This is a genomic window from Mycobacterium sp. (assembly GCF_035633495.1).
Classification (GTDB): Bacteria; Actinomycetota; Actinomycetes; order Mycobacteriales; family Mycobacteriaceae; genus Mycobacterium.
Genome location: NZ_DASQEU010000056.1, coordinates 1 through 57,671, shown reverse-complemented (window position 1 = coordinate 57,671; position 57,671 = coordinate 1). Strand labels below are relative to the sequence as shown.

General features: G+C 67.4%; 55 protein-coding genes and 1 pseudogene (1 of these 56 running past the window's edge). 17 read left to right on the top strand and 39 right to left on the bottom strand.

What is annotated here, in order from left to right; all coding sequences use genetic code 11:
• A protein-coding gene (hypF, locus tag VET27_RS08685) for a carbamoyltransferase HypF (protein ID WP_526517068.1) crosses the window boundary here: on the bottom strand, window positions 1-2,271 show its 5' portion. Its footprint begins 81 nt before the window's first position; the window shows 2,271 of its 2,352 coding nt (coding positions 1-2,271); it begins with the start codon at window positions 2,269-2,271; its stop codon lies off the left edge, out of view.
• Between the two features lie 209 nt (window positions 2,272-2,480).
• On the opposite strand from hypF, the gene VET27_RS08680 reads away from it, so the two are divergent.
• Window positions 2,481-2,858 (top strand): hydrogenase maturation nickel metallochaperone HypA/HybF, encoded by a 378-nt coding sequence (locus VET27_RS08680; RefSeq protein ID WP_526517066.1) that lies wholly within the window; start codon window positions 2,481-2,483, stop codon window positions 2,856-2,858.
• Complete coding sequence (gene hypB, locus VET27_RS08675) at window positions 2,851-3,621, top strand: hydrogenase nickel incorporation protein HypB (protein ID WP_526517064.1); 771 nt, start codon at window positions 2,851-2,853, stop codon at window positions 3,619-3,621. The genes VET27_RS08680 and hypB overlap by 8 nt, the downstream gene beginning before the upstream one ends.
• 81 nt (window positions 3,622-3,702) lie before the next feature.
• On the opposite strand, the gene VET27_RS08670 is transcribed toward hypB, so the two are convergent.
• Complete coding sequence (locus VET27_RS08670; protein WP_526517062.1) at window positions 3,703-5,178, bottom strand: PucR family transcriptional regulator; 1,476 nt, start codon at window positions 5,176-5,178, stop codon at window positions 3,703-3,705.
• A 122-nt stretch (window positions 5,179-5,300) separates the two neighbouring features.
• Between VET27_RS08670 and VET27_RS08665 the strand changes: the two genes are divergently transcribed.
• The 5 genes and pseudogenes from VET27_RS08665 to VET27_RS08645 all read left to right on the top strand — a co-directional run bounded on the left by VET27_RS08665 (window position 5,301) and on the right by VET27_RS08645 (window position 9,340).
• Complete coding sequence (locus VET27_RS08665) at window positions 5,301-6,779, top strand: purine-cytosine permease family protein (RefSeq protein WP_526517060.1); 1,479 nt, start codon at window positions 5,301-5,303, stop codon at window positions 6,777-6,779.
• Window positions 6,776-7,720 carry an agmatinase gene (speB, locus tag VET27_RS08660; protein ID WP_526517058.1) on the top strand — a complete coding sequence of 315 codons (945 nt, stop codon included), beginning with the start codon at window positions 6,776-6,778 and terminating at the stop codon, window positions 7,718-7,720. Before VET27_RS08665 ends, speB begins: the two co-directional genes overlap by 4 nt.
• 29 nt (window positions 7,721-7,749) lie before the next feature.
• A pseudogene (locus tag VET27_RS08655) lies at window positions 7,750-8,657 on the top strand (DUF222 domain-containing protein).
• Window positions 8,658-8,718: 61 nt separating this feature from the next.
• Window positions 8,719-9,075: a recombinase family protein gene (locus tag VET27_RS08650; protein ID WP_526517056.1), complete on the top strand. Its 357-nt coding sequence runs from the start codon at window positions 8,719-8,721 to the stop codon at window positions 9,073-9,075.
• A gap of 19 nt (window positions 9,076-9,094) precedes the next feature.
• Window positions 9,095-9,340: a hypothetical protein gene (locus VET27_RS08645; RefSeq protein ID WP_526517054.1), complete on the top strand. Its 246-nt coding sequence runs from the start codon at window positions 9,095-9,097 to the stop codon at window positions 9,338-9,340.
• 172 nt (window positions 9,341-9,512) lie between these two features.
• Here the strand turns inward: VET27_RS08645 and VET27_RS08640 are convergent, their stop codons facing one another.
• The 5 genes from VET27_RS08640 to aldR all read right to left on the bottom strand — a co-directional run bounded on the left by VET27_RS08640 (window position 9,513) and on the right by aldR (window position 13,976).
• On the bottom strand, window positions 9,513-10,541 hold the full coding sequence (locus VET27_RS08640; protein ID WP_526517052.1) for an alpha/beta fold hydrolase: 1,029 nt from the start codon (window positions 10,539-10,541) through the stop codon (window positions 9,513-9,515).
• Window positions 10,542-11,816: 1,275 nt separating this feature from the next.
• A complete protein-coding gene (locus VET27_RS08635) occupies window positions 11,817-12,062 on the bottom strand; it encodes a hypothetical protein (protein WP_526517050.1) in 246 nt (81 codons plus the stop codon).
• A gap of 9 nt (window positions 12,063-12,071) precedes the next feature.
• Window positions 12,072-12,281 (bottom strand): hypothetical protein, encoded by a 210-nt coding sequence (locus VET27_RS08630; protein ID WP_526517048.1) that lies wholly within the window; start codon window positions 12,279-12,281, stop codon window positions 12,072-12,074.
• Between the two features lie 295 nt (window positions 12,282-12,576).
• Window positions 12,577-13,464, bottom strand: coding sequence for a hypothetical protein (locus VET27_RS08625; RefSeq protein WP_526517046.1), 888 nt, complete (start codon window positions 13,462-13,464; stop codon window positions 12,577-12,579).
• Window positions 13,461-13,976, bottom strand: coding sequence for an HTH-type transcriptional regulator AldR (gene aldR, locus VET27_RS08620; protein WP_526517045.1), 516 nt, complete (start codon window positions 13,974-13,976; stop codon window positions 13,461-13,463). The genes VET27_RS08625 and aldR overlap by 4 nt, the downstream gene beginning before the upstream one ends.
• Before the next feature lie 93 nt (window positions 13,977-14,069).
• Between aldR and ald the strand changes: the two genes are divergently transcribed.
• Together ald and VET27_RS08610 are read left to right on the top strand one after the other, a co-directional pair.
• Window positions 14,070-15,197, top strand: coding sequence for an alanine dehydrogenase (ald, locus tag VET27_RS08615; protein ID WP_526517043.1), 1,128 nt, complete (start codon window positions 14,070-14,072; stop codon window positions 15,195-15,197).
• 101 nt (window positions 15,198-15,298) lie between these two features.
• Window positions 15,299-15,853 carry a GXWXG domain-containing protein gene (locus tag VET27_RS08610; protein ID WP_526517041.1) on the top strand — a complete coding sequence of 185 codons (555 nt, stop codon included), beginning with the start codon at window positions 15,299-15,301 and terminating at the stop codon, window positions 15,851-15,853.
• Between the two features lie 164 nt (window positions 15,854-16,017).
• On the opposite strand, the gene VET27_RS08605 is transcribed toward VET27_RS08610, so the two are convergent.
• The 5 genes from VET27_RS08605 to VET27_RS08585 all read right to left on the bottom strand — a co-directional run bounded on the left by VET27_RS08605 (window position 16,018) and on the right by VET27_RS08585 (window position 21,734).
• Window positions 16,018-17,319 (bottom strand): M16 family metallopeptidase, encoded by a 1,302-nt coding sequence (locus VET27_RS08605; protein WP_526517039.1) that lies wholly within the window; start codon window positions 17,317-17,319, stop codon window positions 16,018-16,020.
• Window positions 17,297-19,579, bottom strand: a complete 2,283-nt coding sequence (locus tag VET27_RS08600) for a polyribonucleotide nucleotidyltransferase (protein WP_526517037.1) — start codon at window positions 19,577-19,579, stop codon at window positions 17,297-17,299. Before VET27_RS08600 ends, VET27_RS08605 begins: the two co-directional genes overlap by 23 nt.
• Window positions 19,580-19,871: 292 nt before the next feature.
• The gene (gene lppU, locus VET27_RS08595; RefSeq protein ID WP_526517035.1) at window positions 19,872-20,369 is read right to left on the bottom strand and encodes an LppU family putative lipoprotein; all 498 of its coding nucleotides are present in this window, start codon (window positions 20,367-20,369) and stop codon (window positions 19,872-19,874) included.
• Window positions 20,370-20,374: 5 nt separating this feature from the next.
• A complete protein-coding gene (gene rpsO, locus VET27_RS08590) occupies window positions 20,375-20,644 on the bottom strand; it encodes a 30S ribosomal protein S15 (RefSeq protein ID WP_140688001.1) in 270 nt (89 codons plus the stop codon).
• Between the two features lie 115 nt (window positions 20,645-20,759).
• Window positions 20,760-21,734 (bottom strand): bifunctional riboflavin kinase/FAD synthetase, encoded by a 975-nt coding sequence (locus tag VET27_RS08585; protein ID WP_526517033.1) that lies wholly within the window; start codon window positions 21,732-21,734, stop codon window positions 20,760-20,762.
• 81 nt (window positions 21,735-21,815) lie between these two features.
• Here VET27_RS08585 and mntR point away from each other — a divergent pair, with 81 nt between their 5' ends.
• Window positions 21,816-22,514 carry a manganese-binding transcriptional regulator MntR gene (gene mntR, locus VET27_RS08580; protein WP_526517031.1) on the top strand — a complete coding sequence of 233 codons (699 nt, stop codon included), beginning with the start codon at window positions 21,816-21,818 and terminating at the stop codon, window positions 22,512-22,514.
• 94 nt (window positions 22,515-22,608) lie between these two features.
• Here mntR and VET27_RS08575 read toward each other — a convergent pair whose 3' ends face one another.
• Window positions 22,609-23,463: a bacteriorhodopsin-like gene (locus VET27_RS08575; RefSeq protein WP_526517029.1), complete on the bottom strand. Its 855-nt coding sequence runs from the start codon at window positions 23,461-23,463 to the stop codon at window positions 22,609-22,611.
• Between the two features lie 618 nt (window positions 23,464-24,081).
• On the opposite strand from VET27_RS08575, the gene VET27_RS08570 reads away from it, so the two are divergent.
• Entirely contained in the window at window positions 24,082-25,005 is a 924-nt protein-coding gene (locus VET27_RS08570; RefSeq protein WP_526517027.1) for a Brp/Blh family beta-carotene 15,15'-dioxygenase, read from the top strand.
• Here VET27_RS08570 and truB read toward each other — a convergent pair.
• From truB to pptH, 3 genes are read right to left on the bottom strand one after another with little or no spacing between them, the layout of a single operon-like run.
• Window positions 24,983-25,912, bottom strand: a complete 930-nt coding sequence (truB, locus tag VET27_RS08565) for a tRNA pseudouridine(55) synthase TruB (RefSeq protein ID WP_526517025.1) — start codon at window positions 25,910-25,912, stop codon at window positions 24,983-24,985. The genes VET27_RS08570 and truB overlap by 23 nt on opposite strands.
• Window positions 25,867-26,493 carry a 4'-phosphopantetheinyl transferase PptT gene (gene pptT / locus VET27_RS08560; RefSeq protein WP_526517347.1) on the bottom strand — a complete coding sequence of 209 codons (627 nt, stop codon included), beginning with the start codon at window positions 26,491-26,493 and terminating at the stop codon, window positions 25,867-25,869. The genes truB and pptT overlap by 46 nt, the downstream gene beginning before the upstream one ends.
• Before the next feature lie 35 nt (window positions 26,494-26,528).
• Entirely contained in the window at window positions 26,529-27,509 is a 981-nt protein-coding gene (pptH, locus tag VET27_RS08555; protein WP_526517345.1) for an ACP phosphodiesterase PptH, read from the bottom strand.
• Between the two features lie 553 nt (window positions 27,510-28,062).
• Between pptH and VET27_RS08550 the strand changes: the two genes are divergently transcribed.
• Entirely contained in the window at window positions 28,063-29,703 is a 1,641-nt protein-coding gene (locus VET27_RS08550; protein WP_526517343.1) for a CocE/NonD family hydrolase, read from the top strand.
• Here VET27_RS08550 and VET27_RS08545 read toward each other — a convergent pair.
• Both VET27_RS08545 and VET27_RS08540 read right to left on the bottom strand, forming a co-directional pair.
• The gene (locus VET27_RS08545; protein WP_526517023.1) at window positions 29,692-30,240 is read right to left on the bottom strand and encodes a DUF1802 family protein; all 549 of its coding nucleotides are present in this window, start codon (window positions 30,238-30,240) and stop codon (window positions 29,692-29,694) included. The genes VET27_RS08550 and VET27_RS08545 overlap by 12 nt on opposite strands.
• Complete coding sequence (locus VET27_RS08540; protein ID WP_526517021.1) at window positions 30,237-30,503, bottom strand: DUF2277 domain-containing protein; 267 nt, start codon at window positions 30,501-30,503, stop codon at window positions 30,237-30,239. Before VET27_RS08540 ends, VET27_RS08545 begins: the two co-directional genes overlap by 4 nt.
• A gap of 30 nt (window positions 30,504-30,533) precedes the next feature.
• On the opposite strand from VET27_RS08540, the gene VET27_RS08535 reads away from it, so the two are divergent.
• Window positions 30,534-31,301 (top strand): enoyl-CoA hydratase, encoded by a 768-nt coding sequence (locus VET27_RS08535; RefSeq protein WP_526517020.1) that lies wholly within the window; start codon window positions 30,534-30,536, stop codon window positions 31,299-31,301.
• Between the two features lie 39 nt (window positions 31,302-31,340).
• Here the strand turns inward: VET27_RS08535 and VET27_RS08530 are convergent, their stop codons facing one another.
• From VET27_RS08530 to rimP, 7 genes are all read right to left on the bottom strand, one after another.
• The gene (locus VET27_RS08530; RefSeq protein WP_526517018.1) at window positions 31,341-32,696 is read right to left on the bottom strand and encodes an MATE family efflux transporter; all 1,356 of its coding nucleotides are present in this window, start codon (window positions 32,694-32,696) and stop codon (window positions 31,341-31,343) included.
• A complete protein-coding gene (locus tag VET27_RS08525; protein ID WP_526517016.1) occupies window positions 32,659-33,657 on the bottom strand; it encodes a DHH family phosphoesterase in 999 nt (332 codons plus the stop codon). The genes VET27_RS08530 and VET27_RS08525 overlap by 38 nt, the downstream gene beginning before the upstream one ends.
• On the bottom strand, window positions 33,632-34,138 hold the full coding sequence (gene rbfA, locus VET27_RS08520; RefSeq protein ID WP_526517014.1) for a 30S ribosome-binding factor RbfA: 507 nt from the start codon (window positions 34,136-34,138) through the stop codon (window positions 33,632-33,634). The genes VET27_RS08525 and rbfA overlap by 26 nt, the downstream gene beginning before the upstream one ends.
• 30 nt (window positions 34,139-34,168) lie before the next feature.
• Entirely contained in the window at window positions 34,169-36,949 is a 2,781-nt protein-coding gene (gene infB / locus VET27_RS08515) for a translation initiation factor IF-2 (RefSeq protein WP_526517012.1), read from the bottom strand.
• A gap of 74 nt (window positions 36,950-37,023) precedes the next feature.
• Window positions 37,024-37,302: a DUF448 domain-containing protein gene (locus VET27_RS08510; RefSeq protein WP_526517010.1), complete on the bottom strand. Its 279-nt coding sequence runs from the start codon at window positions 37,300-37,302 to the stop codon at window positions 37,024-37,026.
• Window positions 37,303-37,438: 136 nt separating this feature from the next.
• A complete protein-coding gene (gene nusA, locus VET27_RS08505) occupies window positions 37,439-38,470 on the bottom strand; it encodes a transcription termination factor NusA (RefSeq protein ID WP_526517008.1) in 1,032 nt (343 codons plus the stop codon).
• Window positions 38,467-39,021, bottom strand: a complete 555-nt coding sequence (gene rimP, locus VET27_RS08500) for a ribosome maturation factor RimP (RefSeq protein ID WP_526517006.1) — start codon at window positions 39,019-39,021, stop codon at window positions 38,467-38,469. The genes nusA and rimP overlap by 4 nt, the downstream gene beginning before the upstream one ends.
• Window positions 39,022-39,187: 166 nt before the next feature.
• Here rimP and VET27_RS08495 point away from each other — a divergent pair, with 166 nt between their 5' ends.
• Both VET27_RS08495 and VET27_RS08490 read left to right on the top strand, forming a co-directional pair.
• Window positions 39,188-39,712 (top strand): hypothetical protein, encoded by a 525-nt coding sequence (locus VET27_RS08495; protein WP_526517004.1) that lies wholly within the window; start codon window positions 39,188-39,190, stop codon window positions 39,710-39,712.
• Window positions 39,709-40,185: a ferritin-like domain-containing protein gene (locus tag VET27_RS08490; RefSeq protein ID WP_526517002.1), complete on the top strand. Its 477-nt coding sequence runs from the start codon at window positions 39,709-39,711 to the stop codon at window positions 40,183-40,185. The genes VET27_RS08495 and VET27_RS08490 overlap by 4 nt, the downstream gene beginning before the upstream one ends.
• Window positions 40,186-40,189: 4 nt before the next feature.
• On the opposite strand, the gene VET27_RS08485 is transcribed toward VET27_RS08490, so the two are convergent.
• The 11 genes from VET27_RS08485 to mqo form a co-directional block, all read right to left on the bottom strand.
• Entirely contained in the window at window positions 40,190-41,947 is a 1,758-nt protein-coding gene (locus tag VET27_RS08485; RefSeq protein ID WP_526517000.1) for a proline--tRNA ligase, read from the bottom strand.
• Window positions 41,948-41,962: 15 nt separating this feature from the next.
• A complete protein-coding gene (locus tag VET27_RS08480; RefSeq protein ID WP_526517340.1) occupies window positions 41,963-42,148 on the bottom strand; it encodes a VOC family protein in 186 nt (61 codons plus the stop codon).
• Window positions 42,149-42,287: 139 nt separating this feature from the next.
• On the bottom strand, window positions 42,288-42,671 hold the full coding sequence (locus VET27_RS08475; protein ID WP_526516998.1) for a 4a-hydroxytetrahydrobiopterin dehydratase: 384 nt from the start codon (window positions 42,669-42,671) through the stop codon (window positions 42,288-42,290).
• Between the two features lie 39 nt (window positions 42,672-42,710).
• Window positions 42,711-44,216 (bottom strand): MFS transporter, encoded by a 1,506-nt coding sequence (locus VET27_RS08470; protein ID WP_526516996.1) that lies wholly within the window; start codon window positions 44,214-44,216, stop codon window positions 42,711-42,713.
• A 67-nt stretch (window positions 44,217-44,283) separates the two neighbouring features.
• Complete coding sequence (locus VET27_RS08465) at window positions 44,284-45,864, bottom strand: MFS transporter (protein WP_526516994.1); 1,581 nt, start codon at window positions 45,862-45,864, stop codon at window positions 44,284-44,286.
• Window positions 45,865-45,897: 33 nt separating this feature from the next.
• Entirely contained in the window at window positions 45,898-47,094 is a 1,197-nt protein-coding gene (cobA, locus tag VET27_RS08460) for a uroporphyrinogen-III C-methyltransferase (protein ID WP_526516992.1), read from the bottom strand.
• Complete coding sequence (locus tag VET27_RS08455; RefSeq protein ID WP_526516990.1) at window positions 47,091-48,458, bottom strand: cobyrinic acid a,c-diamide synthase CobB; 1,368 nt, start codon at window positions 48,456-48,458, stop codon at window positions 47,091-47,093. The genes cobA and VET27_RS08455 overlap by 4 nt, the downstream gene beginning before the upstream one ends.
• Before the next feature lie 87 nt (window positions 48,459-48,545).
• A complete protein-coding gene (gene cobO / locus VET27_RS08450; RefSeq protein WP_526516988.1) occupies window positions 48,546-49,160 on the bottom strand; it encodes a cob(I)yrinic acid a,c-diamide adenosyltransferase in 615 nt (204 codons plus the stop codon).
• Window positions 49,161-49,182: 22 nt separating this feature from the next.
• Complete coding sequence (locus VET27_RS08445; protein WP_526516986.1) at window positions 49,183-51,063, bottom strand: magnesium chelatase subunit D family protein; 1,881 nt, start codon at window positions 51,061-51,063, stop codon at window positions 49,183-49,185.
• A gap of 6 nt (window positions 51,064-51,069) precedes the next feature.
• Window positions 51,070-51,537, bottom strand: a complete 468-nt coding sequence (locus tag VET27_RS08440) for a GNAT family N-acetyltransferase (RefSeq protein ID WP_526516984.1) — start codon at window positions 51,535-51,537, stop codon at window positions 51,070-51,072.
• Between the two features lie 10 nt (window positions 51,538-51,547).
• Window positions 51,548-53,053 carry a malate dehydrogenase (quinone) gene (mqo, locus tag VET27_RS08435; protein WP_526516982.1) on the bottom strand — a complete coding sequence of 502 codons (1,506 nt, stop codon included), beginning with the start codon at window positions 53,051-53,053 and terminating at the stop codon, window positions 51,548-51,550.
• 144 nt (window positions 53,054-53,197) lie between these two features.
• Here mqo and VET27_RS08430 point away from each other — a divergent pair, with 144 nt between their 5' ends.
• Together VET27_RS08430 and mtr are read left to right on the top strand one after the other, a co-directional pair.
• Window positions 53,198-54,238, top strand: coding sequence for an alpha/beta hydrolase (locus VET27_RS08430; RefSeq protein WP_526516980.1), 1,041 nt, complete (start codon window positions 53,198-53,200; stop codon window positions 54,236-54,238).
• 4 nt (window positions 54,239-54,242) lie between these two features.
• A complete protein-coding gene (gene mtr / locus VET27_RS08425) occupies window positions 54,243-55,637 on the top strand; it encodes a mycothione reductase (protein WP_526516978.1) in 1,395 nt (464 codons plus the stop codon).
• A 4-nt stretch (window positions 55,638-55,641) separates the two neighbouring features.
• Here the strand turns inward: mtr and nicT are convergent, their stop codons facing one another.
• The 3 genes from nicT to VET27_RS08410 all read right to left on the bottom strand — a co-directional run.
• Window positions 55,642-56,742: a Nickel transporter NicT gene (gene nicT / locus VET27_RS08420; protein WP_526517338.1), complete on the bottom strand. Its 1,101-nt coding sequence runs from the start codon at window positions 56,740-56,742 to the stop codon at window positions 55,642-55,644.
• 111 nt (window positions 56,743-56,853) lie between these two features.
• Window positions 56,854-57,180, bottom strand: a complete 327-nt coding sequence (locus VET27_RS08415) for an ArsR/SmtB family transcription factor (RefSeq protein ID WP_526516976.1) — start codon at window positions 57,178-57,180, stop codon at window positions 56,854-56,856.
• Window positions 57,181-57,244: 64 nt separating this feature from the next.
• The coding region (locus tag VET27_RS08410; protein WP_526516974.1) for a FadR/GntR family transcriptional regulator at window positions 57,245-57,671 on the bottom strand (427 nt) is incomplete at its 5' end.

Sequence of the window (57,671 nt, the reverse complement as noted above, 5' to 3'; positions counted from 1 at the left end):
CTGGCCCAACGCCAGCCCGCCGTCATTGCATGGTACGACGCGGTGAGTGAGCACGTCGAAACCGCGCTCCTGCAGACCATTTCGAATGCCTTCGAGCAGGAGTCGATTGGCGAAGACGCCGCCGGTCAGGCCGATCGTGGGAATCGCCGTGGCGAGCGCGCATTCGACGGCGACCCGGACGGTGGCTCGGATGACGGCGTCGTGGAACGCGGCTGCCAACTCGGCGGTGGTCTCACCGCCACGGATCCCGGCCACCAGACCCACGATGACCGGCGTCGGATCGAGCACGCCGTCGCGAACGTCGAAGTCGATCGACGCCCGTCCTGGCCTGCCTGCCCGAGCCAGATGCTCGAGCTCGATCGCGGCCTGACCCTCGTAGGTGACCTCCTGGCAGACGCCCAGCAGGCTGGACACCGCGTCGAACAACCGGCCCATGCTGGTGGTCGTGACGCAGCCGATGCCGCGGGGAATCTGCTGGGCCAGCACGTGTCGACCGTCCGTCCCTACGTGGGCAACGGGAGGCAGATCGGTGTCCCAGCTGATGCCCGCCCTGGACATCAGGTCGAGCGCGATGCGCGCGGGTTGCCGTGCTGCACCGTCCCCACCGGGCAGGGCGAACGGCTTCAGATGCCCGACGCGGGTGAACCGGGACGGTTCGACGAGTGCCAGAAGCTCACCGCCCCAGATGGTTCCGTCGGTGCCATATCCGGTGCCGTCGTAGGCCACCGCGAGTATGGGGCTGCCGAGGCGGCCGTGCTCGGCCAGCAGTGAGACGACGTGCGCGTGGTGATGCTGCACTCGAAGCATCGGCTCGCCCCGACGCTGCGCCCAGCTGGTGGTGGCATAACCGGGGTGCATGTCGCAGGCGACGAGCCCGGGTCGTCGGTCGGTCATGTGGGCCAGGTGATGGAGCGCTCCGGAGAAGCACGACTGGGTCCGCGGGTCCGCCATGTCGCCGAGATGGGATGACATGTGCGCGTGTCCGTCGGAGGCCATCAGGCAGAACGTGGTCTTGAGATCGCCGCCCGTCGCCAGGATCACCGGGACTGTGCCCTCGGGCGTGGGCACCGCCACAGGCAATGGCGCGTACCCGCGCGATCGGCGCAGTGGCAGCGTCGCGCCCTGGTCGTCGACCGTGAGCACCGAGTCCTCGCACGGCACGTGGATCGGCCGGTCGTGGATGAGCACACCGTCGGCGAGTCCGTCGATCCACGACAGGTCTTCGTCACGGAAGACGATCGGCGATCCCCCGGCGTTGGCCGACGTCATGATGAGCGCGGTCGACCCCAGCCGCTGGAAGAGCAGGTGATGGATCGGCGAGTACGCCAGCATCACCCCGACGTCCAGCAGGCCGGGGGCCACGAGGTCCGACACTGCGCCGGGCACTGCGGGAACGAGGACGATCGGGGCCGCGGCGGACGTCAGCATCGACGCGGCCGCGTCGGAGATCTCCGCGACAAGACGGGCCGCAGCCAGATCGGGGACCATGACCGCGAAGGGCTTGGCGGGTCGCGACTTGCGTCGCCGCAGCTCGGCGACCGCCTCGGTGTCTTCCGCGCGGCACGCGAGGTGGTAGCCACCGATGCCCTTCACCGCCGCGATCCCGCCCGCTTCGATGACGGCGGCAGCGGCGGCGATCGGGTCCGCATAGGCACCCGGCCCCGACCAAGGGCCTACCCACGTCAACGTCGGCCCGCAGTCCGGGCAGGCGATGGTTTGCGCGTGGAACCGACGGTTCCTGGGATCGCGGTACTCGGTGGCGCACGGTTCGCACATCGGAAACTTCGCCATCGTGGTGGCGGGACGGTCGTAGGGCAGATCGGTGATCACCGTGTAGCGCGGCCCGCAGTTGGTGCACGTGATGAACGGGTGGCGGTAGCGGCGGTCGGTGGGGTCGTTCATCTCGCGCAGACAGTCGGCGCACATCGCGACGTCGGGTGGCACGAGTGTGCGCGCACCCCCGGTGGACGTGCTCTCGACGATGCGGAAGCCGCGATCGCCCTGCGGCGCAACGGCCGTCAGTCGGATGTCGTCGATACGCGCCATCGGCGGCGGAGCGGCCCGAAGGTCGGCGATAGCCGCGTCGACCTCCTCGGCGGCACCCTCGAATTCGCAGTGGACCGAGCCGGAGTCGTTGGAGACGAAGCCGGTGACACCGCGGGCGTCGGCGATGCGAGCGACAGCAGGACGGAACCCGACACCTTGAACGACCCCCGTGATGTCGAGCCTCGACCGCACCGCCGTGGCGGGCGCACGCCGAACACGCTTCATGGGCCTCCCGAGCACCGCAACCAGTCGCGTCAATGGGCTGTGGACACGGCCTGGTCCATTCAGGCTAGACCTGCATCCCCATTGCGACGATCACAATCAAGCAAGGATTTTCGTCATGACTTCTTCCTGGCGGTTCCGTACTCGCCGCGTCCAGGTGAGTAATAGGGTGCGCAACATCGACGACGAATACGGACCGAGGGTGATTCGCCGTGCATGAGCTGTCACTGTGCCACGCCATCGCCGGCGTCGTGAAGCCTCACGCCGCCGGGCGGCGGGTGGACGTCGTGCGGGTCCAGGTAGGTGCGCTGCGGCAGGTGGTGCCCGACTCGTTGTCGTTCTGTTGGACGCTGGTGCGAGACTTCGCGGACATGGAGGATGCCGAGCTGGAACTGCAGCTGATCGCCGCCGCGGTGTCGTGCCGGTCGTGCGGGGCCGAGACGGAAATCGAATCGCGCTTCTCGGTCGCCTGCCCCGGGTGTGGCAGCGCCGACGTGGACGTCATCCGCGGCGAGGAGTTCATGGTCACGTCCATCGAGGTCGGCGATTCCGCAGCCGTCGAATCGTCGAAAGGTGCTCAGAATGGGTAGGTTTCATCGTCACGACGACGGCACCGAACACAGCCACGACCATCACCACGAACCCGACCATGGGGACCACAGCGGATACGCGACCGGATCCCAACGTGTCGACGTGCTCGAGTCGATCTTCGCGGAGAACGACGTCAGAGCCGACTTCAACCGCAGCGCGTTCGAGAGCAACGGCGTCCGCGCCCTGAACCTCATGAGCTCGCCGGGCTCGGGCAAGACGACGGTGCTGGCCGCGACCCTCGACGAACTCAGCGGCGACATCGCGATCGGCGTGATCGAAGGTGACATCGCCACCGACCTCGACGCCGCCAAGCTGGCAGGCCGTGGCGCACAGGTCTCACTTCTCAACACCAGCAACGGCTTTGGCGGTGAATGCCACCTCGATGCCCCGATGGTGAACCGGGCCTTGGCCGGACTTGATCTGCCGGCCCTGGACCTCGTCATCGTCGAGAACGTCGGAAACCTCGTGTGCCCAGCCGAGTTCGACGTCGGCGAGCACGCGAAGGTGATGGTCTACTCGATCACCGAGGGCGAGGACAAGCCGCTGAAGTACCCGGTGATGTTTCGTTCGGTGGACGTGGTGCTGCTCAACAAGATCGACCTCGAGCCGCACCTCGATGCCGACGTCGCGACGTACGTCGACCACGTGCATCAGGTCAACCCCAAGGCGCTCGTGCTGCCCCTGAGCGCACGAACCGGCGAGGGCATGGGGGCGTGGTACGCGTGGCTACGCGAGTTCACCCGGCCCCCCGCTTCCCCGTGAGCGTGCGCAATGTCGGGTTTTCTCTCGGCGTGTCGGCCGCAGACACGCACGCTCGCGGAGGCTCGCGGAGGAGTGGGAGGGCTACTGCGGGAGGGCCGCTCTGGCCTTGAGTGCCAGCCACAGTTCCATCCGGTCGTCACCGTCGTCGAGGCGTCTCCCCGTCAACGTGGCGATCCGATCGATGCGGTTCCGAACGGTGTTGCGGTGCAGCGACAGTCGATGCGCTGCTGGATCCCAGGCGCCGTTGGCCCGCAGCCACTGATCCAGGGTGCGTAGTAGTTCCAGCCTGTCGCGCGGATCCAGATGGTCCAAGGGAGCGAGCACCGCGTCGGCGAAGCCACGAACCGCTTCCGGTGCGCCCAATGACAGCAGCAGCGACACCGTCTCCCCCTCACTCGCGGTGACGATGCGGCCGAGGTGCTCGCTGACCGGGAGCAGCGAGCGGGCCTGCATCGCCGAGACCGCCAGCGTTTCCGGAGCCGTCGGGGCGCCGATGCCCGCGGGCAGGCCCGCCGCGTGCGTCGCGAGGGTGTTCGTCAGCGCCGTCGGATCGCTGTGCGCGATCTCCACGGTCCCGCCGTGCACTCGAACCAACGCCCCGTCGAGACCGAGGTGCACTCGGTACGCGAGCGCATCTACGTCCTCCGACGCGACCACGGCCACCTGGTAGTGCTCCGCCGTCAAACCGACGCTCGCGGCGAGGGGTCGTGCGCGCTCGTGTTTGATGCCGGGCCGCAGCAATTGCGCGAAGACCTGATCGCGTCGCCGCCGCTCGGGTTGGTCGGAAAGATTGCGCCGCTCGATGTCCAGGGCGATCAGGGACACCAGTACGGTCGACGAGCTGCGGGACGTCACGTTCATGTCGGCCCCCAGCACGACGTACGCCAGCGGCACCTCGGCGCCGACGGTGTGCACCTCGAAGTCGTCCACCATTGACCACCCGCCGCCTCCTGCGCGTGGGTGAAACGGCATCCGGCACGCCAGTTCGACGATCCCGGCATCCGCGCCCGACGTCGCCGCCATCAGGCGCCCGCCGCTGTCGCACACCACGCACGGGGTGTCGCTGGACGTCGCCCAGGCCGACAGGAGCGCCTGCAACGGCGCAGCGCTGGTCGCGACCGCGGTGAGTCTGCGGTTGATCTCCATCGCGGTCTGCAGGTCGTGACGCTCCTGCGTGGCGATGGTCTCGAAGACCCACTTGGTGACGGCGATGAACGGTGTCTCGTCGGGCACCATCAGGAGGGGGACGCCGAGCTCCTGCGCGGCGTCCCGCAGGGCGTCCGGACAGTCCTGATACGGCAACCCGTGCCCTAGTCCGAGCGCGACGCCAGCGACCCCCGCGGCAGCGCATTCGGATAAGTAGGCACGGCACTCGGTCGGCTTCATCGGCAGCAGTAGCCCGACCGTCATGAGCAATTCGCCACCGCGCAACCAGTCACCGGGTGACGTCAGCTCGGACACATGGGCCGAGGTGACTTCACGGTCGAGCCCCACGCCACCCACCACGAGCTGCAGGTTCAGCGATTGATCGGCGACGACGTCGCCGACCGTGATCACCGCCCACCTGCCCAAATGTACATTTCGCCCAAGGTAATGGACACATTGAACACATCGGCCGTAGTGGTCGGCAGACCCTCGGCGCGTGGTGATACGCAACACACCAACACCCAGGAGCGCCCATGTCATCACCCACACCCGTGGCCGACGAAGGTCGCGCGGGCTCGATGATCGAGACCCGATCCATCGACTACGTTCCCGACGACGAGCGCCACGGAAAGGTGTCGCACCAGGGCCCGTTCTGGTTCGTCGGCAACTTCCAGCCGTTCACCCTCGCCCTGGGCTTCGTCGGCCCCAGCCTTGGACTGTCACTGTGGTGGACGATCGTCGCGGGCATCGCCGGCATTGCGTTCGGCACGCTGTTCATGGCGTTTCACGCCACGCAGGGCCCGGTGCTCGGACTCCCCCAGATGATCCAGTCCAGGGCACAGTTCGGTTACCGCGGCGTGCTGTTGCCACTGATCGGCACGCTGTTCACCTTCGTCGGCTTCAACGTGGTCGACGTCGTCATCATCAAATCCGGCCTCCAGTCGATCTTCGGCTGGAATCCCGTGGTGGTGGCAGTCGTCATCACGGTCGTCGCGGCTCTCGTCGCAATCTTCGGACACGACCTGCTGCACAAGACGTTTCGGGTGCTGTTCTGGATCTCCCTGCCCCTGTGGATCGTCCTGACATGTGGAGTGTTGTTCGGCGGCGTGACGGGAACGGCCGCGACCCCAGGCGGTTTCACGTTCGTCGCGTTCCTGGTGCAGTTCAGCGTCGCGGCGTCGTACAACATCACCTATGCGCCGTACGTCTCCGACTACAGCCGCTATCTGCCACGCACCACCAAGCCGTCCGCAATCATCGCTTCAGTGTTCCTCGGCGCGTCGGCTTCACCCGCCTGGTTGATCCCACTCGGTGCGTGGATGGCCACCTACCTCGGCGCGAGCGACGCCCTGGCCGGCATCAATCAAACTGGCAACGACACCTTTTCCTACCTCGGTAGCGTGCTGGCGGTCGTGTCCACACTGGTGCTGGTCGCGACGATGGGCCTGAACGCCTACAGCGGCATGCTCACCGTCGTCACGGGCCTGGACTCACTGAAGTCGGTCAATCCGACACGCAACCTGCGCGTCGTGACCATCGTCGTACTGGCGATCGCCTGGCTGGTGATGAGCCTGCTGCTCTCGAACGCGACCACCGCGCTCAACACGACGCTGCTGATCATGCTGTACCTGCTGGCGCCGTGGACCGCCGTCAACCTGACTGATTACTTCTTCGTTCGCCGCGGCCACTACGCGATCGCAGACCTGTTCACTCCCAACGGAATCTACGGTGCCTGGTCGTGGCGCGGACTGACCGCCTTCTCGGCGGGGGTCCTGGCCGAGATCCCGTTCGTCGACCTACCGTTCTTCGTCGGACCCGCCGCCTCGGCGCTCGGCGAGGTCGACATCGCCTTTGCCGTGGGGCTACTGGTCTCCGGTGTGTTCTACATCGCGCTCACCAGGTCGTTGGACGTGTCGGGCGAACTCGCGTTCATCGACTCGAGTCCCACGGTCAGCGATCCCGGCAGCAAGGACGACATCGTCAAGAGCATTGCCGAGGAGGAGAACCGATGAGCTCCGATCCCATCGGACCGCCGGACGCCAGCCGCGTTCCGCGGTACACCGACCCGGCGACATTCGCCCGCCTGCCCCGCATCGATCAGGTCGCGGCTGCCGACGTGTGCATCGTCGGCATCCCGTTCGACAGCGGAGTGTCGTACCGGCCGGGCGCCCGCTTCGGGCCCGGCCACGTTCGCGCCGCGTCGAAGCTGTTGCGGCCGTACAACCCGGCGCTGAACGTATCGCCCTTCTCCACCCAGCAGGTCGCCGACTGCGGGGACATCGCGGTCAATCCCTTCGACATCGAGGACGCGATCACCACGATCGACTCGTCGATCACCGACATTCGGAAGGACGGCTCCACGGTCCTGACCATCGGCGGTGACCACACCATCGCGCTGCCGATCCTGCGGTCACTGGCCCGCGACCACGGCCCGATTGCCGTGCTGCACTTCGACGCCCACCTCGACACCTGGGACACCTACTTCGGCGCGCCCTACACGCATGGCACGCCGTTCCGCCGGGCCAGCGAGGAGGGTCTGATCGACATGGAACGCTCGCAGCACATCGGCATCCGCGGCCCGCTGTACAGCAAGCAGGATCTGGAGGACGACGCCGTGCTGGGCTTCCAGGTGATCCGTTCCGATGACTACGAAGTCGACGGCGTGAAGAGCATCGTCGAACGGATGCGGGCGCGACTCGACGGTGGGCCGGTGTACGTCTCGGTCGACATCGACGTGCTCGATCCCGCGCACGCTCCCGGCACCGGGACGCCCGAGGCCGGCGGCATGACGTCACGCGAACTGCTGAACACGCTGCGAGGACTGGTCGGGCTGAACGTGGTCGGCGCGGACATCGTCGAGGTGTCGCCTGCGTACGACCACGCCGAGATCACCGGCATCGCCGCGGCGCACGTCGGCTACGAACTGCTGTCGGTCCTGGCGGCGAATCGCTGAAGCCTCTTTCACGAGACTCGTCAATTCCGTTGTGTCACTGCGGTTTAACTGGCCACAAATCATGCATTCCGGTCGGTGGTTCGAACTATTGTGGCGCTCCTCAGGTTTCCGCCGATCTTGGAGCACACACCACCCTCTCGGGTGAGCCGCTGGCACCGGTACTCGCCCACACCGCCGCCGCCCAGGCCCAAGGCACAGTCGGTCCCGATCACGTCAAGGTGATCCGCCGCTTCGTCGAGGACATCCCCGGCCACGTCGACCACGAAACACGGGAGCACTCCGAGAAGACCCTGGACTCAGTGGCATCGACATTGCGACCCGACCAGTTGCGCAAGGCCGCCGACCGCCTGATGGCACTGATCAACCCCGACGGCGAGTACAGCGACGAAGACCGGGCCAGCAAACGCGGCATCACCATCGGCCCCAGGACACCGACGGGATGAGCAAGATCAGCGGCTGGCTGTCACCGCAACCCCACGCCACCTTCGACCCGATGCTGGCCAAGTGGGCCGCACCGGGAATGTGCAATCCCGACGACCAAACGCCCTGCGTGGACGGCACCCCCAGCCAAGCCGCGATCGACAACGACTTCCGTTCCCCTGCCCAACGCACCCACGACGCGTTCCACGCCGTTGGGCGCGCGATGCTGTCCTCCGGACAACTCGGTCAGCACCAAGGACTCCCGGTCACCGTGATCGTCTCCACCACGCTCAGCGAGCTGCAATCCGGGGCCGGGCAGGCCGTCACCGCCGGCGGCACCCTGCTGCCGATGGCCGACGTGATCCGGATGGCCGCCCACGCCCAACACTACCTCGCCGTATACGACAAGCACACCCAGAAGGCGCGCTACCTCGGCAGAACCAAACGCATCGCCACCCCCGGTCAGCGAATCGTGTTGCACGCCAACGAATGTATCGGTTGTGTACTGATACTCTAGGCCCATTAGAACAGCCGCGTACGCCCGCATTTCCGCTGACCAGACGGGCGAAGGCCTCGGCGTGGAGCGTCAGCTCGAGGACGGACGTGCGCTGGCCGAGAAGCTGGGTTGGGACGTCGTCGCCCGATTCGACGACAACGACCTGTCCGCCTACAACGGCAAGACCAGACCCGGCTTCGATGCGCTCATTACCGCGATGAACCGCCGCGACTTCGACGCGCTGATCTGCTGGCACACCGACCGGCTCTACCGCTCGATGAAGGACCTCGAGCGGCTCATCGACGTTGCCGACGCCGCCGGGGTACGGATCAAGACCGTCCAGGGTGGCGACCTGGACCTGTCCAACAGCGCGAGCAAGATGGTCGCCCGGTCGCGCCAACGTCCAGAAGGCGCAAGCCGGGACGTAGCAGACCGCTAAAAGGCCGTTCGGGTACACCATGGATGGCGTTCCCCTGGAACCCGAAGCGACCGCGTTTCGGACGGCCGTAGCCGACGTGCTGAAGGGCAATGGCATCAATCAGGTGGCTCGCGAGTGGAATGCTGCGGAACTCCGCACCACGCTGGCCGGACGTACGCAGAAGAAGCCGATGAAGTCCGGCATGAAGGGCGTCATGCAGGAGTTCACCATCTCCGGCACGTTCGCGTCACCGCGAGTTCGTCGTCTGCTGATGAACTGCGAGTGACGCCGTGGTAGGTGATGTCTTAGCTTAGTCATCGGAGTTACCTAACTGAGGTGCAGGGCGGACCGCCGCGGGCGGGTTCGGCTGGACGGTTGCTGCTGTTTGGTGTGCAGCGAAGAACCCGCGGGGGTTGGGAGCGCGCACGATCGCGCCTCTGTCGCGGCTGTTGGGGTGATCACGACGGGTTCGTCTCGGCGAGGACTGTGCCGACCATATAGGTGACGAAATCGTCGGGTTGTTCGAACAGCGGCCGATGACCGGACGTGTCGAACACCACTAGATCCTTGGTCGGAGCGGTCAACATCGAGTACCACTCGGCAAAAGGCTCGGCGCGTCCACGGGCTTCGTGGGCGCCTTCGACGAAGAACACGGGAACTTCGAGCCGGGCGGCATCGACGCGGAAGTCGATCTCCTGGATCTGCGGGTAGATGAAGTTGAAGGTGTCGAGGAACCCGCCGAGCGTGTGGATCTGTTCGACGAGGGTGTACTCGGGTACGAAGAAGTTCTCCGAGAACCCGCCTGCACCTTCAGAGTTGCCGCTGCGGTCGTACGGGTAGACCTCCTGCTCGTTGGCCAGGGTGGCTTCGAGGTCGAGCAGCGTGGTGTACGGGGGCGGTCCGAGACGGGTGAGGGTGTTGACGACGTCGTTGTTGCCCGTGTCGCGAGCCCACGCGAGGGTGTCGGCGTAGAAGATGTGGTCCGTCTCGCGGGCGCTGACCATCTGCCCGGTTCCGATGAACGCGGCGTACAGCTCGGGGTGCTGCTGCACCGCGCGGACACCGAGGATCGTGCCGTAGGACTGACCGAGGAGGTAGATCTTGTCCTGGCCGAAGCGGTCGCGGAGGTACTTGGTCACTTCGATGGTGTCGGCGACTGCGTTGTCGAACGTCAGCGTCGCTGTTGGTTCGATCTCGGTGTAGGACTTGCCGGTCCCGCGCTGGTCCCAGGTCACCACGACGAACTCGTTCTCCAGCGTCGAGAGATGATTGCGCATTGCCCCGAGTTCGCTGCCGCCAGGTCCACCGGCGAGATACAGCAGGATCGGGTTGTCGGTGTTTGCGCCGCGGATCATCATTGCCAAGTCGTGGCCCCCGATGTCGAAACGGATCAGTTCGGCGATGCTGCCCTCGACCCTGTTGTCGTTCGAGTCGCGGAACGCTTCGGTGCTTGCCGGACGAGCGATTCCGGCGGCCAACGCAATCATCCCGACAGTGACTACACCAGCGAAGGTTCGCCTCAAATAGAAACCGACTCGCGCCCGACCGTGTCGACTGCGCGGACCGCCACTCATGCGCCGTGCCAACGCTGAACCGAAAGCAACACCGAGCAGCATAGGCACGAGCCCGACCACGCCATGCAACCCGCGGCCGACGGCAAGCGCGAGGATTCCATAGGTGCTGCCTGGATGGATCCCATCAACGGTCGGACCGTCAGAGCCGATCCGGGCAACCTCGAACACCGCAACGAAAACCACAGGGGCGAGCAACATCGCCCACCGGGACCGCATGGCAAAACCGGCCGTCACACCGACCAACGCGCCAATCACCATCGCGATCAACACTTGCGTGGTGGTCATCGGTCCGCGTGGAGTCCACAGGCCGACCAACAACGCGGCCAACGCGGCGGCCCCGGCTGCTGCACCTGCACCGAGTCGCCAGTCACGCCAAAGAAGCACGGTCACCCGACTCTTGTTGAACCGATCAACCAGGGAGGAGCGAGCGCGTGCATTGCGTTCTGGATCGTCGCCACCCGACTCACCCGGGCCAGCGTCGGGTAGAGCAACGACCCCGATGTCCTCGCCGGAATGAAACTCATCGAGTACGGACACAACCACTCCTCATCGCTTCGGGCGGGCCTCACGTCGTCATTGCGTTCGAGCGGGGGACCACACTGATCTGATGGTCATCGTCGTCGCAGACGTGTTGGCCCACCAGAGTCGAACGACCCAACCAGAGCGTCACGCGATGGGGACCTTCGGCGACGCCCCTGGCATTGGAAATCACGGGTTGGCACGACACGGCGTGTACCGGCGGCGCGATTGCCGCTGCCGCACATGCTCCCAAGGCCGGATGGTCGAACTCGTCCACGCGTGGAATGACGCGTTCGCCCCTGCGGGAGCAGCGAACAGAACGCGCGCGATCGTTGAGAGAACGCACCCATAGCCGGCGATCTGCTCGGGTAGCTGTTCAGGCGAGTTCGACCGGCTCCACCCGATACCGACACTCCGCATCACGTGCGCGACCGGCTCGCCGGCCACCCGAGAACGGCCTTGGTCAGCGCTGCGGGGTCTTGTTCTGATGTCGTAACTCGACCGGGTTCGACAGGCCGGGTGGAGTTCCAGGCCCCGACGACTATCAGGACGACCGACCGTGCTGTCAACACGGCGCCGACGCCGACCATGATCAGGGGGAGCGGCAACACGAACGTGTGCTTGGCGCCAACGTTCACATCGGCCGCAACATCAGGTGCACGTCGGCGTTCATCGCGACGAAAGGACACCGGGGTGCCCGGGCGGAAGCGGGGTGTGGTCGCCCAGATCGGGCCAACCGCCCTTGCGACGCGCCTTGGCGATCCTCGGCGACAGCGACTTGTACGCCGCCTGCGTGTTGGGGAGAATCTGTGCGGCGACGAGCCGATAGAACAGCTGCCGCAGCGTAACTCGCGTGTCGTAGGACTCGACGATCGCCCTGGCCTCGTCGAGGACACGATTCCAGTCGGTGGTCATCGACGGCATTCACCCGCTACGCCAACCCGTGGCGACGTCGACCATGATGGCGCCCAGCCTCTCACAGGCGGCGCCGTCGACGAACGCCTCCATGTACTCGTCGCCCTGCTGGAATCGCACGACCAGGCCATCCCCGCGGCGGTGGAGCAAGATGACCGTCGGTCCTCGGTGCGCGCCCGGCGTCAGCGTGGTGGCGTGGAATAGTTCGTAGTCGGCCATGAGTGTCGTCCCGTCAGTCGTTGTGAGGAGTACACAACTGATACATCCATACCAAGGACCGTGGCTGCACCCACCCCGGTTGCACCGCATCGGGTTACCGCTGCGAAGTCCACCACGTCGACACCTTCACCTTCGCCTGCTGGAGCCACCACCCCTGGATCAAGAAGAACGGCTGCCACACCCGAAAACAACCCGACGGCACCACCGAATGGATCCCCCCACCACGACTGGACACCGGTCAGGCCCGCATCAACGCCTACCACCATGCCGAAGCCATGCTCACCGCGGGCGACGACTATCCGCGATGGCGAGTTTGGCTCTGCCCCTGGAGAAGTGCCGCCAACGCGGAGTCTGCGAGTGCGACCGCCGACGTCGCCACATCAAACCGATCGGCCGCATCATGCGATGCCCGCTCGGCCGCTTCGAACTGCTCGTCGGCCGCGTTCAACGCCCGTTCGGCGGCATCAACCGACTCAAGAAGCTTCTCGTAGTGTCGGCGGGCCCTGGCCAACTCAGCCTTTCGCTCGGAAGCAATGTCGACAGCATCGGAGTGCGCCTGCCGAGCCGCCTCGGAGGCGATCCGTGCAGAGGCGACGCGTTCCCTGGCGGCAGCCACGTCGGCCGCGGCCGCCTCGTGATCGTTTGACACGTCGGGTTGCTCGGCCTTCGGCTTGGGCTTCTGCTTCGACTTCGACACGGGCCCGACTGTCGTCACCGAGCCGAAATCACCGAAGCCCGACCATCGTTCGGCCTTCTCCAACCGGCCCAACCGCGCCGCGACGTCGGGATCGGCGATGGCTGCCTGCAGCGTGCCCACCACGTCGTCGCGCAGCGCCGCGGACGGGTTCGACTGGGCGGTCGCCGTGAAGCCGGTGCGGGCCAGCTCGTCGATGAGTTTGCGTTGGACCGAGGACAATTCACGGATTCGGGCGCCATCCATGGCCGCGTGTGCAGCGCGCAGACCATCGGCGAGCTCGGCCAAACGTCGCCGCGCCGCGCCGTCGGCGCGCACCAGGGCGTTCACCACCCACGCCGCCGTCGTCGGCCGCCGAGCTGCGCCGATCAGCTTGGCCGCCTCGGCATCGCCGCGCTTCCTCGCTGCAGCCACCAGGTCCTTGCGTCGCGCCAGGAACTCCTCCGGCGGCACACCGTACAGGCCCTCGACGTCGTCCTCGGCGGTCACAGCGGCGACGCTCCCCGCAGGTGCTCGAAGATCAGCGACGTCTGGGTGCCCGCCACGTCGGCGTCGGCGTTGAGGTTCTCGACCACGAACGAGCGGAGGTCATCGGTGTCGCGCGCCGCCACGTGGAGGATGAAGTCGTCGGCGCCGGCGAGGAAGTAGACGTCCATCACCTGCGGGCGCTCGCGGATGTGCTCGATGAAGGTGCCGATCTTGCCGCGGGCGTTCGACTGCAGGCTGACCGAGATCATCGCCTGAAGCGACAGGCCGATCGACGCGGGATCGATGTCGGCGTAGAAACCGCGGATGACACCGATGTCCTGGAGCCGCCGCACCCGTCCGTGGCAGGTGGACGGCGCGATCCCGACCAGGTCCGCGAGCGCGCTGTTGGACATCCGAGCGTCGCCGTGGAGTGCGGTCAGAATGCGCCGGTCGGTCTCGTCGAGATCGGCGGGTCGAACATTCTTCGGCGACGCCAGGCTTGGCGCGACCGTCTTCGAAGATCGTTCTGGCATTCCGTGAGTTTATCGAATCAACATCGATGGTGTTGTGCTTGGCCCGAATGTTCTTCACAATTTAGCCATCAGAACACGACTTTAGGAGCGGTCATGCGCGTCGGAATCCCGACCGAGATCAAGAACAACGAGTACCGGGTGGCAATCACCCCGGCGGGCGTTTCCGAGTTGACCCGTCGCGGTCACGAGGTGCTCATCCAAGCCGGCGCCGGCGACGGCTCCGCAATCTCCGACCGCGACTTCAAGGCCGCGGGCGCACAGGTGGTCAATAGCGCCGACGAAGTCTGGGCCGAGGCCGACCTGCTGCTCAAAGTCAAGGAGCCCATCGAGGCCGAGTACGGCCGGATGCGCAAGGGCCAGACGCTCTTCACGTACCTGCACCTCGCCGCGTCCAAGCCGTGCACCGACGCCCTGATGACGTCCGGTACCACCTCGATTGCCTACGAGACCGTTCAGACGGCCAACCCAGACGGATCAGTCGCGCTGCCCCTGTTGGCCCCGATGAGCGAGGTCGCAGGCCGGCTCGCTGCACAGGTAGGCGCCTACCACCTGATGCGCAGCCACGGCGGCCGCGGCGTCCTCATGGGCGGTGTCCCCGGCGTCGCGCCTGCCAACGTAGTGGTGATCGGCGGCGGAATGGCAGGCGACAACGCCGCCGCCGTCGCCAAGGGTATGGGCGCTCGCGTCACAGTCTTCGACCTCAACGTCAACACGCTGCGGAAGATCGACGCCGAGTACGGCGGCAGCATCGAGACCCGCTACTCGTCGACGTTGGAACTCGAGGACGCGGTCAAGCATGCCGACCTGGTGATCGGCGCCGTGCTGGTCCCGGGGGCCAAGGCCCCCAAGCTGGTCACCAATTCGATGGTGGCGCACATGAAGTCGGGCGCGGTCTTGGTGGACATCGCCATCGACCAGGGTGGTTGCTTCGAGGACTCCCGGCCCACGACGCATGACGACCCGACCTTTGCAGTGCACGACACGGTGTTCTACTGCGTGGCCAACATGCCAGGTGCGGTGCCGCGCACGTCGACCTTCGCTCTGACCAACGCGACCATGCCGTACGTGCTCAAGCTCGCCGACAAGGGCTGGCAGGCCGCGTGTGCCGCCGATGCCGCTCTGGCCAAGGGCCTTTCGACGCACGAGGGCGCGCTCGTCTCCGAGCAGGTCGCCTCCGACCTGGGCCTGCCTTACACCGACCCGGCGGCACTGCTCGCCTGATACGCCTTCCCCTCCATCGCCCGGCTGACCACGAGTCGGCCGGGCGATGTGCACTTCGCGCCCCATGACCAAACTTGACACCCGTCAAGTACGGTGGGGGCATGCACTTGACCGACGTTCTCCCGGACGCCCCCACGACTACTGCCGACGCCCTGGCCTTGTTCGACGCCGCCCCGGCCGTGGCACCCGACGACATGCTCGGCACGTGGCGGGGCGCCGAACTGCCCACCGGTCATCCACTCGACGGACTGCTGGCGGCCAGCGGTTGGTGGGGCAAGCAGTTCCTCGACGCAGAGTCCGTGCACCCGTTGCTGTTCCCCACGGCCGACGGTGCGGCGCTGTGGGCGCTCAATCCCCTGCTGGCCTTCAGTGGCCTGGGCGTGGTGACCAGCATTCCGCGGCTGCGACATCGGAACTTCACCGGCCTGATCTCGAGGCTGAAACCGGTACTGAGGACCACCGCGCCCAAGGCTCGCCTGCGGACCACCCGCTACCGCGGCGTCGACACCGCGACCATGTTGTACGACCAGCTGCCCGTCAACGACGTGTTCCGGAGGCTGACCGACGACTCCGTCCTCGGTGCGATGGACCTACGCGGATCTGAAAAGCCGTACTTCTTCGTGCTCCGGCGCGACGACTTACTTCGCGTTCGGTAAACATGATGCGCCGACACTCCGCAAGATGACGCGACCGTCGGCGTGTCGCTGCAACAACCGTAGTCTCGGCACTCCGACGTGCCGTCGACTATCCCTCGGCGGAGAGGTACAGAGGCCGAGCGCAAAACATTCCCCGGTCGCTTCGCTCCTGCCCACCGAAGTCATCAGCCCGCGACGCTCCGAAGTGCTTGCGGCAGTGACTTCGTCGATCGATGCGGCCCGAGGACCGCGGCGCCGTACGGTCGGTTCAGCAACCGCTTCGCCACGGCATTCACCTCGTCGAGTGTCACGGCGTCGATGAGGGCCAGAGTCTCGTCGATGCTCCGGTGCTCGCCGAAGTTGAGTTCACTGCGACCGATGCGGTGCATCCGCGAACCCGAGTCCTCCAGACCAAGCACCAACCCGCCGCGCAACGACCCCTTGGCGATTCGGCACTCGGCCTCGGTGATCCCGTCGCGCGCCACCTCGGCCAGCACGTCCGCCGAGACCCGGCTGACCTCTTCGAACCGTTCTGGCAGACACGCCGCGTACACCGACAGCGCACCCGAGTCGGAGAACGTGTCGACCGTGGAGTAGACGGAGTAAGCGAGCCCGCGCGTCTCTCGAATCTGTTGAAACAGGCGCGAACTCAGCCCACCACCGAGTGCACTATTGAGTACCGACAGCGCCCACCGGTGATTCCAGTGCCTGCCCGGCGTCCGCACGCCGAGGAACATGTGCGTCTGCTCGCCGTCGCGGTTGACGAGCTGCAGGCTCGGTCGGCCGGGCACCCGACCGGTGCCCTTGCGGGGCGCAACGGGCTCGTTGCCATTCACCAGTCGCGGTCCGAAGTGTTCCTTCACCAACGCGACGACGTGATCGTGGTCGACGTTGCCCGCCACGGCGACGACCATGCGTTCGGGGGTGTACCGACGCACGTGGAACGAATGCAGTTGTGCGCGAGACATCGTGGAGATCGACTCGATACTGCCGATCACCGGTCGGCCCACCGGGTGGTCGCCGAACATCGCCGACAGGAAGACGTCCCCGAGGGTGTCCTCGGGATCGTCGTCGCGCATGGCGATCTCCTCGAGCACGACGTCGCGCTCGACCTCGACGTCATCGCTGGCACACCGACCCCGCAGCACGACGTCGGCCACCAGGTCGACGGCCAGTTCGAGGTCGGCGTCGAGCACGTGTGCGTAATAGCAGGTGTGCTCGCGGGCGGTGAACGCATTCAGTTCACCGCCCACGGCATCGACCGCCTGGGCGATCTGCACCGCCGAGCGCGTCGGCGTCGACTTGAACAGCAGATGCTCGAGGAAGTGAGCGGCGCCGGCCACGCTATGACCCTCGTCGCGTGACCCGACGCCTACCCACACTCCCACCGATGCCGAACGCACCGACGGAACGAACTCCGTGACGACGCGAAGCCCGCCAGGCAGCTCACTGCGCCGGACGAACTTAGCGGCTGGCTGTCGCGGCATCGGCGGGTGCAGCACCCGAATCCGTCGAGATTTCGGCGGGAGCCTCAGCTGAATCGGCTTCCGCTTCTTCGGCCACCAGCACCAGCGAGATCTTGCCGCGGTTGTCGATGTCGGCGATCTCGACGCGCAACTTGTCGCCGACCTTGCACACGTCTTCGACCTTGGCAATGCGCTTGCCGCGACCCAGCTTCGAGATGTGCACCAGGCCGTCACGACCAGGCAGCAGGGACACGAACGCACCGAAATCGGTGGTCTTGACCACGGTCCCGAGGAACCGCTCACCGATCTTGGGCAGCTGCGGGTTGGCGATCGCGTTGATCATGTCGATCGCCGCCTGCGCCGCTTCGCCGTTGCTAGCGCCGACGAACACGGTGCCATCGTCCTCGATGGAGATCGAGGCACCGGTCTGCTCGGTGATCGAGTTGATCATCTTGCCCTTGGGCCCGATGACCTCGCCGATCTTGTCGATCGGCACCTTGATCGTGGTGATCCGCGGCGCGTACGGGCTCATCTCGTCGGGCTCGTCGATGGCCTCGGCCATGACCTCGAGAATCGTGATGCGGGCGTCCTTGGCCTGCGCCAGAGCACCGGCCAACACCTGCGACGGAATGCCGTCGAGCTTGGTGTCCAACTGCAATGCGGTGACGAAGTCCTTCGTGCCTGCGCACTTGAAGTCCATGTCGCCGAACGCGTCCTCGGCGCCGAGGATGTCCGTCAGCGTGACGAAGCGACGCTCCGTGCCACCGCCCTCGACCTCGACGTCGTCGGACACCAGTCCCATTGCGATACCCGCGACCGGAGCCTTCAGCGGCACGCCGGCGTTGAGCAGCGACAGGGTCGACGCACACACCGAGCCCATCGACGTCGAGCCGTTGGAGCTCAGCGCCTCCGACACCTGACGTATGGCGTACGGGAACTCCTCGATGCTCGGCAAAACCGGCATCAAGGCGCGCTCGGCGAGCGCGCCGTGCCCGATCTCGCGCCGCTTGGGTGAACCGACGCGGCCGGTCTCACCGGTCGAATACGGCGGGAAGTTGTAGTGGTGCATGTACCGCTTGGACTTCTCCGGCCCCAGCGAGTCGATCTGCTGCGCCATCTTGACCATGTCCAGCGTGGTCACACCCATGATCTGGGTCTCGCCGCGCTCGAACAGAGCGCTGCCGTGCGCCCGCGGGATCACGGCAACCTCTGCGGAGAGCGCACGGATGTCCGTGATGCCGCGGCCGTCGATGCGGAAGTGGTCGGTCAGGATGCGCTGGCGGACCAGCTTCTTGGTCAGCGAGCGGTAGGCCGCGCCGATCTCCTTCTCGCGACCGGCGTAGGTCTCGCCGAGGCGGTCGAGCACCTCGCCCTTGATCTCATTGGTGCGCTCGTCACGCTCTTCCTTGCCCGCGATCGTCAACGCCTTGGAGAGCTCGTCGGTGGCCACCGAGGACACCGCGTCGAACGCGTCGTCCTGGTAGTCGGGGAACACCGGGTAGTCGGCGATCGGCTTGGCGGCGCTGTCGGCCAGCTCCTGCTGCGCGTCGCAGAGCGCGGCGATGAATGGCTTGGCGGCCTCGAGACCCTCGGCCACGACGCTCTCCGTGGGCGCACCGGCACCGCCGGCGATCAGCTCGATCACGTTGTCGGTGGCCTCGGCCTCGACCATCATGATGGCCACGTCGTCGGCCGTCTTGCGGCCTGCGACGACCATGTCGAACACGGCGGTCTCGAGCTGCTCAACGGTGGGGAACGCGACCCACTGGCCGTCGATCAGGGCGACGCGAACGCCGCCGACGGGACCGGAGAAGGGGATTCCGGAGATCTGCGTGGACGCGGAGGCGGCGTTGATGGCCAGCACGTCGTACAGATCCTTGGGATCAAGGCTCAAGATGGTGACGACGACCTGGATCTCGTTGCGCAGGCCCGAGATGAAGGTGGGGCGCAGCGGCCTGTCGATCAGGCGGCAGGTCAGGATCGCGTCCGTGGAGGGGCGGCCCTCACGACGGAAGAACGAACCGGGGATGCGCCCCGCTGCGTACATGCGCTCTTCGACGTCGATCGTCAGCGGGAAGAAGTCGAAGTGTTCCTTTGGCGTCTTGCTGGCCGTGGTGGCCGACAGGAGCATGGTCTCGTCGTCGAGATACGCGACGACGGCGCCGGCGGCCTGCTTGGCCAGCCGTCCCGTCTCGAAGCGGATGGTGCGGGTGCCGAAGCTCCCATTGTCGATGACGGCAGTCGATTCGAATACGCCGTCTTCTATTTCAGTTGCAGACATACGTGTGTCAGGCCTCTTTGGTTCTCGTGTTCCTGCTGTTTCGCACGTCACACGCGAAGAGCCCGAGAAATACCGACGGCCGTCGATCGAAGCGGTCGGACCCATATTGGTCCGGCAGCCACTACCGAAGACCGCCCATTCGAAGACGGGCCTTCTGGATGACGCACTGGAACGGTGCACGCGGATGTGCGCGGACCGCACCGGATGCTCGAGCCAATCAGGCTCCAAACATGTCTATGTTACACCGCCGCAATCAGCGGTTTCTCAGGGTGGTGCCCTCGGGAAGCAGTTACTACACGTCCTCGACGCACACCGTGAACTGGCGTTCGTCGTAGGCATAGCCGAGTCCGGTGGCGCACTGGTCGACGTTGGCGACCTTCTGCATGATCTGAGTGGCGCGCTGGCGATTGGGCACGGACCGATCGCTGCAGTCGACCCGAATGGGGTCACGGCCGTTGTCCGGGTCGATGCTCATGCAGCCACCGACCACCCAGTCGATGTCCATGCAGATGGTCGACCCAGAGCCGCTGAACGAACTGCGTGTCGAGTAGTACGAATCGACGTCAGTCGGACAGTCATCGGTGATCTGGACGGTGCCGACGACCCTGAAGTTCGACTCCGGGCTTCCGCACTGCACCTTGGTGGTCTCCGGCCGGTCCGGCGGGCCGCCGACCTTGAGACAATCGCCGACCTGCATGTCCGCGGCGGCCGCCGGCGAGCATCCCACCAAAGCGGTCGCCACGACGACGAGCGCCGACGCTGCGATCGCGCCCGCGGGCAGCGTTCCCACTCGGGTCAGCGGCGCAGGCCCAGGCGCTCGATCAACGAGCGGTAGCGCGCCACGTCGACCTGAGCGATGTACTTGAGCAGACGACGACGCCGACCCACGAGCAGCAGCAGTCCGCGCCTCGAGTGGTGATCGTGCTTGTGCATCTTGAGGTGCTCGGTCAGATCGGAGATGCGCTTCGTTAGCATCGCGATCTGAGCTTCCGGCGAACCGGTATCGGTCTCGTGCAGGCCGTACTGGCCGAGGATTTCTTTTTTCTGCTCGGTGGTGAGCGACATGAAACAACTCCATCCATGGGTTCGCGAAGAACATCTGAGGCGCGGCCGCCGCGAACTGCAGCGCGCGCTGGGTCGCCGGAAAGTCTAACAGCGCCTTAGCGCGCGAACCGAATCGTCACTGCGCAGACAGGATCTTGCGGGCCCGCTCGGTATCGCCCTTCATCGCCACGACGAGGTCGTCGACCGAGCCGAACTTCTCCTGCCCGCGGACGCGCGCGACGAAGTCGACGGCGACGTGCTGACCGTAGAGATCGGCCTGGGTGTCCAGGACGAATGCCTCGACGGTGCGGGTGCGACCCGAGAAGGTCGGGTTCGTGCCGACCGACACGGCGGCCTGATATCGCTCGCCGGGGATGACCGTGCCCATCACGGGCCCGTGGCCGAGGACCGTGAACCACGCCGCGTAGACGCCGTCGGCGGGGATGGCGGAGTACATCGGTGGTGCGACGTTCGCGGTCGGGAAGCCAAGACCCCTGCCCCGGCCGTCGCCACGCACCACGACGCCCTCGACGCGGTGCGGTCTGCCGAGCGCCTCGGCCGCCGTGACGACGTCACCGGCATCGACGCAAGATCGGATGTAGGTCGACGAGAAGGTGACGGTTTCGTCCCGGTGGTGTTCCGAGACCAACGACATGCTCTCGACCGCGAACCCGAACCGCTCGCCCGCCTTGCGCAGCATGCCGACGTTGCCACCCGCCTTCTTGCCGAACGTGAAGTTCTCGCCGACCACGACCTCGACGACGTGCAACCGCTCGACGAGGAGTTCGTGGATGTACCGCTCGGGCGTGAGCTTCATGAAGTCCGAGGTGAACGGCATGACGAGAAACACGTCGACGCCCATCTCCTCCACCAGCTCGGCACGTCGCGTGAGGGTGGTCAGCTGGGCGGGGTGACTTCCGGGGAAGACGACTTCCATCGGATGGGGGTCGAACGTCATCAAGACCGTCGGCACTTCGCGGGACCGGGCCGCCTTCACCGCGTGATTGATGAGTTCGGCGTGTCCGCGGTGAACACCGTCGAACACACCGATGGTGACGACACACCTGCCCCAGTCCGTGGGGATCTCGTCTTGGCCCCGCCAGCGCTGCACGACGGCAAGCCTACGACGCGCCGCGGCGGCCGGCACCGCTAGATGCCCACATGGGCAGACGATTGCCTAAACTTCCACGTTATGAGCCCGGATGACGGCACTCGCGACTTGTCGGCGGTTGCCCAGGACTATCTGAAGGTCATCTGGACCGCCCAGGAATGGTCTGTCGACAAGGTCAGCACCAAGATGCTGGCCGAACGCATCGGGGTCTCCGCCAGCACGGCCTCGGAGTCCATCCGCAAGCTCGCCGACCAGGGCCTCGTCGACCACGAGAAGTACGGCGCCGTCTCGCTGACCGCCGCAGGCCGCACCGCTGCGCTCGCGATGGTGCGTCGCCACCGTTTGATGGAGACCTTCCTGGTGCGTGAACTCGGCTACGGGTGGGATGAAGTGCACGACGAGGCCGAGATACTCGAGCACGCCGTGTCCGACCGGATGCTGATGCGAATCGACGCGAAACTCGGGTATCCGACCCGCGACCCTCACGGCGATCCGATTCCGGCTGCGGACGGGCAGGTACCGACTCCCGACGCCCGGCAACTGTCGGTGTGCCGTGACGGCGAGACCGGGACGGTGGCCCGCATCTCCGACGCCGACCCCGAGATGCTCCGCTACTTCGACAGCGTGGGAATCAGCCTGGACTCCCGGCTACGGGTACTGGCTCGTCGGGACTTCGCGGGCATGATCTCGGTAGCCGTGGAGAGTCCCGCCAATCAGGAAATTCCCGAAAGCACCATCGACTTGGGAAATCCTGCAGCAGAAGCGATCTGGGTCGTCTAGACCCTTCGAAGGGCGATGGCCGCAGAGCTGCCCTTGCGGCAACTCTGCGGCCGCCCACCGTTGGTGGGGTTGGCACCGCCACGCGTAACCGGTGCTATCGCGCGATCGTCGCCGGTTTCGGCGGCTCGTCGAGGCGCTCGGAGCCGACCGTCACGTCGTGTCCGCCCTCCAACTCGGCGAATGCCGCGTCGTCGGCGAACGACTTGAGCCGGGCGATCCGATAGATGAGCAGGCCATAGAGCGCCTTGGCCAAGATGTCGGCAATCGAGTAGCCGGCTTGCTTACCAACCCATGCGTCGGCACCGTCTAGGCCTAGCAGCGGCAGCAGGTAGGCGATGGGGTACACACCCCACGTCGCGAACAGCAGGATCCGCAACCGACTCACGGTCTGGCGCACGGCCGGTGGCTGACGGTCGAGCGACCGGGTCAGTTCGACGAACAGCACGTACAGGATGTAGAGGAACGGGATCGTCGACAACAGACCGAATACGTTGCGCGTGAGGTTGTCGTTGCTGATCTCACCGGGATACCCCAGCGCGATCATCAATGCGGACGCGGGAATCAGTCGCATCAGCAATGAGGTCTGGATCTTCTTCGCCAGGGCGAGCACCACCACCAGTTCGACCAGCAGCAACGGCACGGTCAGCAGCCAGTCGACGTAGCGATAGCCCTCGTTGAATGCCGATCCGGCCGCCTGGGTGTACGTTCCTTGGCCGCCGACTGCATCCGTCACGAACGCTTCGCGGAACGAATCGAAGATCCGGAAGTAGTGGTAGGCGGCGATGCCGCAGACCACGGCAGCGACCACGAGCGCCTGCCGGTAGCGGGGCAGTACCCGTGGTTGGACGACGAGCAGATAGATCGCGGTGAATAGTTGGGCCGCGATCACCAGCGACAACAGGTTGTAGACCGTGTGGTACTGGCCATTGGTCAATTGGTCGGGAATCATCTCCGTCTTTCTCTGGCAGACAATATTTCGAGCGCACTCGCCTTTTGACGACGCGCCGTAGGGCGTTCCATGTGGAGCTGCTGGTGTTGGCGATCCGCAGTCGAACCTCCTCCGCAGGACTCGGAACTAGCGCGGTGCGTCGGCGAAAGACGGTCACGGGCTTTTATGCTCGTCATGCCCGGGCAACCTCGTCCGACGTTGGGAACAGTCCCGGCCAATTCCACTATTGCTCCGGATGCCGTTATCGCCGCGGGACTAGTGGCGATGACGGAAGTGGCTGTCGACCCCAACGTTTGTGACGTTACACCCGCGTCAATGCGGAATCGTCATTACGCAATGGTGACGTGTGACGCGATTCGTCACATTCGGACGCAGATCGGTGGGCGGACGGGCAAACAACTGTCCACCATGGTGATTCACGGTGCGCACGGGCAAGGTGATGCATACCTTGCCTCTCACCCCGACCCCCGGGACGGCGAGATTCAAGGCGTACTCTCACGATGTGCGCACGTCGCCCGATACCGAGATCACCGCCGGCACCCTTCCGCGGCTGAGGTGACCGCAGCGGCGGGTGAGCAGACCCGAACGCCGCGTTCGCCTCGAACCCTCGACCGGCGGGTGACCATCTTCTGCCTGTGTGCCGTGGCAGCCATCGTCGGCTGGGCATTTCTAGACCGTCCTGGCCTGGCGTCGGTCTCGCCAGTCGTGGCCGCCGTCGGCATCGTCGTCGGGGTACCGCACGGTGCGATGGACCATCTCGTGCCGGGCCTCGCATCGCGGCGCTGGCAGGCGCCCACCCAGCTTGCGCTGGTCGTCGGTGTCTACCTCTTGGTGGCCGCGGTGGCAACTCTGGCGTTGTTGCGCGTACCCGACCTCAGCTTCGCCATCTTCCTCGTCGTGTCCGCGTTGCATTTCGGCTGGGCGGAAACGACATACGCGGCGGAACGCAGTGGCCACTCGGTTCCGCGGCTGCGCGACGGCTGGTGGGAGGCAGTCGCTCACGGCTCGGTCGTCGTCGTGCTGCCGCTGTGGTCGGCCGAGGGACAGTCCGCGATGCGGCCGCTGCTGCCCACCCTGGTTGACTGGGTGGCCGCGGTCCCGGCGCAATGGGCGACGAGCGCGGTCGTCCTGACGTGCGCCCTCTCGGCGCTTCGCCTCGCCTCCCGTCGACGCGTCCTCGAGGCGGCCGAGTTGATCGCCGTTCTGACACTGTTCCTCACCGTGCCGGTGTTCGCGGCGTTCGGCGTGTACTTCGGTCTCTGGCACGCAGCCCGTCACACGACCCGGTTGATGGACGCTCTCGCTCCGGGCGAACCAATACGTTTGCAGCTCAGGGCATTTGCACGTGCGGCTGCCCTTCCGTCTGCTGCGGCACTCGTCGTTCTCGGCATCTTGTTCGCCTACAGATCCAACGTCGGCCTGGTGATGACGGGAGTGTCCGTACTGCTCGCCCTCACATTTCCGCACGTCGTCGTCGTCGCGCTATTCGACCACCATCGACGGGTCGCCTCAGTGACGTCTACAGGGTCGACGGACGAATGACGACGACGGACTTCGTCCGCGCACCGTCATCGGCGAGCAACGCGATCACCCGGCCGTCCGACGCCGTCGCGGCGTACACGCCGTCGATTCCGCACGGCGCCAACGATCTTCCGTTGGATGCCGACTCCGACTCCGAGTCCGTGAGCTCGCGCCGGGGAAACCCCAGCAGGCAGGCCTCGTCCAGGGAGTAGCTCAACCTGGGTGAATCGGTCAGCTGATCGAGGGTGTGTGCCTCCCCCAGCCCGTATGGGCCCACCCTCGTGCGGCGCAGGGCGGTGAGGTGCCCGCCGACTCCGAGGGCCGTGCCGACGTCGCGCGCCAGCGCCCGGATGTAGGTGCCCGACGAGCAGTCGACCTCGACGTCGACGTCGACGAACTCGTCGACGCGGCGGACGGCGACGACTTCGAACCGTTCGATCCGCACGGTGCGTGCAGCCAGTTCGACGTGCTTGCCGTCGCGCGCCAACTTGTAGGCCCGTTGGCCGTCCACCTTGATCGCACTGACCGCCGAGGGGATCTGATCGATCTCGCCGCGCAGGCCGGCGATGGCATCGTCGATGTCGGCGTCGGTGACGTGTGCGGCCGGAACCGTCTGAAGCACATCACCTTCGGCATCCTCCGTGGAGGTGGTCTGCCCCAACCGGATGGTGGCGGCGTAGGCCTTCTCCGTCGCCGTCAGGAGACCGAGGATCTTCGTGGCCCGCTCGATCCCCACGACGAGCACACCGGTGGCCATCGGATCCAGCGTGCCGGCGTGCCCCACCTTGCGGGTGCCGAAGAATCTGCGGCAGCGGCCCACCACGTCATGGCTCGTCATCCCCGGGGCCTTGTCGACGATGAGGAGGCCGGGTGGCGGGGCGCTCACAGCACGATCGCCGTCAGCACCAGGCCCTCGTCCACCGACCATCGGCCCGACAGTGCGGTCAGCGGCGGCCCCGACTCGGCCGCCGGATCGATCAGGATCCGCGACTCAAAACCGCCGGCGCCGCCGGAGCCGTCGACCGTGAAGCTGATGTGCGCGTCCTCGAAACCCAACCAGCGGTGCGTCAGCGGGAACCATGCCTTGTACGTCGCCTCCTTGGCGCAGAACAGAATTCGGTCCCAGTGCGCACCGCCGAGAAGATTGGCCAGCTCTCGTCGCTCCTCGGGCAGGCTGATGGCCTCGAGCACGCCCTTGGGCAGCACGTCGTGGGGTTCGGCGTCGATGCCGACGGAACGGACGTGCGCCTCCCGCCCGACGACCGCGCCGCGGAAGCCCTCACAGTGCGTCAAGCTGCCGACGACGCCATCGGGCCAGCACGGTTCGCCCTTGTCTCCCTTCAGGATCGGCACGGGCGGTAGGCCGAGGTCACCGAGCGCCTTGCGCGCGCAGTGGCGGACGGTGATGAACTCGTTGCGCCGCTTGGCCACCGAACGAGCGATGAGCGGTTCCTCCTCGGGCAGCGGCGCCAGATCTGGTGGATCCACGTACAGTTCGGCCGAGGCCATCGGGGAGGGCACCACGCCCGACAAGAGCCTGCCCGTCACGCTCGCCTACTCCTAACCCGCTCCTGCATCTTCTCGGCGTTGGCGCGCATCTCTGGCGTGATCTCGAAGTGACCGCCGAACTCGTTGAGATATCCGAGCGGGTACTTCGGATCGGGCAGTATCTGTCGCATCCACCGATAGGGCTTGCGGCGCCGCCATTCTCGCGGATAGCCAACCGACACCTCCTCGAACCGCACGCCGTCGTACCACGTGGTGCGCGGAATGTGGAGGTGACCGTAGACCGAACAGAGTGCGTTGTAACGGGTGTGCCAGTCCTTCGTGGCGGTCGTGCCACACCACAGTGCGAACTCGGGGTAGAACATCGCGTCGCAGGGTTCGCGCACCAGCGGAAAGTGGTTGACCAGGATCGGCGGCGTCAGCCAGTCCAGATCCTCGAGCTTCTCGCGCGTCTGCTTGACGCGATCGCGGCACCATGCGTCGCGGGTGGCGTACGGCTCGGCGGACAGGAGGAACTCGTCGGTGCCCACCACGTTGCGCTCACGGGCGACGGCGAGACCCTCGGCCTTCGTCGCGGTGCCTTCGGGCAGGAACGAGTAGTCGTACAACAGGAACATCGGCACGATGGTCGCCGGTCCCCCCTCTTCGGTCCAGACAGGGAAGGGGTGCTCGGGGGTGACGATGCCCATCTCGTCGCACATGTTGACGAGGTAGTCGTAGCGCGCCCGGCCGAAGATCTGCATCGGATCCTTGGTCGTGGTCCACAACTCGTGATTGCCCGGCACCCAGATCACTTTGGCGAAGCGCTTTCGCAGCAGGTCCAGCGACCAACGGATCTCGTCGGTCCTTTCGGCGACGTCGCCGGCGACGATCAACCAGTCGTCCGGGGACGACGGATGGAGCGATTCGGTGACGGGCTTGTTACCGGTATGACCGATGTGAAGGTCACTGATCGCCCAGAGCGTCGGCTTGCGATGGTCTTGTGACGGCGGAGACACAACCAGCCAGCCTACTTGCATGACGGTGTGACGCTCGCCCGGCAACTAGAACATGTTCTGCTTTTCGGTCCGGGCGACAGATTGGGACTTGTGCACTCCCCGCAATGGACAACGAGAAACAACGGACCCGCGCCCGTTCGATGCGTGCGAGGACATCCCGATCGACGTCATCAACGGACTCGGGCTGGGCTTCACTCCGCCGGAGCACGAGGACTGACTGCGGTGTCACTACGACGCGGGCAACTATCAGATGGCGGTCGAGGCGTTCGTCTGGCGAACCTACGAGCAGACCCTGCCTGCGGATGCCGTGGAGTTGGACATCGCCGGCCATCGCGCCGCGCAGTACTGGATCCTGAAGCCGTCGGACCGGAACAACCGCTTCTGGTTCAGTTGCATGATCGCGTTCGACACCAGCTACGGCGTGCTCCAGCAATCGCTGTTCTACGCGCCGGTCTACAGCGCCGACGACGTGGACTGCATGCAGACCAACCTCAGCGGGCCCGGCAACTGGTGCCGTTCTACAAGTTCTAGGCCTGCCCGCGACGTGGGTAACGTGCAGGGCGTGGCTCCCCGCATGAACGCCAAGCGCGTCGCCTCCCTCGTACTCGGCCGCTTGTTGAAGCTGCCTCCGCCCACGACGGGCTTCAGCGTGCTCCGCGGGTTGCGCGTGCCGATGCGAGACGGCGTCGATCTGGTCGCCGACCACTACGCGCCGCAGACCGCCGCGCCCGCCGGGACTCTGCTGGTTCGCGGTCCCTACGGCCGCGCCTTCCCCTTCTCGAGCCTGTTCGGCGCCGTCTACGCCGCGCGCGGCTATCACGTGGTGATCCAGAGCGTGCGCGGCACGTTCGGCTCCGGCGGCGAGTTCACGCCGATGATCCACGAGGTGGCCGACGGCGCGGACACCGTCGACTGGTTGCGCCACCAGGCCTGGTTCACGGGGTCGTTCGCCACGATCGGGCTGTCCTACCTCGGCTTCACGCAGTGGGCCCTGTTGATGGACCCGCCGCCGGAGATGGCCGCCGCGGTCATCATCGTCGGCCCGCATGACTTCAGCCAGTCCGCTTGGGGCACCGGCTCCTTCACCATCAATGACTTCCTCGGGTGGAGCGACATGATGTCTCACCAGGAGGATGCGAACCGACTTCTCGGTGCATTGCAGCAGGGTCGGGCCCGACAGCGGGTGGCGCGCACCGTCAACCAGGTGCCGGTGGGCGCGTCAGGACGAACCTTGCTCGGCACGGGTGCGCCGTGGTGGGAGTCGTGGGTCGAGCACCCCGATCGCGAGGACCCGTTCTGGGCACCCCTTCGTCTGACCGACGCCCTCGACCGGGTCGACGTTCCCGTGCTGCTGTTCAGCGGCTGGCAGGATCTGTTCCTCGAGCAGACCCTGGCGCAGTTCGGGCACCTTCGCGGCCGGAACGTCACGACGGCCCTGACCGTCGGGCCGTGGACGCACAAGCACCTGATGACCAAGGGGGCGCCGACCGTCATCCGGGAGTCACTGTCGTGGCTCGATGCCCACCTCGGAGGCAAACCGGTCGCGCCCCGCAGCCCGGTACGGGCCTATGTCGGCAAGGACGACTGGCTCGACCTTCCCACGTGGCCGCCGGCGATGACCGAGCATGTCTTGTATCTGCAACCCGCACATCGACTTTCGACTGATCCGCCCGACGGGTCGGCTCCGCCGTCGACGTTCACCTTCGATCCGGCCGACCCCACGCCCACCATCGGCGGTCGGCTCCTTTCGCCCGAGGGCGGTTATCGCGACGACACGCGGCTCGCCGTGCGGCCCGACATCGTGGACTTCACCGGTGACCCGCTCACCGCCGACCTCTACGTCATCGGCAACCCGGTGATCGAACTGTCCCATTCGTGCGACAACCCTCACAACGACGTGTTCGTCCGGCTCAGCGAGGTCGACGCCAGGGGCCGATCGACCAACGTCAGCGACGGATTCGTCAGGCTGACAGCCGATTCCGGTGTCGTTCGACTCGAACTCGACGCCGTCGCACATCGGTTCCCCGCCGGCTCCCGGCTGCGCGTGATGGTCGCGGGCGGCTCGCACCCGCGCTTCGTACGCAACCTGGGCACCGGTGAGCCGCCGATCTCGGGAACGGAGATGAAACCTGCGACCCACAGCGTGCATCACGGCTCGGGCGGACTGTCCCGTCTGGTGCTGCCCGCGGGTCCGAAGCCGCCGTCAGCCGACTGACGCACGCACCCGCTCGGCGATCCCCGCCAGTGTCGCCTCGTCGTGCACGGGGTCGACCCATTCCGGCGTGACCGGCAGATCGACCCAACTCTTGCAACCCCCGTACGCCGGATCTCTATGCAGCCGTAGTGGATTCATCAGCGCACGGGCCGACACCACCAGCACCGTCAGCAGGTGCTTGGGGCGGAAGTCCAGCCGATCGGAGCGCACCGACGCCGCCGTCCAGATGTGGGTGTCCGCCAACTCCTCGAGGCCCTCGGGACGGTTCACCGCCACGGCGGCAACCACTTTCGCGCCTGCCCGTACGACGATCTCGTCTGCGGTGCTGTCGAGTTCTGCGGCGAGGAGCAGGTCGCGGTGTTCGGGTCGGACACGAGCCGCTTGCTCGTGCGCCACCGTGGGGAAGAACACGAACTCGCCCGCGGCGAGATCGAACCGCTTCTCGTGAATGCCGCCCTTGCGCAGTAGCACCGTCTGCCGACCGTCCAGCATCGCGCGCACCGCGGCGCTCCACTCCTTGAGCGCGGGTGCGCTCACTGCGCCGCGAGCCTGGCCCGAACCTCGGGACGACGCAGCGGTGGAATCGTCTTCGGCGGCTGCCGCCGCGGCGGCAGTGCGTTCAGCAGACGCGTGGTCGTCGCGGTCACCTCGGCGACCGCCTTCTCGAAGGCCTCGGCGTTGGCGGCGGTCGGGCGGGTGATGCCGCTGACCTTGCGGACGTACTGGCGCGACGCGGCCTCGATCTCCTCGGCTGTCGCCGCGGGTTCGAGGCCACGCAACTCGGTGATGTTCCGACACATGCGTCAACCGTAGGTCGATACGGTGAAGACATGCCGAGCACGGAAGCTGACACCGTCCTGTCGATCGACACCACCGACCGCGTCCGCGCGCTGACCCTGAACCGGCCGCAGGCACGCAACGCGCTGTCGGCCGAGTTACGCACCCGGTTCTATGCGGCCCTGCGCGAGGCGGAGGCCGACGACGAGGTCGACGTCGTCATCCTCACCGGTGCCGACCCCGTGTTCTGCGCCGGCCTGGACCTCAAGGAGCTCGGCGACACCACCGAACTTCCCGACATCTCGCCCAAGTGGCCGGCGATGAACAAACCGGTCATCGGGGCGATCAACGGGGCCGCCGTCACGGGTGGTCTCGAGCTGGCGCTCTACTGCGACATCCTGATCGCCTCGGAGAACGCGCGCTTCGCCGACACCCACGCCCGCGTCGGGCTGATGCCGACCTGGGGGCTGAGTGTGCGCCTGCCACAGAAGGTCGGCGTGGGACTGGCCCGGCGGATGAGCCTGACCGGTGACTACCTGTCCGCCGACGACGCACTGCGGGCCGGACTGGTGACCGAGGTCGTCGCCCACGACGAGCTGCTACCCGCGGCCCGCAAGGTCGCGGCAGCCATCGTCGGCAATAACCAGAGGGCGGTGCGGGCGTTGCTCGGCTCCTATCACCGCATCGACGCCCTGCAGACCAGCGCGGGGTTGTGGACCGAGGCGGAGTCGGCGCGGCAGTGGATGCAGGTTGCGACCGGGGACGACATCGCCGCCAACAGGTCCGCGGTCCTGGAACGCGGCCGCTCCCAGGTCCGCTAACCTCCCTTCTCCCGCGAGCCCTCCCTTCTCCCGCGAGCGTCAGCCGGTTCCCGGCACCAGCCAACGCCCCGACCACGCGCGCCAGCCGACGAAGACCAGCCGCAGCACCATGAACGTGGTCAGGCCCGACCAGATACCGACCAGGCCCCAGCCGAAGATCGACGAGAGCCAGATCAACGGCAGGAAGCCGACGACCGCACTGGCCAGTGTCGCGTTCCGCATGAACTTCGCGTCCCCCGCGCCGAGCAGTACCCCGTCGAGCGCGAACACGACTCCGGCAATGGGCAACTGCGCCACCAGGAACCACCACGGCACGCCGATCACGTCCAGCACCGAACGGTCCGAGGTGAACAACTGCGGAAACACCGACGCCCCCACCGCGAAGACCGCGGCGAGCATGGCTGCGGCGACCGTCGAGAAGATCGTCACCCGCCAAGCGACCGACTTGGCGTGCGCCAGCTGACCGGCACCGAGCGCCGCACCGACGAGCGACTGCGCCGCGATCGCGAGCGAATCCAGCACCAGGGCAAGGAAACTCCACAGCTGGAGCACCACCTGATGCGCGGCGACCGCGGCCGCGCCGAACCGGGCTGCCACCGCGGCGGCGGAGACGAAGCACACCTGGAACGCCAGGGTGCGCACCACCAGATCGCGGCCCATCACTACCTGTGCGCGCAGCACCGCGACGTCCACCCGCAGCGTCACCCGTTCGGCGAGCAGCGCCCGGCAGAACAGCAGCCCGGCCAACGACTGGCCGACCAGGTTGGCCACCGCCGACCCGGCCAGTCCCATGCGCGGCATCCCCACCCAGCCGTACACCAGCGTGGGGCACAGCACCGCGGACAGGGCGAAACCTGCGATCACGTAGCGCAGCGGCCGCGCCGTGTCCTGCACGCCGCGCATCCAGCCGTTGCCCGCCAGCGATATCAGAATGGCGGGCGCGCCGAAGATCGCGATCCGAAGCCACGGCAGCGCCGTCTCGGCGATCTCGCCACCGCCCGCTATCACCGCCAGGATCGGCACCGCCGCCGCTTCGATGACGACGACGACGAGTGTTCCCAGTACGAGGGCAAGCCAGGTGGCCTGCACCCCCTCGCCGACGGCCGACGCGCGGTCACCCGCCCCGAAGAATCGCGCGGCTCTCGCGGTCGTCCCGTAGGACAGGAACGTCAGCTGCGAGGACACCAGCGACAGGATCAACCCGCCGATGGCCAGACCGGCCAGGGCGACCGCGCCCAGACGCCCCACCACGGCAAGGTCGAACAACAGGTAGAGCGGTTCGGCGGCAAGCACTCCAAGAGCGGGCAGCGCAAGCCCGGCGATACGCCGGCCGGTTGCCTGTGGCTGGTCGGTCGGCTCAGCCAAGAGCCTGAGCCAGCGCCTCCACCACGTCATCGACCGCACCGGTCGCGGAGTATCCGGCGGCCAATCGGTGCCCACCGCCGCCGAAGGCGCTCGCGACCCCGGACAGGTCGAACGACTTGGCGCGCATCGATACGGTCCAGTGCTGCGGCTCGACTTCCTTGAACACCGCGGCGACCTCCGCCTGGGCCGTGGTGCGCACGATGTCGACGATGCTCTCGACTTCCTCGGGCCTGGCGTTGCACCATTCCTGGTGTCCGACAACGGCATACACCAGGCCGCGCCCGTTCACGGCGTCCGACACCAGATGCGCGGACGACAGCACGCGCGACAACATCGGGAGCCAGGAGAACGGGTGGGTGTCCAGAAGCGTCCGACTGATCGACGCGTTGTCGACGCCGAGCTCCAGCAGTCGGGCGGCCAGCCGGTGTGCGCGCGCACTGGCCCACCGGAACGATCCGGTGTCGGTGGTGAGACCGGCGTACAGGCAATGGGCGACGCGCTGGTCGATCGGCTTGCCCCACGCGTCCAGCAGCTCGGCGACGAGCATCGTCGTGGAATCGGCGGACGGATCGACGTAGTTGGCCGTGCCGAACAGTTGATTGGACGCGTGGTGATCGATCACCAGAACCTCGCGGCCGGAATCGGCGAGCGCACGCAGCGCACCGAGCCGGTTGACGCCAGGGATGTCGACGGTCACCACCAGGTCGCTGTCACCGTGCATCGCCTCGGGATCGACCAGCAGATGCTGACCGGGCAACGACTGCAGCGACTCGGGAAGAACCGACGGCGCGGCGAACCCGACCTCGACGCGCTTACCCAACCGATCGAGAACGAGGGCAAGAGATAGACCTGCGCCGATGGTGTCCGCATCGGGATAGACGTGGCACACCACGCTGACGGACTCCGCAGCGTCGAGCAGCTCCGCAGCTCCTCGACCATCGACGCGCAAGGATGACCGAGATACCTCAGTCTTCGGGTCGATCGCGGTCATAGGTGTCCTCAGGATCACGCACGTCGTCTGGCTCCCCGCCGGATTCTTCCGCCCCCGTCACACGGTACGGGTCAGCGTCACCTGCCGGTGTGGCACCCTGCCGAATCCGCGCGAGATCGGCATCGGCCTGGCGGGCCTTCGCCAACAGGTCCTCCATGTGGGCGGCCGTATCGGGCACCTTGTCCAGGACGAATGCCAGCGTCGGCGTGAAGCGCACACCGGTGCCCGCACCGACCTTGGAGCGCAGCACGCCCTTGGCTCGTTCCAGCGCAGCGGCGGCGCCTTCGTAGTCCGGTTCGTCCTGCAGCGTCTCGCCACGCACCGTGTAGAAGAGGGTCGCGTCGTGCAGGTCACCCGTGACCTTCGTGTCCGTGATCGTCACGAAGGCCAGGGGCGGATCCTTGATCTCGAACTCGATGACCGAGGCGACGATGGTGCCGATGCGCTTCGATAGCTTGCGCGCCCGTCCAACGTCAACCACGATTCTCCTCGCGTAAGCGCTCGTCAGCCATCAGGCGCGGGCCTTCTCCACGAGCTCGTAGGCCTCGATGACGTCGCCTTCCTTGATGTCGTTGTAGGTCAGCGTCAGACCACACTCGTAGCCGTCGCGAACCTCGGTGGCGTCGTCCTTCTCCCGCTTCAGCGACGAGATGGTGACCGTCTCGGCCACCACGACGTTGTCGCGGATGAGGCGCGCCTTGGCGTTGCGTCGGATGATGCCCGAGGTGACGAGGCAGCCGGCGATGTTGCCGACCTTGGACGACCGGAAGATCGCCCGGATCTCGGCGCGGCCGAGTTCCTTCTCCTCGTAGATCGGCTTGAGCATGCCCTTCAGCGCTGCCTGGATCTCGTCGATGGCCTGGTAGATCACCGAGTAGTACCGGATGTCGACACCCTCGCGGTTGGCCAGCTCGGTAGCCTTGCCCTCCGCGCGGACGTTGAACCCGATGATGATGGCATTCGAGGCCGACGCCAGGTTGACGTTGGTCTCGGTGACACCGCCGACGCCGCGGTCGATGACGCGCAGTTCCACCTCGTCGCCGATGCCGATACCCAGCAGGGCTTCCTCCAGCGCTTCGACGGTGCCGGAGTTGTCGCCCTTCAGGATCAGGTTCAGCTGGCTGGTTTCCTTCAGCGCTGCATCGAGATCGTCCAGGCTGATGCGCTTGCGGGTGCGCGCGGCCAGAGCGTTTCGCTTGCGCGCGCTGCGCCGGTCGGCGATCTGGCGGGCGATCCGGTCTTCGTCGACGACCAACAGATTGTCACCGGCACCGGGCACCGACGTGAAGCCGACGACCTGTACGGGCCGCGACGGGAGCGCCTCTTCGACGTCCTCGCCGTGCTCGTCGACCATGCGCCGGACGCGCCCGTAGGCGTCGCCGGCGACGATCGAGTCACCCACGCGCAGCGTGCCGCGCTGGATGAGCACCGTGGCCACCGGGCCGCGACCGCGGTCCAGGTGCGCCTCGATCGCCACGCCCTGGGCCTCCATGTCGGGGTTGGCCCGCAGGTCCAGCGTGGCGTCCGCGGTCAGCAGCACTGCTTCGAGCAGGTGATCGATGTTGGTGCCCTGCTTGGCCGAGATGTCGACGAACATGGTGTCGCCACCGAAGTCCTCCGCGACCAGGTTGTACTCGGTGAGCTGCGCCCTGATCTTGGCCGGGTCGGCGCCCTCCTTGTCGATCTTGTTGACCGCCACCACGATCGGCACGTCCGCCGCTTGCGCGTGGTTGATGGCCTCCACCGTCTGCGGCATGACACCGTCGTCGGCCGCGACCACGAGGATCGCGATGTCGGTCGCCTTCGCACCGCGGGCACGCATGGCGGTGAACGCCTCGTGGCCCGGGGTGTCGATGAAGGTGACCAGTCGCTCGTTGCCGTCCAGCTCGGTGAGGACCTGGTAGGCACCGATGTGCTGGGTGATGCCACCAGCCTCGCCCTCACGGACTTTGGCCTGGCGGATCGTGTCCAGCAGTCGCGTCTTGCCGTGGTCGACGTGGCCCATGACCGTGACGACCGGCGGACGGAACTCGAGATCGTCCTCGCCGCCATCGTCCTCGCCGTAGGTGAGGTCGAACGACTGCAGCAACTCGCGGTCCTCGTCCTCCGGGGACACGACCTGCACGACGTAGTTCATCTCGCCGCCGAGCAGCTCGAGGGTCTCGTCGCCGACCGACTGCGTGGCGGTGACCATCTCACCGAGGTTGAACAGCGCCTGCACCAGCGCGGCCGGGTTGGCGTTGATCTTGTCGGCGAAGTCCACCAGCGACGCACCGCGGGCCAACCGGATGGTTTCGCCGTTGCCGTGCGGCAACCGCACGCCTCCGACGACCGGCGCCTGCATGTTCTCGTACTCGGCGCGTTTCGCCCGCTTCGACTTGCGACCGCGCCGGACTGCGCCGCCGGGACGGCCGAAGGCACCTGCCGCGCCGCCGCGCTGGCCGGGACGAGCACCGCCGCCACCGCCACCTGGGCGTCCACGGAATCCACCTGCGGGTGCGCCACCGGGCGCTCCGGCGCCACCGGCGCCGCCACCGCGGTAGTTACCGCCACCACCTGCACCGGGCGGACCGCCGGGACGTCCACCGCCACCGGGCCCACGGGCGCCGGGGGCTGGCCGCGGTCCACTGGGACGACCCGTTGCTCCTGGCCGTGCGCCTGGCGGGCGCGGGGGCATGTTGCCGGGGGTGGCCCCGGGGCGCGGTCCGCCACCCGGGCGCGGGGGGCCACCCGGACGGGGTGGTCCGCCTGCACCCTGCGGGGGCCGCGGAGCGGCACGCTCGACGGGCTGCTGCGTGGAGAACGGGTTGTTGCCGACGCGGGGCGCGCGGGCAGCGGGCTTCGGCGCGCCGGGTCGGGGACCCGGGGTCGGACCTGCGGGAGCGGTGGGGTCGGCCGGAGCGGACGGGGTTGCCTCGACCTGCGGCTGGGCCGGCGGTGCGGCGACGACCTCGGGCACGACGACCGGCGCCGGCGCCGGTGGCGGCTCCGGCGCGGCAGGCGGCAGCGGCGCGGCGGGCTTGGGCCCACCCGGCTTCGGCGCCGAGGTGACCACACCACCGTTGGTGGACTCACCGCCGGTGGCCGCCTTGGGGGCCGCGGGTGCCGACTTCGCGGGGGCGGGCTTCGAGCCGCCGCCCAATGCCTCACGGAGCCGACGGGCGACGGGCGCCTCGACGGTCGAGGATGCTGATTTGACGAATTCGCCCTGTTCGCTCAGCCGGGCGAGAACTTCCTTGCTGGTGACACCGAGTTCCTTAGCCAACTCGTGCACGCGGGCCTTGCCTGCCACTACATCTCCTGTCTAGGAGGCGACAGCAGTGGGCCGCGCCTCGGGTTTAGCTATGACGCATGGTCATCGGAACTTCACGGTGTGCTCATGTTCTTCGCTACCTGTTCTGTTGCCGGGCGGACCGAGGCTTCACCTTCTGTGAAGAACTCGACCACCGCGGAGGTGTCCGGCGAACCGGTGATGCGCAACGCTCGCACGAATGCCCGCCGCCGGATTGCCACGTGTAGACACTGCTGGTCGGGATGCAGCCATGCACCCCGCCCCGGCAGGTTACCCGCTGCGTCGACGGTGATGGATTGATTGCCATCTCCGTCGTGCACCGCGGCCACTCGAAGCAGTTCGACGGCCAGCACACGCTTCCGGCATCCGACACACGTCCGCACTGGTCCTTCGGGACTTCGATGCATCCGTGCGCGGGCAACCGAACTCTCGCGCTGGATCACGGCTCAGTCTACCGTCACGATCACCGCAGAATGAAACGCGTGCCCGCTACCCCTCGCGAGAGGCGCCGTGCGGTGCCTCCGCGTCGGGCGTCGGCGCCGCGTCACTGCGAATGTCGATCCGCCAGCCGGTCAGGCGGGCGGCCAACCGCGCGTTCTGCCCCTCCTTGCCGATCGCGAGCGACAACTGGAAGTCCGGCACCACGACGCGTGCTGCTCTCGCGGTCTCGTCGATGACGGCCACCGACACCACCTTGGCCGGCGATAGGGCATTGGCCACGAACCGCGCCGGGTTCTCGTCGTAGTCGATGATGTCGATCTTCTCGCCGGACAACTCGCTCATCACGTTGCGCACTCGCTGGCCCATCGGACCGATGCAGGCCCCCTTGGCGTTGAGACCCGAGACTCGCGACGTCACCGCGATCTTGGAGCGATGGCCTGCCTCGCGGGCGACGGCGACGATCTCCACGGAGTTCTCGGCGATCTCGGGCACCTCCAACGAGAACAGCTTGCGCACCAGGTTCGGGTGGGTACGGGACAACTCGATCTTCGGTTCTCGCACACCGCGTGTCACACCGATGACGTAGCAGCGCAACCGATCCCCGTGGTCGTAGGACTCGCCCGGGACCTGCTCGGCGGGCCGGATGACCCCTTCGGAACCCTTCGCCTCCGTGCCGAGACGCACGATGACGTTGCCGCGAGCGTTCTCTCGGGCGTCGCGTTGGACCACACCGCCGACGATGTCACCCTCCCGCGCCGAGAACTCGCCGTACATCCGCTCGTTCTCGGCGTCACGGAAGCGCTGCAACATCACCTGACGGGCGGTGGTGGCCGCGACCCGGCCGAAACCCTCTGGGGTGTCGTCCCATTCGCTGATCAGGTTGCCGTCGTCGTCGGTCTCCCTGGCGAGCACCTTGACCACGCCGCTCTTGCGGTCGATGTCGATGCGAGCCTCGGCCTCGTGGCCCTGGGTGTGCCGGTACGCGGTCAGCAGTGCGGACTTGATGGTCTCGAGCAGTTCGTCGACCGAGATCCCTCGGTCCACTTCGATCGCATGCAGCGCACCCATGTCGATGTTCACTCTTCAGCCTCCTTGCCAGACACCCCGGCCAACTCGAGCTCGAGCGGGTTCGGGGATGAAAACTCCACCTGCACAACGGTATTGGCCACATCGAGAATGGAAAGTTCGCGAATGGTGAGTCCTGCTCGGCGATCTGCGACCACCAGCCGCACGACACCGTCGGTCGACTCGCCCAACCGGCCCATCACCTGCGAGCCGTCGGTCAGCGTCACCTCGACCTTGCGCCCCTGGGCGCGGCGGTAGTGGCGCTCGGCGGTGAGCGGGCGATCCACCCCGCGCGACGTGACTTCCAACAGGTAGGGGGCTTCGTCAGCCGATTCGTCGAGCTGATCCAGCAGTTCGGAGGCCAACCGCGACAACGTGGCCAGGGAGTCTAGATTCAGGCCGTGGTCGCCATCGGCGATCACGACGACGCGCGGAGGGCGCGCGGTGGACTCGATGACGACGTCCTCGACTTCGTATCCCGCGCGGCCGAACTCAACTTCGAGCAGCTCGATCACCTGCTGCGGGGACGGCAACCGCACTGACCGTAGCGGAATCTCCGATGCCACGGTGAGCTCCTCGTCTTGAGTTGTACGGACACGATTCCACCGAACTTCGAGCGGAACCGAGTTTCAACGATACGCCAGCAGGGCAGAGCCGAGTGGCAAACGTTCGGCAAGCCCGCGGTGTTCGACGTCCGACGGGTCCGCATGGGCGGGATGGCAGGATGTTGCTGTGCCGAGCGCCCTCCCCACCGTCAGCAGGCGGCGTGTGCTCGTCGGCGCGGCAGCGTTGGCGCTGCTGGGGGGCACCGTTGCCACCGCCTGTGGATCGACGCCGCCCGTGCAGGAGATGGATGCCTTACTCAGACAACTCGACCGGGCACACGGCGACAGCGAGCTCGCCGGCAACGCCGCCACCGCGGCCCCGCCGAAGATCGCCGCGGTGCTGACGGTCGTCGCTGCGCAGCGCGCCGCACACGCTCAGGCCCTCACCGACGAGATCATCAGAATCTCCGGCGAGGCGCCACCGACGTCCTCCACCGCGACGACGGCATCGTCTTCGACGACTACCTCCGGCCCTCCCCCGAAGCCGCCGACCGCCGCGGACGTCGTCGCAGCGCTCCAGCAGTCCGCCGACGGCGCCACCCTGCTGGCGACCCAGCAGTCGGGCTACCGGGCGGGTCTGCTCGGCTCGATCGCGGCGGCATGCACCGCCGCCGCCACCGTGGCGTTGGCCGACGCCGGGCCGACGCCATGACCTCCCCCGACACCACGTCGCCGAGTCCGTCCCGGCCGTCGGACGCCGCGGACGGCGCCCTGTTCGACGCGGTCACGGGCGTGCATGGGGTCATCTACGGCTACGGCGTCGTGTCCGCGCACTCGGCGCCCGACGTCAACGCCCTGGTGTCCGAGTCGCTCGCGGGGCACCGCGAACTGCGCGAGGAGGCCATCGCGAGACTCACCGCCCGCAACGTGACTGCGCCGGTCCCCGCGGTCGGGTACCAGATGCCGTTCGTCGTCGACGGACCCACTGCCGCCGGCAGGCTGGCAGTCCGGATGGAGGAGGACTCCGCAGTGGCCTGGCGCGCGTTCCTCGAGCAGGCGAAGGCCGGGGACGACCGCGAGCTGGCCGTCACCGCCCTGACCCGGTGCGCGGTGACGGCAGCCAAGTGGCGCGGTGTGCTGGGCGTCGTGCCGACCACGGTCGCGTTCCCTGGCGGCACCGAATAGCCGGCTAGCTCGCGAGGGTGGCCGCAATCGCCGCGGCCGCACCGTCGACGGGTATCTCCCGGGCCTCGCCAGTGAAGCGGTTGCGAATCTCGACGACGCCGTCGGCGAAACCGCGGCCCACCACGACGATCCACGGGACGCCCAGCAGTTCGGCGTCCTTGAACTTCACCCCCGGCGACGCCTTGCGGTCGTCGAGCAGCGGCTCCACCCCGAGCAGATCCAGTTGCCTAGCGAGTTCGGTTGCCCCGGAACGGGCTTCGGCATCGTTGTTGGCGATGACGACGTGCACGTCGAACGGCGACACCGAGGACGGCCAACGCAGGCCGATGTCGTCGTGGCTCTGCTCGGCGATGACCGCGACCAGCCGGGACACCCCGACGCCGTAGGAACCCATGGTCAGACGGACCGGTTTGCCGTTCTCGCCGAGCACGTCGACGGCGAACGCGTCGGCGTACTTGCGGCCGAGCTGGAAGATGTGGCCGATCTCGATCCCCCGTGCCGCGACCAGCGGGCCCGCGCCGTCGGGTGAGGGATCACCGTCACGCACCTCTGCGGCCTCGATGGTGCCGTCCGCGACGAAGTCACGTCCGGCGACGAGGCCCACGACGTGCTTGCCGTCCTCGTCGGCGCCCGTGATCCAGGCCGTCCCGTCGACGATGCGCGGATCGACCAGATAGCGAACGCCGTTGGCCGACAGCGCCTTCGGCCCGATGTAGCCCTTGACCAGGAACGGGTACTTGGGGAAGTCCTCCGCTGGAAGCATGACGTACTCAGCCGGGTCCAGCGCCGCACCCAGCCGCTTGTCGTCGACCTCGCGGTCCCCGGGCACACCGATCGCCAGCAGCTCCCAGTCGCCGCCCGGTTCGCGGACCTTCAGCAGCACGTTCTTCAACGTGTCGGCGGCCACGACCTCGCGCCCCGCGAACTGAGGGAGGCCGGCCCCGTTGGCCCAGTCCACCAGTGTCGCGATGGTCGGAGTGTCGGCGGTGTCGTGGACGACCGGATCCGGCAACCCCTCGATGGGCAGTGACTCCGGGCGCGCCGTGATGACGGCCTCGACGTTGGCGGCGTAACCCGACTCCAGGCAGCGGACGAACGTGTCCTCGCCGACCTCGCTCTCGGCCAGAAACTCCTCCGAGGCGCTGCCGCCCATCGCGCCCGACACCGCCGAGACGATGACGTACTTGACGTTCAGTCGCGCGAAGATCCGCTGGTAGGCCTCGCGGTGGGCGTGGTAGGCCGCCTTGAGCCCGTCGTCGTCGACGTCGAACGAGTAGGAGTCCTTCATCACGAACTCGCGGCCACGCAGGATGCCCGCACGCGGCCGGGCCTCGTCGCGGTACTTGGTCTGAATCTGGTAGAGCCGCAGCGGGAAGTCCTTGTAGGAGCTGCACTCCCCCTTCACGGTGAGGGTGAAGATCTCCTCGTGGGTGGGCCCGAGCAGGTAGTCGCTGCCCCGCCGGTCCTTGAGGCGGAACACGCCGTCGCCGTACTCGGTCCACCGGTTCGTGGTCTCATACGGCGCGCGTGGCAGCAACGCGGGCAGCAGAATCTCTTGTCCGCCAATGGCGTTCATCTCCTCGCGGACGATCTGCTCGATCTTGCGGAACACCCGCAGACCCAGCGGCAGCCAGCTGTAGAGGCCAGGCCCGATCGGACGGACGTAGCCCGCCCTGATCAGCAGCTTGTGGCTCGGCACCTCGGCGTCGGCGGGGTCGTCGCGCAGCGTACGCAGGAACAGTTCGGACATGCGGGTGATCACAGCCGACAACCTTAATCAGTCGCGGCCCTGCCACGTGCAGACGCACACCTCGTTGCCCTCGGGATCGGCCAGCACCCAGAACGCGGGTGCGGCATCGTCGGCCAGCAGTGTGCCCCCTGCCGCGAGCGCCGCCTCGATGCGGGGCCGGGCCCGTTCGGGCGGGACGTCGACGTCGAGGTGGATGCGGTTGCGCTGGAAGATCCCGAGTCGATGCGCTCCTGCCCGCCGGACGGCCGCGGCGCGTCCATCTGCTGGAACCAGATGGCGGGCCCACGCCGGAGTGGGTCCAACAGGGCGCCGTCGGGCAGGTCGGGCGGGCTCGGTTCGTCGACGTATCCCGTCACGGCCTTCCAGAACGGCCTGATGAGCGGGATGTCGAGTGAGTCGATGGCGATCTCGATGGTCTGCGGCGCCACGGTCCCGTCGCCGGGTTCGGTGCGCGGCGCCCGTGGGGCGAGCGCCTGGTCACGCGGTGCGCCAGCCCAATGTCGTGTTCGGTGACCGAACCTTCGGTGGTGGTGTGCAGACGCAGAACGACGCGATCGGCGTGCAGATCGGCGCTCGGGTGCCCGTCGCCCTCGGCTCCGACCGCCGAGACGGCGATCGATGCCGCGGCGGCCAACGAAGGCACCGCGACGTGCGTGACGGCAACCCCGAGGATCAGCCGCCAGCCCAGCCGATCGACGGCTTCGGAGATCCGTTGGCGGGTGAGGGCGACGGCCATGACGTCACGCTAGCGCGCTGCCACGACACCAACGGCCGGCTACAGTTCGCCGGCCTCCACCGCTTCCTTCGTATGCTGCGCCCTGGCGATGTCGCGGGCGGAGAAGCCGATCCAGAACGCTGCGATGCCGACCAGGATCGAGATGCCGGCGACCCACAGCAGTGAATAGGTGTAGCCCTCGCCGAGCGCGTCGAGTTGGGCGGGTGTCATGTTCTTCACCGGACCCGTGGTGCCGCCGAGATAGAGGGTGCGCGAGGTCTGTACCGCCATGACGACCACCAGCACGAGTGGGCCGCCGAGGTTTTGCACCATGAGCGTGATTGCCGCGACGGGGCCGATCTCGCGGGGCCCTACCCCGGCGACGGCGCACAACGGCAGCACCACCGAGATGATGCCGATCCCAAAGCCACCGATGACGATCGGCAGGAAGAGGTTCGGGAAGTACGGGATGCTGCGATCCAGCGTGGACCCGTAGAGCATCGCGGCGAGCACGTACAGGCCGCCGCCGATGATCAGCCAACGCGGGGCGATAAGTGGTGCCAGCTTGGTGGCCAGCACGTTGCCGACGCCGACGGCCACCGCGAACGGGAGGAAGCAGACCCCGGCCCGCAGTGCCGAGTACCCAAGCACGTCCTGGGCGAGCAGGCCGACCATCACGGTGACGGTCAGCAGAACCCCACCGCCGAGGAACCATGCGGTGAAGGTCATGACCCGGTTGCGGTCGTCGAACACCGAGAATGGCACCAGTGGGTTCTCGGCGGAGCGTTCGGCGAACAGGAACGAGACGAAGAAGATCACCGACGCGACGGCCGCGCCCACCACCCACGGGTCGAGCCAGCCGCGCGGCGGGCCCTGGGTGAACACCAGCACCGCCGACGTACACCCCAGCGTGGCCAGCAGTGCGCCCGTGATGTCGAGCTTGAGCCGTTCGTGGTGAGTCTCGCCGATCCGCAGCCAGGCGATCACGATGATGACGACACCGATCGGCACGTTCATGAGGAAGGCCAGCCGCCACGAGATGACGGTCAGCAGGCCACCGAGTACCAAGCCGAGTACCGAGCCCGTCGCCTGCATCCCCGCCGATACCGCCATGGCCTGGTTTCGGGCATGCCCGACGGCGTAGGTGGTGGCGATGAGAGCCAGACCGGTCGGGGCGGCCACGGCCGCGCCGATGCCCTGCAGCGCGCGCGCCACGATCAGCGTGAACTCGTCGTTCGCCAAACCGCATATCAGAGACGCGATGGTGAAGACGCCGACGCCGGAGAGGAAGGCGCGTTTCTGACCGATCGCGTCACCCACCCGCCCACCGAGTAGCAGCAGCCCGCCGAACGTCAGGACGTAGGCGGTGATGACCCAGCTCTTGCCTGCGTCGGAGAGATCGAGATCGGCCTGCATGCGGGGCAGGGCGACGATGACGATGGTGCCGTCGAGGGTCGACATCAGCTGCATGCCCGTGATCGCGATGATCGCGATGCCGAGGACGGACGACGACAACGGCGCAGTCGAATGGTCCGTCGACCCTGAGGAACCACCCGCGGCAGACATCACCGGACACCCTACCCAGGGGGCCCGGGATCAAACGGACACCGAACGGCCCGGGGCTAGCGGGGTGTCAGATCTCGCCTGCGTCGATCGCTTCCTTGACTTCCTGCGCCTGGGCGACCTGCTGAGCCGTGTAGCCGATGAACAGCGCGACGAGCCCGACGATGACGGCCACGGCGGCGACCCACAGCAGCCCATAGGTGTAGCCCTGATCGAGTGCGTGCAGTTGCGCGTCGTTCATGTTCTTGACCGGGCCGGTGGTTCCGCCGAGGTACAGCGTCCGCGACGTGATGACCGCCTGGATGATGGCCAGGACGACGGGGCCGCCGAGGCTCTGGAGCATCAGGGCGATCGCGGAGACCGGACCGATCTCGTCGAACGCGACGCCGGCGATGGCCGACACCGTGAGCGGCACGACGATCATGCCGATGCCGAAGCCGCCGACCGTGATCGGTATCACCAGGTTCGGGAAGTACGGGATGTCGCCGTTGAGCGTGGAGCCGTAGATCATGGCCGCGAGGACGAACACGCCGCCTGCGATCACCAGCACGCGCGGCGGGAAGATCGACACCAGATACGACGACAACCCGAGGCCGATGCCCAGCGCGACGACGAACGGGATGAAGCCGATACCGGCGCGAAGTGCGCTGTAGCCCATGATGTCCTGCACGTACAGGCCGATCAGCACCGTCAGCGTGAACATCACACCGCCGGCGAGGAACACCGCCGCGAAGGTGGCGACCCGGTTGCGGTCGCGGAACAGGGTGAACGGGACCACGGGATTGACCGCCGTGCGCTCGACGTAGACGAAGGCCGCGAAGAACACCAGCGCCGCCAGGCCAGAGCCCAGCGTGAGCGACGACTGCCAACCCTTCTCCGGGCCCATCGAGAAGCCGAAGACGGCCGCGGTGCACGCGAGCGTCGCGAGGATGGCCCCCGCCGCGTCGAGCTTCATCCGCTCGCGGTGCGTCTCGCGCAGCGTCCTGCGGGCCAGGTAGATCATCACCATGCCGACCGGGACGTTCACCAGGAACGCCCAGCGCCACGAGACCTCGGTCAGGGCGCCGCCGACGACGAGGCCCATGACCGACCCGACGCCGGTCATGGCCGCGAAGACGGCGGTGGCCGTGTTGCGGGCCGGGCCCTTCGGGAACGTGGTGGCGATCAGGGCGAGGCCGGTGGGTGACGCGATGGCCGCGCCGACACCCTGGGCCAGCCGCGCGACGACGAGGGTGGTCTCGTCCCACGCCACGCCGCACAGGATCGAGGCGATGGTGAACAGCGCGACGCCGACGATGAAGGTGCGTTTGCGGCCGATGGTGTCGCCGAGGCGTCCACCCAGCAGCATCAGGCCGCCGAAGGTGAGGACGTACGCGGTGATGACCCAGCTGCGACCGGCGTCGGACAGGTTGAGCTCGTCCTGAATCTTGGGAAGCGCGACGATCGCCACGGTGCTGTCCATCGTGGCCAGGAGCTGCATGCCGCCGATCGCGATGACCGCGGCGACGAAGCGGCGCGACGGCAGCCACGTCGGATACCAGCTGCTCTTCACGATCTGGGCCGGTGTGATCGGCATGGGCAGGGCCCGCTCGCCGGCGTCTTCCGCATCACGTTCGATGGCGGCGCGCTTTGCGTCATTGAGAGCCGTCATGACGGGTTACCTTACAGTAATCTTAGGAACCCTTTAATTGGCGAAGGCCGCCACCGCGCCGATCACGATGATTGCGGGAGGTCGAATGCCGTCCGCCCGGATGTGTTCCGGCGCGTCGGCAAGCGTGGTGCGGAGGGTCCGTTGCGCGGCAGTCGTCCCGTGCTGGACGACCAGGACCGGCGTTTCCGCAGGTCGGCCACCTTCCAACAACGCCTTGGTGAAGAGTTCGATCCGCTCGACGGCCATCAGCAAGACGATCGTGCCCGACAGCGCCGCCAGCGCATCCCAATTCACTAACGATTCGGGGTGCCCCGGCGCAACATGGCCGCTGACCACCACGAACTCATGGGTGACGCCTCGATGGGTGACCGGGACTCCCGCCAGCGCAGGAACGGCTATGGCACTCGTCACACCGGGCACCACGGTCACCGGAATCCCCGCGTCGGCGCACGCCAACAACTCTTCGTGACCCCGCGCGAAGACGTAGGGGTCGCCACCCTTGAGCCGCACGACGAACTTGCCCGCCCTCGCGCGGTCGATCAGCACCGCGTTGATCGCGTCCTGAGCCATGGAGCGGCCGTAGGGGATCTTCGCCGCGTCGATGACCTCGACGTGGGGCGGTAGCTCGGCCAGGAGCTCAGGCGGCGCGAGGCGGTCGGCGACGACGACGTCGGCGTGGGCGAGAAGTCTGCGTCCCCGCACGGTGATGAGCTCGGGGTCGCCGGGGCCACCACCGACCAGCGCGACGCCGGTGTGCTGCGAGCCGGGTGCGTCGGCGACGATGACGCCCTGCTGCAGCGCTTCGTGGATGGCCGACCGGATGGCGGCCGAACGACGATGCTCACCACCGGCCAGCACGCCGACACTGAGTCCGTCGTATTCGAACGAGGCGGGGGTGACCGCGGTGCCATCCCGCGCGATGTCGGCCCGTACGCAGAAGATCCGCAGCCGCTCGGCCTCGGCGACGATGGCTTCGTTGACCGCGGGATCGTCGGTCGCGGCGATGGCGTACCAGGCACCTTCGAGATCGCCGTCGCGGAAGTCGCGCAGTACGAGAGTGATTCCCTCGATCGCCTCGACGGCAGGCGTCGCCGCGCGGGTGATGACGTGGACGTCGGCACCATTGGCCAGTAGCAGGGGTATTCGTCGCTGCGCGACACTGCCCCCGCCGACGACGACGACCTTCTTGCCGTTCAGGCGCAGGCCGACGAGGTAGGCGTTCTCGGTCACCCGGCGAGCTTAGAGGTTGCCGCCGCGGCGACGAAGCGGACCGCTGCTCCGGGGTGGGCCGAGGCGTGCGAATGCAGATAGGCGGCATGCACGCCGCCGGCGACCGCGCCGTCGGTCACCGATGCCCCGGCGCCGTCACGGAAGCCCCAGGCCGGTTCGTGGTTGCCGGCGAATGTGACTGCGGTGCGGTGGAATTCATGCCCGACGACGCGAGCGCCCGCCTGGTGCAAAGACGAATCGCCGAGTGCGACGGCGTCGCGGTAACCCAGTGTCAGCCGGGGGGTGAAGCGAGCAGTGCCGGGGAGCACGCCGCACATCGGATGCCCGTCGAGATCGTCCACCAGGTACGTCAGGCCGGCGCATTCCGCGTGGATGGGCGCACCCCGTCCGCCCAGTTCCCTGATCTGTTGGCGGACAACGTCGTTGGCCGACAGCTCGGCCGTGAACTGCTCGGGGAATCCACCGGGTATCACCAGCGCGTCGGTGGAGGGTGGCAACGAGTCCGTCAGCGGGTCGAACGTGACGACGTCCGCGCCTGCGGCGACGAGCAACTCCGCGTGCTCGGGGTACCCGAACGTGAACGCCCGTCCCGCGGCGAGCGCCACGGTGACGTCCCCGGGGACCGGGTCAGCCACCTGCGGTGTCCACGGCTCGGTGTCGACGTGCGAGGCCGCGACGGCCGCGACCGCGGGCAGGTCGACGTGGCGTGCGACGAGGGTGGACATCGCGTCGACCGCGACGAGGGCGCGCTGGCCGTGTTCGGCTGCGGTCACCAAGCCTAGATGCCGGGACGGCACCGACAGTTCGTCGGCGCGTGGGATCGCACCGAGCACGGGCACGCCCGCCTGTTCGCACGCTTGCCGGAGAACCGCCTCGTGCCGCGGCGAACCGACTCGGTTGAGGATGACACCCGCCATCCGGACGGAGCGGTCGAACGTCGAGAACCCGTGCAGCAGTGCGGCGATGCTATGACTCTGACCACGGGCGTCGACGACCAGCACCACCGGCGCCCCGAGCAGTCCCGCGACGTGTGCGGTCGACCCGCGAGCGGGACCGGAGGCATTTGCATCGATGCGACCGTCGAACAGGCCCATGGCGCCTTCGACCACTGCGACGCCGGCGCCGGCGCTGCCGTGCCGATAGAGCGGTCCGATCAGGTGATCGCCGACGAGGACGGGGTCGAGATTGCGACCGGGTCGGCCTGCGGCGAGCGCGTGGTAGCCGGGGTCGATGAAGTCGGGGCCGACCTTGAACGGTGCGACGGTGCGACCGGCCCGCCGCAGGGCACCCATCAGTCCGGTGGCCACGGTGGTCTTGCCGCTGCCGGAGGAGGGCGCGGCGATCACGACTGCGGGGACTCTCACGTCACCACTCTCCGCGAGCGTGCGTCGACTCGGACATTGTGGCGGCGTGTCGCCCGCAGACACGCACGCTCGCGCAAGAGAAAGGGGTCACCATTCGATCCCCCGCTGGCCCTTGCGGCCAGCGTCCATCGGGTGCTTGACCTTGGTCATCTCCGTGACCAGGTCGGCGGCGTCGAGCAGCCGCGCGGGGGCGTCGCGGCCGGTGATGACGACGTGCTGCCTGCCGGGCCGGGACACCAGGACCTCGACGACCGCGTCCACGTCGACCCAGCCCCACTTCAATGGATAGGTGAACTCGTCGAGGACGTAGAAGTCGTGACGCTGCTCGGTCAGCCGGCGCGCGATCTCGGCCCAACCGGCGGCCGCGGCCGCCGCGTGATCGACGTCAGATCCCGGCTTGCGGGACCACGACCAACCCGAACCCATCTTGTGCCACTCCACGGGCCCGCCGACGCCATGCTCGTCGTGCAACCGGCCGAGTTCGCGAAATGCTGCCTCCTCGCCGACCTTCCACTTCGCGCTCTTGACGAACTGGAACACCGCGACGTCGAAACCCTGGTTCCAGGCGCGCAGCGCCATCCCGAAGGCGGCCGTGGACTTGCCCTTGCCGGGGCCGGTGTGGACCGCCAGCACGGGGGCGTTGCGACGTGCCCGCGTCGTCAGGCCGTCGGCCGGGACGGCGAGCGGTTGGCCCTGTGGCATCGGAATTCTCCCCCGTCCCGGATCAGGCGGCCCGGCCGTCGGCGTGCGACGTGACCAACCGCGTCAATCCGTCGGCGCGAAGCTGCGCGAGCCGCACCGCGTGTGCGCCGAGCTGAGTGGCCAGCACTTCGGCCAAACCCAGCCGTACGTAAGAGGTTTCGCAGTCGACGACGACGGCCGCCGCGCCCTCGGCGAGCAGCATCGCCGCCGCCGTTCGGGTACGTCCGAGCGGATCGGGGCCGCCCGTCGCCCTGCCGTCGGTGAGAACCACCACCAGGCTGCGACGCGCACGGTCGCGTGCCTTCTCCCGGACCACCAGGTCCCTGGCCGCGAGGAGGCCCTGCGCCAGCGGCGTCTTGCCTCCGGTGTCGAAGCGTGCCAACCGTCTACTGGCGATGTGCACCGACGACGTCGGCGGAAGGAGCACCTGCGCCTGCTGCCCACGGAAGGTGACGACGGCGACCTTGTCCCGACGTTGGTATGCGTCGCGCAGCAGCGACAGCGTGGCGCCGCCCACCGCGGACATGCGGTCGCGCGCCGCCATCGACCCCGACGCGTCGACCAGGAAGATGACCAGATTGCCTTCTCTGCCTTCGCGAATGGACCGACGCAGGTCGGTCGGACCGAGCCGCGGTCGCCCCGGCCCGGTCTGCCGCTCCGCGGCGGCGAGCAGCGTGCCGAAGACGTGCAGGCCGTGACCGGCCTGGGGATCCTCGGTGGCCGACACCGGCGTGCCCGTCCGGTTGCGGGCCCGCGAGCGACGACCGGGAGCGCCCTCACCGACGCCGGGCACCACCAGCGCCTTCGCCCGGAACGTCGCCGTGGGCGCACCGTTGGGACGCGGCGCCGACGACGGTGAATTGCTCTGCGGCGCAAAGTTATTGGTCGCCTCGGCGTCGGAGGCCTCCGGCGCACCGTCCCCGCCGCCCGGCGGGTCGGGCTCTGGATCCGGCTCGGGTTCGTCGGCCGACTGGCCCGCCTGGCTCATCGCCTCGTCCAGCTGATCGGGATCGAGGCCCGCGTCGTCGAAAGGGTCGCGACGGCGGCGGTGCGGGAGGGCGAGTTCCGCGGCGACGCGAACGTCCTGCTCCTCCACCCGATCGGCGCCACGCCACGCCGCATGCGCCACGGCGGTGCGGGCCACCACCAGGTCGGCACGCATACCGTCGACGTCGAACGCCGCGCACAAGGCCGCGATCCGGCGTAACTCGTTGTCCGGCAGCACCACCGCTGCGACCATGGCGCGCGCGAGCACGATCCGGCGGGACAGATCGGCGTCCTCGGAGGCATACCGCGCGGCGAAAGCGTCGGCATCGGCCTCGAAGTCCATGCGCCGCCGGATCACCTCGACGCGGGTGTCAACGTCGCGGGACGCATAGACGTCGACCGTCAAGCCGAACCGGTCCAGCAGCTGCGGACGCAGCTCGCCCTCTTCGGGATTCATGGTGCCCACGAGCATGAACCGGGCCTCGTGACTGTGCGAGACACCGTCGCGCTCGACGTGCACGCGGCCCATCGCGGCCGCGTCGAGAAGCACGTCGACCAAGTGGTCGTGCAACAGGTTGACCTCGTCGACGTACAGAACACCGCCGTGGGCGCGGGCCAGAAGACCCGGCGAGAAGGCGTGCTCGCCGTCGCGCAGCACGCGCTGCAGATCCAGCGACCCCACCACGCGATCCTCGGTGGCACCGATCGGCAGTTCGACCAGGCGCGCGCCCTCGTCGACCGCCGCGAGCACCATGGCCAACGCGCGCACCGCCGTCGACTTCGCGGTGCCCTTCTCGCCGCGGATCAGCACACCGCCGATCTCGGGCCGCACCGCGCACAGAATCAGCGCCAGTCGCAGCCGGTCCTGGCCGACGAGCGCGGAGAAGGGATACGGCGTGGGAAGAGGAGTCGTCACGGGCCGTCAGCCCGCGCCGTGAAGTCCGCTGCGGCGCAGCATCGGGATGTGCGGAATACCGTCGTCGAGGAATTCGTCGCCGTCGCGGACGAAGCCGTGTTTGGCGTACATCTCCTCGAGGTAGGTCTGGGCGTCGATGCGGCACGGGTCGTCGCCGACCTCGGCGAGCGCAGCCTGCATGAGCCGGCTGGTGTGGCCGTGACTCCGCTGGCTGCGCTTGGTGCACACCCGCCCGATGCGAAAGACCTTCTCCCCACGGGGATGTTCCTCCATCAGGCGCAGTGTCGAGATGACCTTGCCGTCGGGATCCTCGAGCCAGAAGTGCCGCGTCTCGGCGAGCAGGTCACGTCCGTCCAACTCGGGATACGGGGTCGCCTGCTCGACGACGAAGACCTCCACCCGAAGCTTCAGCAGCTCGTAAAGCGTTGCGGCGTCCAGATCCTTGGCCCAGCTTCGACGTGGCGAGATCGTCACGGTGCGACTGTCATACGGGGACCGCGGGCACGTCCGTGGCCTTGGCGTCGAGCTTGAGCACCTCCGTGCCCCAGGCCCACACTTCCTCGAACAGCTTGGGCTCGTCGGAGAGTTCGGTGCCGAACGACGGCACCATCTCCTTGAGCTTGGGCTGCCATCCCGGGAAGCGGTCGGGGAAGCAGCGCTCCAGGACGTCGAGCATCGCCGGGACGGCCGTCGAGGCGCCGGGCGATGCGCCGAGCAGACCGGCGATGCTGCCGTCGGCGGCCGCGAGCACCGTGGTGCCGAACTCCAGCACGCCGCCCGCGCCCTTGCGGCGGATCACCTGAACGCGTTGGCCAGCGATATCGAGTTCCCAGTCGGAATCGACTGCGCTGGGTGCGAACTCACGCAGCGAATCCACTCGGTCGGCCTCGCTCAGCAACAGCTGACCGACCAGGTACTTGACCAGGCTCATCTCGGTGAGACCGACACCAAGCATCGAGCCCAGGTTGTTGGGCTTCACCGAGAAGGGCAGATCGGTGACCTTGCCCTGCTTGAGGAACTTCGGCGACCACCCGGCGAACGGGCCGAACAGCAGCCAGGAGCGACCCTTGATCACGCGGGCATCCAAGTGCGGCACCGACATCGGCGGGGCGCCCAGCGGTGGCGCGCCGTACACCTTGGCCTGGTGCATCGCCGCCAGCTCGTGGTTCCCGGTGCGCAGCCACTGGCCGCCGACGGGGAAGCCGCCAAAGCCCTTGGTCTCCTTGATGCCCGACTTCTGCAGCAGGGGCAGCGCCCCACCGCCCGCGCCCACGAACACGAACTTTGCATTGATCTTGCGCTTCTGACGGGTGCGGCGGTTGGTGACCTTCAGCGTCCAGCTGCCGTCGGACTCCTTGCTCAGGTCGCGCACGTCGTGCCCGAACAGCGTCGTCATACCGCGCTGCACGGCGTACCCCATGAGCTGTCGTGTCAGCGAACCGAAGTCGACGTCGGTACCGTCCTGGGTCCAGTTCAGCGCGACGGGCTCGGAGAAGTCACGCTTCGCCGCCATCAACGGCAGCCGACGGGCGAATTCGTCCGCGTCGTCGATGTACTCCATCGACGCGAACAGCGGGTTCTGCACCAGCGTCTCGCGGCGGCGCTTGAGGTACTCGCGGTGATCGGCCCCGTGCACGAAGCTGACGTGCGGGATGGGGTTGAGGAAGCTGCGTACGTCGGGCAGGACGCCGCCCTCGACGGCGTGCGCCCAGAACTGCCGCGACACCTGGAACTGCTCGTTGACCTGAACGGCCTTGGCGATCTCGATGGTGCCGTCGGCGCGCTGCGGGGTGTAGTTCAACTCACACAAGGCGGAGTGGCCGGTGCCCGCGTTGTTCCAAGGATCGCTGCTCTCGGCGGCGGCTCCGTCGAGCCGCTCGATCAGCGTAATGGACCAGTCGGGCTCCATCAGCTTCAACAACGTGGCCAGCGTCGCACTCATGATGCCCGCGCCCACCAGCACGACGTCGGTCTTAGCTACCTCAGACACCTGATCCAGGACCCTTCGTGGTCGTGTACCCGCTCGTCGCGCGTGCAGGGTTACCAGGTTATCCCGTCGGCCTCGCGGGCATTTGGTCGGCCGACACCCATCCCGCCCCTCCGCGAGGACTCGATCGCCGCATAGAGTGAGTCCGTGACACCGCGGGAACCTGGCGGGGAGCCCACCTGGGAACCCGACGTGCTGCCCGGCTATTGGCAGCAAACCCTGCCGCTGGGCCCCGATCCGCACGGCGAGGGCGATCTCGTCGCGACACTGGTGCGACGAGGAGGCGGCGGAGGCGGCAAGCACGCCGTGCTGGCGCTGCACGGCTACACCGACTACTTCTTCAACACCGAACTGGCAGATCACTTCGCCGACCGCGGGTTCGGTTTCTATGCGCTGGATCTGCACAAGTGCGGCAGGTCACGCCAGCCAGGGCAGACGCCGCACTTCACCACCGACCTGGCGGGCTACGACGACGAACTGGACCGTGCGCTCGGCGTCATCGCGGCGGACGCTGGGAGCGGCGAGGCCGTTCGGGTGTGCATGTACGGTCACTCCGCAGGCGGGTTGATCGCGACCCTGTGGCTGGATCGGCTCCGCCAGCGCGGCGCCGCGTCGCACATCGGCGGGCTGGTGCTCAACAGTCCGTTCTTCGACCTGCACGGACCGGCGATCCTGCGCACCGCGCCCACGTCGGCCGCGCTCATCGCCCTGGCCCGATTCCGCAAGCTGCAGGTGATCCGCAAGCCCACCCCCGGCGGTTACGGGACCAGCCTGCACCGCGACTACGCCGGTGAGTTCGACTACGACCTCGACTTGAAGCCGCTCGGCGGATTCCCCGTCACGTTCGGCTGGATCAACGCCATGCGACGCGGCCAGGCGAGACTGCACCGCGGTCTGGACGTCGGTGTGCCCAGCCTCCTGCTTCGATCGGACCACAGTGTGCCGGAGGCGCCCGATCCCGAGTCGATTCAGCGGGGTGACGCCGTGCTCGACGTGAAGCAGATCGCCCGCTGGGCAGGCTGTGTGGGCAACCGTCAGACGATTGCGCCGATCACCGACGCCAAACACGACGTGTTCCTGTCGCTGGCCGAGCCGCGTGCCGCCGCCTACGCCGAGCTGGGCCGCTGGCTCGACCACTACCTAGGCTCTGAATCTCGGAGCCCTACAACGAGATCCGGACGGAGCTAGCCACGTGGAACACTTCGATCTGGCGATCATCGGAACGGGCTCGGGCAACAGCATTCCGGACCCGGGTGTAGACGCGAGATACGGTGACATGCGCGTCGCGATCTGCGAAGAGGACACGTTCGGCGGTACCTGCCTCAACGTCGGCTGCATCCCGACCAAGATGTTCGTCTACGCGGCCGAGGTCGCCCAAACCATCAGGGAGAGCTCGCGTTACGGCATCGACTCGACCCTGGACAAGGTGCGCTGGCCCGAGATCGTCAATCGCGTGTTCGGGCGCATCGACCCGATCGCGGTGGGCGGTGAGCAGCACAAGCGCAGCCTGGCCAACGTGCGGGTGTACACCAGCCACACCAGGTTCGGGCCCACCCAGCCCGACGGGCGCTATACCCTGCGCACCGACGCGGGCGACGAGTTCACCGCCGACAAGGTGGTCATCGCGGCGGGTTCCCGCGCTCACGTTCCCCGGGCCATCGCCGAATGCGGCGTCGAATACCAGACGAGCGACACCATCATGCGGATCCCCGAGCTCCCCGAGCATCTGGTCATCGTGGGCGGCGGTTTCGTGGCCGCGGAGTTCGCACACGTCTTCTCCGCGCTCGGCGTACGCGTCACGATCGTGGTCCGCGGGTACGGCCTCCTGACCCACTGCGACGAGTCGATCTGCTATCCGTTCACCGACCTCGCGACGGAGAAGTGGGATCTGCGCACCCACGAGAACGTCGTCGGCGTCCATTGGGACGGCGACCGCTGCGTCCTCGAACTCGACGACGGTAAGACGATCGAAGCCGACATGCTCCTGGTGGCGACCGGGCGGGTGCCGAACGGCGATCGACTCGATGCCGAGCTGGCCGGCGTCGAGGTCGACGACTCCGGTCTGGTGCTCGTCGATGACTACCAACGCACCACGGCGCGTGGGATTTTCGCGCTCGGTGATGTGTCGTCGGAGTATCAGCTCAAACACGTCGCCAACCACGAGATGCGCGTCGTGCGGCACAACCTGCTGATCGACTGGGACGACACCGCGTCCATGCGCGCGTCCGACCATCGCTTCGTCCCGTCGGCGGTGTTCACCCATCCTCAGATCGCCATGGTGGGGATGACCGAGGACGAAGCGAGGGCGGCCGGGTTCGACGTGGTGACCAAGGTGCAGAAGTACGGCGACACCGCATACGGCTGGGCGATGGAGGACGAGCACGGCGTCGCCAAGCTGATCGGCGATCGTCCGACCGGCAAGATCCTCGGCGCTCACGTCATGGGTCACCAGGCTTCGTCGATCATCCAGCCGATCATCCAGGGGATGAGCTTCGGTCAGACCGCGAAAGAGGTTGCCCAGGGCCAGTACTGGATCCACCCCGCGTTGCCGGAGGTGATCGAGAACGCGCTGCTGGGGTTGCTGTAGCGCGTTAGGACGGGCTCCAGCGCTCCTCGATCCGACCGAAACGCCAGATCGCGAGTGCTGCCAGCCAGACCACCACGAACAGCCCGACGATGGTGAATCCGACGAATTCGAGGTCGGCCGAGCCGATGAACGCCAACGGTCCGGACTCGATGCCGAGGCGGTCGACCAGCAGTCCGATCAGCACGATCACCCCGATCACCAGCGCGACGAACACCGACAGCACGGTGATCGTCAGGTTGTAGTAGACCTTGCGAATCGGCTTGAGGAACGCCCAGCCGTAGGCCCGGGCCATGAAGATCCCGTCGGCGGCGTCGAACAAACTCATCCCCGCCGCGAACAGCACCGGTAGCACCAGCACGGCGTACCAGGGCAGCGTGAAGGCCGCGGTACCGGCGGCGAGCACCAAGAGAGCCACCTGCGTCGCGGTGTCGAAGCCGAGCCCCATCAGCAGTCCCACGGGGTACAGGTGCCACGGCTTGCTGACCCGCCGCATCACGCGTCCGAGCAGCCTGGCCAGAAAACCACGGCTGTTCAGCTGGCGTTCGAGCTCGGCTTCGTCGAAGTCCCCGGTCCGCATCTCGCGGAACACCTTGGCGATGCCGACGACGGCGAACAGGTTCGTCAGCCCGATCAGGATGAGGAACGTGCCCGCTACCAGGGAGCCGATCAAGCCGAGGGTCTGCAGCATCGGCGAGTTCTCGTCCTGAACCGGCCCGACGAGCGCCTTGACGCCGAGAGCGAGCAGGAAAGCCAGCCCGAACACGACGCTGGAGTGGCCCAGCGAGAACCAGAACCCTGCCGACAGCGATCGCTTGCCCTCCCCGACCAGCTTGCGGGTGGTGTTGTCGATGACCGCTATGTGGTCGGCATCGAATGCGTGCCGCACCCCGAGGAGGTAGGCGGTCAGGCCGAGGCCGACCCCGAACACGCCGGTGGATCCCAGGGTGATGTGCTGCGGGGCGACGCCGAACACCAGGACGCCCCAACCGAAGAGGTGAAGGAAGAGGACGACACCGCCCATGCCGACGATCGACGTCCAGTCGGTGCGATCGAGAGGGCTCGCGACACGAGGATCAAACCGGGATTCCGATGCCGTGCTGACGATCACATGCCCTCCAAGCGCCGCGAATCCGGGTGTGGCTCGACCCTAGGCGGCGTCCTCTCATCTGTCTAGCTGTTCAGATGTTCAGGTCGACGAACCGTCCAGATGGGTAGGTCAGCCGTGCGCAGCGCCTATCCAGTGCAGCAGGTCGTGGACGATCTCGTCCTCGAGCCGGTAGGCCACCGAGCGACCCACCCGGGTGCTGCTCACCCAGCCCTGTTGCCGAAGTACCCGAAGTGCTTGTGAGACGGAGTTTTCCGAACGACCCACGACGGTGGCCAGATCGCTCACGAAGATTCCCGGCGCGCGGTGCAAGCAGAGCAGGATCTCGAGCCGGTTGGGGTCTGACAGCAGGTCGAAGCGCCGCGTCCAGCCGTTGATGTCGACGTCGGCGAGCGCCGAGGACGCGTGCCGCGCCACCGCCTCGCCGCCAAGCTCCATGTGTGCAATTTAGTCCACGGATGGCGCTGGACACCCCTCATCGGTCGCGGGAGGCGGCGCTCAATCAGTCGAGGAAGCCGTGCAGAAGCGCAGCGGAGCCCCATACGTGTGCCGCCATCGTCTCGCCCGCACCGGCACCGTCGCCCGCCAGGATCGCCATCACGATCGCCTCGTGCTGATCGTCGGAGTGCGCGATGTTGCGGGCGAGGAGCGGGATGTGGTCGAGCAACTCGTTGAGCCGCATCCGGTTCTCGGCGACCAGCGGCACCAGCGATGGTGCGCCGGCGGCCTCGGCGATGGCGAGGTGCAGGCGCGAGTCCAGCCGACGGTAGTCCTCCAGCGCAGCCCCTCGGACATCCGCCAGCCGGGCCCACAACGTCTCGCGCTCACCGGCGGTAAGCGTCCGACCCGCCGCCATCCGCGCCGCACCCACTTCGAGGATCTCGCGCAGCCGCAGTGCGTCGTCGATGTCGGCGCGGCTGAATCTGATT

Bases quoted from the DNA above. Each gene is read 5' to 3' on its own strand.
- rpsO (WP_140688001.1), bottom strand. From the start codon at position 20,644: ATGTCGCTCACCACCGAGCAGAAAAAAGAAATCCTCGGCCAGTACGGC.
- VET27_RS08465 (WP_526516994.1), bottom strand. From the start codon at position 45,864: ATGACGGCTCTCAATGACGCAAAGCGCGCCGCCATCGAACGTGATGCG.
- VET27_RS08415 (WP_526516976.1), bottom strand. From the start codon at position 57,180: ATGGAGCTTGGCGGCGAGGCGGTGGCGCGGCACGCGTCCTCGGCGCTC.
- VET27_RS08530 (WP_526517018.1), bottom strand. From the start codon at position 32,696: ATGACGTGGTGGAGGCGCTGGCTCAGGCTCTTGGCTGAGCCGACCGAC.
- VET27_RS08605 (WP_526517039.1), bottom strand. From the start codon at position 17,319: ATGCCGCGACAGCCAGCCGCTAAGTTCGTCCGGCGCAGTGAGCTGCCT.
- VET27_RS08575 (WP_526517029.1), bottom strand. From the start codon at position 23,463: ATGATTCCCGACCAATTGACCAATGGCCAGTACCACACGGTCTACAAC.
- VET27_RS08600 (WP_526517037.1), bottom strand. From the start codon at position 19,579: ATGTCTGCAACTGAAATAGAAGACGGCGTATTCGAATCGACTGCCGTC.
- VET27_RS08550 (WP_526517343.1), top strand. From the start codon at position 28,063: ATGAACGCCAAGCGCGTCGCCTCCCTCGTACTCGGCCGCTTGTTGAAG.
- VET27_RS08635 (WP_526517050.1), bottom strand. From the start codon at position 12,062: ATGACCACCGACTGGAATCGTGTCCTCGACGAGGCCAGGGCGATCGTC.
- ald (WP_526517043.1), top strand. From the start codon at position 14,070: ATGCGCGTCGGAATCCCGACCGAGATCAAGAACAACGAGTACCGGGTG.
- VET27_RS08610 (WP_526517041.1), top strand. From the start codon at position 15,299: ATGCACTTGACCGACGTTCTCCCGGACGCCCCCACGACTACTGCCGAC.
- VET27_RS08645 (WP_526517054.1), top strand. From the start codon at position 9,095: ATGGATGGCGTTCCCCTGGAACCCGAAGCGACCGCGTTTCGGACGGCC.
- VET27_RS08665 (WP_526517060.1), top strand. From the start codon at position 5,301: ATGTCATCACCCACACCCGTGGCCGACGAAGGTCGCGCGGGCTCGATG.
- pptH (WP_526517345.1), bottom strand. From the start codon at position 27,509: ATGCAAGTAGGCTGGCTGGTTGTGTCTCCGCCGTCACAAGACCATCGC.
- VET27_RS08470 (WP_526516996.1), bottom strand. From the start codon at position 44,216: ATGTCTGCCGCGGGTGGTTCCTCAGGGTCGACGGACCATTCGACTGCG.
- pptT (WP_526517347.1), bottom strand. From the start codon at position 26,493: ATGGCCTCGGCCGAACTGTACGTGGATCCACCAGATCTGGCGCCGCTG.
- aldR (WP_526517045.1), bottom strand. From the start codon at position 13,976: ATGCCAGAACGATCTTCGAAGACGGTCGCGCCAAGCCTGGCGTCGCCG.
- speB (WP_526517058.1), top strand. From the start codon at position 6,776: ATGAGCTCCGATCCCATCGGACCGCCGGACGCCAGCCGCGTTCCGCGG.
- mntR (WP_526517031.1), top strand. From the start codon at position 21,816: ATGAGCCCGGATGACGGCACTCGCGACTTGTCGGCGGTTGCCCAGGAC.
- VET27_RS08630 (WP_526517048.1), bottom strand. From the start codon at position 12,281: ATGGCCGACTACGAACTATTCCACGCCACCACGCTGACGCCGGGCGCG.
- VET27_RS08490 (WP_526517002.1), top strand. From the start codon at position 39,709: ATGACCTCCCCCGACACCACGTCGCCGAGTCCGTCCCGGCCGTCGGAC.
- VET27_RS08475 (WP_526516998.1), bottom strand. From the start codon at position 42,671: ATGGCCGTCGCCCTCACCCGCCAACGGATCTCCGAAGCCGTCGATCGG.
- VET27_RS08535 (WP_526517020.1), top strand. From the start codon at position 30,534: ATGCCGAGCACGGAAGCTGACACCGTCCTGTCGATCGACACCACCGAC.
- hypB (WP_526517064.1), top strand. From the start codon at position 2,851: ATGGGTAGGTTTCATCGTCACGACGACGGCACCGAACACAGCCACGAC.
- cobO (WP_526516988.1), bottom strand. From the start codon at position 49,160: ATGCCACAGGGCCAACCGCTCGCCGTCCCGGCCGACGGCCTGACGACG.
- VET27_RS08540 (WP_526517021.1), bottom strand. From the start codon at position 30,503: ATGTGTCGGAACATCACCGAGTTGCGTGGCCTCGAACCCGCGGCGACA.
- truB (WP_526517025.1), bottom strand. From the start codon at position 25,912: ATGGTCGGTGGACGAGGGCCTGGTGCTGACGGCGATCGTGCTGTGAGC.
- VET27_RS08525 (WP_526517016.1), bottom strand. From the start codon at position 33,657: ATGACCGCGATCGACCCGAAGACTGAGGTATCTCGGTCATCCTTGCGC.
- VET27_RS08640 (WP_526517052.1), bottom strand. From the start codon at position 10,541: ATGATTGCGTTGGCCGCCGGAATCGCTCGTCCGGCAAGCACCGAAGCG.